Annotated in this window: 46 protein-coding genes (2 of these 46 only partly in view); 31 read left to right on the forward strand and 15 right to left on the reverse strand. The window is 72.2% G+C overall.

From position 1 onward, the window contains the following. The 3 genes from IPJ59_RS09530 to IPJ59_RS09540 all read right to left on the reverse strand — a co-directional run. Positions 1–621 carry the beginning of a serine/threonine-protein kinase gene (locus tag IPJ59_RS09530; RefSeq protein ID WP_293270962.1) on the reverse strand. The gene continues 2,640 nt to the left of window position 1, outside the view, so 621 of the gene's 3,261 nt are visible here — the first part of the coding sequence; its start codon is at positions 619–621; the stop codon falls past the left edge of the window. Between the two features lie 156 nt (positions 622–777). Then, positions 778–1,728 carry a tetratricopeptide repeat protein gene (locus IPJ59_RS09535; protein WP_293270965.1) on the reverse strand — a complete coding sequence of 317 codons (951 nt, stop codon included), beginning with the start codon at positions 1,726–1,728 and terminating at the stop codon, positions 778–780. A gap of 32 nt (positions 1,729–1,760) precedes the next feature. Then, positions 1,761–2,621: an OmpA family protein gene (locus IPJ59_RS09540; RefSeq protein ID WP_293259881.1), complete on the reverse strand. Its 861-nt coding sequence runs from the start codon at positions 2,619–2,621 to the stop codon at positions 1,761–1,763. Positions 2,622–3,067: 446 nt separating this feature from the next. Between IPJ59_RS09540 and IPJ59_RS09545 the strand changes: the two genes are divergently transcribed. The 6 genes from IPJ59_RS09545 (at position 3,068) to IPJ59_RS09570 (ending at position 8,166) form a co-directional block, all read left to right on the forward strand. Next, positions 3,068–3,361, forward strand: coding sequence for a hypothetical protein (locus tag IPJ59_RS09545; protein ID WP_293259884.1), 294 nt, complete (start codon positions 3,068–3,070; stop codon positions 3,359–3,361). A 5-nt stretch (positions 3,362–3,366) separates the two neighbouring features. Next, positions 3,367–4,347, forward strand: a complete 981-nt coding sequence (locus IPJ59_RS09550; protein WP_293270967.1) for a hypothetical protein — start codon at positions 3,367–3,369, stop codon at positions 4,345–4,347. 6 nt (positions 4,348–4,353) lie between these two features. Further along, a complete protein-coding gene (gene murA / locus IPJ59_RS09555) occupies positions 4,354–5,619 on the forward strand; it encodes a UDP-N-acetylglucosamine 1-carboxyvinyltransferase (protein ID WP_293259890.1) in 1,266 nt (421 codons plus the stop codon). Then, positions 5,603–6,289 (forward strand): ATP phosphoribosyltransferase, encoded by a 687-nt coding sequence (gene hisG, locus IPJ59_RS09560; protein ID WP_293259893.1) that lies wholly within the window; start codon positions 5,603–5,605, stop codon positions 6,287–6,289. The genes murA and hisG overlap by 17 nt, the downstream gene beginning before the upstream one ends. Continuing rightward, a complete protein-coding gene (locus tag IPJ59_RS09565) occupies positions 6,286–6,993 on the forward strand; it encodes a hypothetical protein (RefSeq protein ID WP_293259896.1) in 708 nt (235 codons plus the stop codon). The genes hisG and IPJ59_RS09565 overlap by 4 nt, the downstream gene beginning before the upstream one ends. 84 nt (positions 6,994–7,077) lie before the next feature. Next, positions 7,078–8,166 (forward strand): ligand-gated ion channel, encoded by a 1,089-nt coding sequence (locus tag IPJ59_RS09570; RefSeq protein ID WP_293270969.1) that lies wholly within the window; start codon positions 7,078–7,080, stop codon positions 8,164–8,166. On the opposite strand, the gene hutI is transcribed toward IPJ59_RS09570, so the two are convergent. The 4 genes from hutI to IPJ59_RS09590 form a co-directional block, all read right to left on the reverse strand. Further along, on the reverse strand, positions 8,163–9,419 hold the full coding sequence (gene hutI, locus IPJ59_RS09575) for an imidazolonepropionase (RefSeq protein ID WP_293270971.1): 1,257 nt from the start codon (positions 9,417–9,419) through the stop codon (positions 8,163–8,165). The genes IPJ59_RS09570 and hutI overlap by 4 nt on opposite strands. Next, positions 9,416–11,089 (reverse strand): urocanate hydratase, encoded by a 1,674-nt coding sequence (gene hutU / locus IPJ59_RS09580; RefSeq protein ID WP_293270973.1) that lies wholly within the window; start codon positions 11,087–11,089, stop codon positions 9,416–9,418. The genes hutI and hutU overlap by 4 nt, the downstream gene beginning before the upstream one ends. A 30-nt stretch (positions 11,090–11,119) precedes the next feature. Continuing rightward, positions 11,120–12,646 carry a fibrinogen-like YCDxxxxGGGW domain-containing protein gene (locus IPJ59_RS09585; RefSeq protein ID WP_293270975.1) on the reverse strand — a complete coding sequence of 509 codons (1,527 nt, stop codon included), beginning with the start codon at positions 12,644–12,646 and terminating at the stop codon, positions 11,120–11,122. Between the two features lie 83 nt (positions 12,647–12,729). Further along, complete coding sequence (locus IPJ59_RS09590; RefSeq protein ID WP_293259911.1) at positions 12,730–13,338, reverse strand: Maf family protein; 609 nt, start codon at positions 13,336–13,338, stop codon at positions 12,730–12,732. Positions 13,339–13,484: 146 nt separating this feature from the next. Here IPJ59_RS09590 and IPJ59_RS09595 point away from each other — a divergent pair, with 146 nt between their 5' ends. From IPJ59_RS09595 to IPJ59_RS09610, 4 genes are all read left to right on the forward strand, one after another. Next, positions 13,485–13,859 (forward strand): helix-turn-helix transcriptional regulator, encoded by a 375-nt coding sequence (locus IPJ59_RS09595; protein WP_293259914.1) that lies wholly within the window; start codon positions 13,485–13,487, stop codon positions 13,857–13,859. A gap of 89 nt (positions 13,860–13,948) precedes the next feature. Then, positions 13,949–15,814 carry a DUF1588 domain-containing protein gene (locus tag IPJ59_RS09600; RefSeq protein ID WP_293270977.1) on the forward strand — a complete coding sequence of 622 codons (1,866 nt, stop codon included), beginning with the start codon at positions 13,949–13,951 and terminating at the stop codon, positions 15,812–15,814. Positions 15,815–15,836: 22 nt separating this feature from the next. Then, complete coding sequence (locus tag IPJ59_RS09605; RefSeq protein ID WP_293270979.1) at positions 15,837–17,060, forward strand: DUF1501 domain-containing protein; 1,224 nt, start codon at positions 15,837–15,839, stop codon at positions 17,058–17,060. Further along, positions 17,044–17,667 carry a hypothetical protein gene (locus IPJ59_RS09610; protein WP_293259923.1) on the forward strand — a complete coding sequence of 208 codons (624 nt, stop codon included), beginning with the start codon at positions 17,044–17,046 and terminating at the stop codon, positions 17,665–17,667. Before IPJ59_RS09605 ends, IPJ59_RS09610 begins: the two co-directional genes overlap by 17 nt. A 53-nt stretch (positions 17,668–17,720) precedes the next feature. On the opposite strand, the gene uvrA is transcribed toward IPJ59_RS09610, so the two are convergent. Together uvrA and pdxA are read right to left on the reverse strand one after the other, a co-directional pair. Continuing rightward, positions 17,721–20,705 (reverse strand): excinuclease ABC subunit UvrA, encoded by a 2,985-nt coding sequence (gene uvrA, locus IPJ59_RS09615; protein ID WP_293270980.1) that lies wholly within the window; start codon positions 20,703–20,705, stop codon positions 17,721–17,723. Continuing rightward, a complete protein-coding gene (gene pdxA, locus IPJ59_RS09620) occupies positions 20,702–21,706 on the reverse strand; it encodes a 4-hydroxythreonine-4-phosphate dehydrogenase PdxA (protein WP_293259929.1) in 1,005 nt (334 codons plus the stop codon). Before pdxA ends, uvrA begins: the two co-directional genes overlap by 4 nt. Positions 21,707–22,053: 347 nt before the next feature. On the opposite strand from pdxA, the gene IPJ59_RS09625 reads away from it, so the two are divergent. The 3 genes from IPJ59_RS09625 (at position 22,054) to IPJ59_RS09635 (ending at position 25,235) form a co-directional block, all read left to right on the forward strand. Then, positions 22,054–23,082, forward strand: coding sequence for a DUF3108 domain-containing protein (locus IPJ59_RS09625; protein WP_293259932.1), 1,029 nt, complete (start codon positions 22,054–22,056; stop codon positions 23,080–23,082). 78 nt (positions 23,083–23,160) lie between these two features. Continuing rightward, positions 23,161–24,723: a serine/threonine protein kinase gene (locus IPJ59_RS09630; protein WP_293259935.1), complete on the forward strand. Its 1,563-nt coding sequence runs from the start codon at positions 23,161–23,163 to the stop codon at positions 24,721–24,723. Then, positions 24,723–25,235: a gamma carbonic anhydrase family protein gene (locus tag IPJ59_RS09635; protein ID WP_293259938.1), complete on the forward strand. Its 513-nt coding sequence runs from the start codon at positions 24,723–24,725 to the stop codon at positions 25,233–25,235. The genes IPJ59_RS09630 and IPJ59_RS09635 overlap by 1 nt, the downstream gene beginning before the upstream one ends. A gap of 61 nt (positions 25,236–25,296) precedes the next feature. On the opposite strand, the gene IPJ59_RS09640 is transcribed toward IPJ59_RS09635, so the two are convergent. Further along, positions 25,297–26,283: a fibro-slime domain-containing protein gene (locus tag IPJ59_RS09640; RefSeq protein ID WP_293270983.1), complete on the reverse strand. Its 987-nt coding sequence runs from the start codon at positions 26,281–26,283 to the stop codon at positions 25,297–25,299. A gap of 121 nt (positions 26,284–26,404) precedes the next feature. Between IPJ59_RS09640 and IPJ59_RS09645 the strand changes: the two genes are divergently transcribed. From IPJ59_RS09645 to IPJ59_RS09655, 3 genes are read left to right on the forward strand one after another with little or no spacing between them, the layout of a single operon-like run. Next, positions 26,405–27,544 carry a hypothetical protein gene (locus IPJ59_RS09645; protein ID WP_293270985.1) on the forward strand — a complete coding sequence of 380 codons (1,140 nt, stop codon included), beginning with the start codon at positions 26,405–26,407 and terminating at the stop codon, positions 27,542–27,544. Between the two features lie 10 nt (positions 27,545–27,554). Further along, on the forward strand, positions 27,555–27,827 hold the full coding sequence (locus tag IPJ59_RS09650) for an acyl carrier protein (RefSeq protein ID WP_293259947.1): 273 nt from the start codon (positions 27,555–27,557) through the stop codon (positions 27,825–27,827). Continuing rightward, a complete protein-coding gene (locus tag IPJ59_RS09655; protein ID WP_293270987.1) occupies positions 27,824–29,626 on the forward strand; it encodes a fatty acyl-AMP ligase in 1,803 nt (600 codons plus the stop codon). The genes IPJ59_RS09650 and IPJ59_RS09655 overlap by 4 nt, the downstream gene beginning before the upstream one ends. Positions 29,627–29,697: 71 nt before the next feature. Here IPJ59_RS09655 and IPJ59_RS09660 read toward each other — a convergent pair whose 3' ends face one another. After that, positions 29,698–31,515 (reverse strand): histone deacetylase family protein, encoded by a 1,818-nt coding sequence (locus IPJ59_RS09660; protein ID WP_293270988.1) that lies wholly within the window; start codon positions 31,513–31,515, stop codon positions 29,698–29,700. A gap of 85 nt (positions 31,516–31,600) precedes the next feature. Here IPJ59_RS09660 and IPJ59_RS09665 point away from each other — a divergent pair, with 85 nt between their 5' ends. From IPJ59_RS09665 to IPJ59_RS09675, 3 genes are all read left to right on the forward strand, one after another. Next, complete coding sequence (locus IPJ59_RS09665; RefSeq protein ID WP_366524569.1) at positions 31,601–35,212, forward strand: hydantoinase B/oxoprolinase family protein; 3,612 nt, start codon at positions 31,601–31,603, stop codon at positions 35,210–35,212. Positions 35,213–35,320: 108 nt separating this feature from the next. Beyond that, positions 35,321–36,181, forward strand: coding sequence for a prolipoprotein diacylglyceryl transferase (locus tag IPJ59_RS09670; RefSeq protein WP_293270992.1), 861 nt, complete (start codon positions 35,321–35,323; stop codon positions 36,179–36,181). Positions 36,182–36,272: 91 nt separating this feature from the next. Beyond that, positions 36,273–37,736 carry a hypothetical protein gene (locus IPJ59_RS09675; RefSeq protein ID WP_293259962.1) on the forward strand — a complete coding sequence of 488 codons (1,464 nt, stop codon included), beginning with the start codon at positions 36,273–36,275 and terminating at the stop codon, positions 37,734–37,736. Here IPJ59_RS09675 and IPJ59_RS09680 read toward each other — a convergent pair. Next, on the reverse strand, positions 37,675–38,874 hold the full coding sequence (locus tag IPJ59_RS09680; protein WP_293270994.1) for an SAM-dependent methyltransferase: 1,200 nt from the start codon (positions 38,872–38,874) through the stop codon (positions 37,675–37,677). The genes IPJ59_RS09675 and IPJ59_RS09680 overlap by 62 nt on opposite strands. Positions 38,875–38,962: 88 nt before the next feature. Here IPJ59_RS09680 and IPJ59_RS09685 point away from each other — a divergent pair, with 88 nt between their 5' ends. The 4 genes from IPJ59_RS09685 (at position 38,963) to IPJ59_RS09700 (ending at position 47,638) form a co-directional block, all read left to right on the forward strand. After that, positions 38,963–39,391, forward strand: coding sequence for a hypothetical protein (locus IPJ59_RS09685; protein ID WP_293270996.1), 429 nt, complete (start codon positions 38,963–38,965; stop codon positions 39,389–39,391). Beyond that, the gene (locus IPJ59_RS09690) at positions 39,391–40,524 is read left to right on the forward strand and encodes an oxygenase MpaB family protein (protein WP_293270998.1); all 1,134 of its coding nucleotides are present in this window, start codon (positions 39,391–39,393) and stop codon (positions 40,522–40,524) included. The genes IPJ59_RS09685 and IPJ59_RS09690 overlap by 1 nt, the downstream gene beginning before the upstream one ends. A gap of 179 nt (positions 40,525–40,703) precedes the next feature. After that, positions 40,704–42,686 (forward strand): BamA/OMP85 family outer membrane protein, encoded by a 1,983-nt coding sequence (locus IPJ59_RS09695; RefSeq protein ID WP_293271000.1) that lies wholly within the window; start codon positions 40,704–40,706, stop codon positions 42,684–42,686. Beyond that, a complete protein-coding gene (locus IPJ59_RS09700; protein ID WP_293271002.1) occupies positions 42,686–47,638 on the forward strand; it encodes a translocation/assembly module TamB domain-containing protein in 4,953 nt (1,650 codons plus the stop codon). Before IPJ59_RS09695 ends, IPJ59_RS09700 begins: the two co-directional genes overlap by 1 nt. Before the next feature lies 1 nt (position 47,639). Here the strand turns inward: IPJ59_RS09700 and IPJ59_RS09705 are convergent, their stop codons facing one another. Both IPJ59_RS09705 and IPJ59_RS09710 read right to left on the reverse strand, forming a co-directional pair. Next, positions 47,640–48,092 (reverse strand): hypothetical protein, encoded by a 453-nt coding sequence (locus tag IPJ59_RS09705; protein ID WP_293271004.1) that lies wholly within the window; start codon positions 48,090–48,092, stop codon positions 47,640–47,642. A 42-nt stretch (positions 48,093–48,134) separates the two neighbouring features. Next, positions 48,135–49,169: an NAD-dependent epimerase/dehydratase family protein gene (locus IPJ59_RS09710; protein ID WP_293271006.1), complete on the reverse strand. Its 1,035-nt coding sequence runs from the start codon at positions 49,167–49,169 to the stop codon at positions 48,135–48,137. Between the two features lie 62 nt (positions 49,170–49,231). Between IPJ59_RS09710 and IPJ59_RS09715 the strand changes: the two genes are divergently transcribed. Next, complete coding sequence (locus tag IPJ59_RS09715) at positions 49,232–50,545, forward strand: homoserine dehydrogenase (RefSeq protein ID WP_293271008.1); 1,314 nt, start codon at positions 49,232–49,234, stop codon at positions 50,543–50,545. A gap of 47 nt (positions 50,546–50,592) precedes the next feature. Then, positions 50,593–50,829, forward strand: a complete 237-nt coding sequence (locus tag IPJ59_RS09720; protein WP_293271010.1) for a hypothetical protein — start codon at positions 50,593–50,595, stop codon at positions 50,827–50,829. 9 nt (positions 50,830–50,838) lie between these two features. Here the strand turns inward: IPJ59_RS09720 and IPJ59_RS09725 are convergent, their stop codons facing one another. Continuing rightward, the gene (locus IPJ59_RS09725; RefSeq protein ID WP_293271012.1) at positions 50,839–51,261 is read right to left on the reverse strand and encodes a hypothetical protein; all 423 of its coding nucleotides are present in this window, start codon (positions 51,259–51,261) and stop codon (positions 50,839–50,841) included. 204 nt (positions 51,262–51,465) lie between these two features. On the opposite strand from IPJ59_RS09725, the gene IPJ59_RS09730 reads away from it, so the two are divergent. From IPJ59_RS09730 to ligD, 6 genes are all read left to right on the forward strand, one after another. Beyond that, a complete protein-coding gene (locus tag IPJ59_RS09730; RefSeq protein WP_293259128.1) occupies positions 51,466–51,948 on the forward strand; it encodes an acyl-CoA thioesterase in 483 nt (160 codons plus the stop codon). Positions 51,949–51,960: 12 nt separating this feature from the next. Beyond that, positions 51,961–52,932, forward strand: a complete 972-nt coding sequence (gene glpX, locus IPJ59_RS09735; protein WP_293271015.1) for a class II fructose-bisphosphatase — start codon at positions 51,961–51,963, stop codon at positions 52,930–52,932. A gap of 7 nt (positions 52,933–52,939) precedes the next feature. After that, complete coding sequence (locus IPJ59_RS09740) at positions 52,940–53,884, forward strand: fibrinogen-like YCDxxxxGGGW domain-containing protein (protein WP_293271017.1); 945 nt, start codon at positions 52,940–52,942, stop codon at positions 53,882–53,884. A gap of 34 nt (positions 53,885–53,918) precedes the next feature. Then, positions 53,919–56,276, forward strand: a complete 2,358-nt coding sequence (locus IPJ59_RS09745) for a M20/M25/M40 family metallo-hydrolase (protein WP_293271019.1) — start codon at positions 53,919–53,921, stop codon at positions 56,274–56,276. After that, positions 56,276–56,704 carry a GNAT family N-acetyltransferase gene (locus IPJ59_RS09750; RefSeq protein WP_293259120.1) on the forward strand — a complete coding sequence of 143 codons (429 nt, stop codon included), beginning with the start codon at positions 56,276–56,278 and terminating at the stop codon, positions 56,702–56,704. The genes IPJ59_RS09745 and IPJ59_RS09750 overlap by 1 nt, the downstream gene beginning before the upstream one ends. Positions 56,705–56,809: 105 nt before the next feature. Beyond that, a protein-coding gene (gene ligD, locus IPJ59_RS09755) for a non-homologous end-joining DNA ligase (protein ID WP_293259118.1) crosses the window boundary here: on the forward strand, positions 56,810–56,880 show its start. 820 nt of this gene lie beyond the right edge of the window; 71 of the gene's 891 nt are visible here — the first part of the coding sequence; its start codon is at positions 56,810–56,812; its stop codon lies off the right edge, out of view.

Consider the following 56,880-nt stretch of genomic DNA (forward strand, 5'->3'; position numbering starts at 1 on the left):
GGCGGCCTCGCGGGTCTCCTGGACGACGCCGAAGTCGAACACGCGGACGCGTTCGACCGCGCCGCTGCGGTCCTCGCTGACCATCACGTTGTCGGGTTTGAAGTCGCGGTGGATGAGGCCGGCGGCGTGTGCGGCTGCGAGGCCGCGGCCGGCCTGCAGGAACACGGCGAGCACCTCGCGCCAGGGTCGTCGGCGGCGCAGCCAGTGCTTGAGGGTGACGCCGACGATGAACTCCATCGCGATGTAGACGAGCTCGCCGTGGGTACCGACCTCGTGCACGGTGACGACGTTGGGGTGGGCCAGGCGGGCCATGGCCTGGGCTTCGCGGAGGAGGCGGGCGTGGGCGAGGTCGCTGCGGCCGGACACGGCGAGGCGCGGGCTCAGGAGCTTGATTGCGACCTTGCGGTTGAGCTCGGCGTCGTAGGCGGCGCAGACCAGGCCCATGCCGCCGCTGCCGAGCTGCTCGAGCACGGCGAAGCGGCCGATGCGGGTCGGCAGCGGGGTGGGCCCTGGTTGTGTGCTCGTGAGGCCGGGTTCAGGGCTGCGTTGCGGCTGTTCGGGGCGCGACGAGCTGTCCGCGGTGGAGCCGCGTTGCTCGTCGCGGTGGTTGGGACCTGCCACGGCCCGTCAGGATAACCCTCAGGGCTGCGAGTTGCGTCACGTCTGCGAGACGGTGGCGTGGACGCTCGGGTCGCCGTGCGTAGGGGTTTGCGGGCGGCACCTGCGGGGCTTCGCGGGCGACGACTTGGTCACGCGCCCGGCGACATCCGCGGGCGACTACTTGCGAGGCTTCGTCGCGGGGACGGGGGCCTTGGCCGGCTCTTTTTGGGTCTCCTGGACCCCGCGCTTGGCGGCGGCGCCGGCGTTGACATCTTCGCGGTCGAAGCAGAGATCGCCGGTGTCCTTCTTGAGGATGTCGATCTGGTCCTTCGCGGCCTTCTGGTACTGCGGGCTGGCGCCGGACTTGGGGCGGAGCAGGGCCTCGAAGTAGGCGGTGGCGTTCTTGCACTGGCCGAGCTTGGCGAAGCCGAGGCCGGAGTAGTAGAGCGCGTCCTGGACGATCGGGTCCTCGCTGAAGTCCTGGATGATGCGGTAGAACTGGCCGAGAGCGCTCTTGTAGTCGCGTTCGCTGAAGAAGGTGAGGCCGACCTGGAAGTTGGCGGCCGGGAGCTTGGGGTCCCCCGGGTAGCGCGAGATGAAGGTGCGCCACAGCTGGCGCGACAGCTTGTAGTTCTTCTTCTGCAGCTGGCGCTCGGCCTCGGCCCACAGCTCGTCCTTGCCCTCGGGGATGTTGGTCGCCTCGTTGAGCTTCTCCTCGAGGGTGCGCAGGCGCTGGTCGACCTCGGTGCGGAGCTCCTGCTGGGCCTGCTGACCCGCGGTCGCGACCAACTCGGCGTTCTCGGCGGCGCCGCGCAGCTCGGCGGTCTCGCCCTCGACCTTGTCCATGCGCGCGCCGATGCCCGCCTGGCTGCCGCGCAGCAGGGTCTCGGCCTGGTCGAGCTTGGACTGCAGCTCGGCGAGCTTGCGGTCGGCCTCGGCGAGCTTCTCGTCGAGCTGGGCGCCGCGGTCGCCGGTGGCCTGGTCGAGGCGAGTGACGCGGGCGGCGAGCTCGTTGTGCTCGGCCTTCAGGGTGAGGCAGGCGGTGCTAGCGAGCGTGGCGAGCACGAGGACGGCCCCCCGGAGCGTGGTGCTCGGGAGGCCGGTTCGGGGACGCGGTGTCATCGTCATCGCGGTCGCCGTCGTGGTTGCCGCAGTCGGCGTCACTGCCACACGAACTGGACCCGGCGGTCCTTCTGCATGCTGGCGTCGTCGGAGCCGGTGGCCTCGAGGTCGCCCTTGGAGACGACGTTCATGCGGGTCGGGTCGACGCCGAGCTGCTGCAGGAACTCCTTGACGTTGTTGCCGCGCTTGTCGGTGAGCATGATGTTGTACTCCTCGGTGCCGCGGGAGTCGGCGTGGGCTTCGAGGATGACCTCGCGGGTGGCGTTGGACTTCATGCACTCGGCGAGGGCCTTGAGCTTGTCCTGGTCGGCGGGCTCGAGGTTGGGCGAGTCGAAGCCGAAGTACAGGGTCTCGGTCTCGGGGCAGGGGTTGGGGCCGCCGCCCTCGGAGACGCCGGAGAACACGCAGTTCCCGTTGTCGCAGATCTCGTCCATGTTCGGGCACTGGTCGTCGGTCTGGCACTGGGTGCCGGCCGGGCCTTCACCGGGGCTGAGGCAGCGGCCGGTGCCCATGTCGCAGGTGCCGGGCGAGCACTGCAGGCTGTCGTTGCAGGCCGCGCAGGAGCCGGCCACACAAACGGTGCCGCCGGTGCAGTCGAGGGTCTGGGTGCAGGGCTTGCCGATGTCGGCGCCGGGGGTGCCCCCGGCGGGGATGAGGGCGGGGTCCTGGCAGCGGAACTCGGCGCACTTCCAGTTGGCGCCGTTGGGGCCCTTGCCGTTGCAGTCGGTGTCGATCTTGCAGTTCTGACACTGACCGTCGACGCACTTCTCGTCGAGGTCGACGTTGCAGTGCTTGTCCTTCTTGCACGCGGGGTACTCGGGCTTTTTACACGCCGTGGTCGACAGGCCCAGGACAGCGACGCCGAGGGCGAGCAGATGTGGAGTCAGGCGGGACAGCATGGCGCGCATGTTAGGCGGCTCCGGGAGGGCGGGGAAGTTTTCCGACAGAACAGACCGACGGGAAAGCTCGGTTCGACAGAGCGACGGCTGCGTGCCGCTCGCGCTGCGGGCCCAGAGATAGCCTTGCCGGGCGCGCAGTGTCAACCACAGGGCCGATCTGGAGGGACGCAGCGGCGGGGCCGGGCGTGGGAGGCGTCGTGAGAGGCGCTGCGGGGTGATGCTGGCCTGGGCGCTGCGGCGCGGTGATCGGGGCGCCGTGGTCCGGGCCTCACGTGCGCCGAAGGCCTGCGCGGGGCCTGCGCAGGGGCCGCGGTGCCCGCGGCAGCGCGGGTGACCGCAGCGGTGGCGGTGGCGGTGGTGGCCGCGGTGGTGTCGGGGGCGTGGCGAGTCGCAGGGATCTGCGGCCTGCTTTTGCTTCTGCATGAGCTCTGGCATGGTTCGCCGCCATGGCGCCCGTCGACCAGAAGACGATGTTCGAGATCTACCGCGAGACGGACTATAATCGCGCCTTCCGCTACGTCTTCTTCACCGACCTCGACGAGCACAACCGCGGCAAAGAGATCGCCCGCGCCGCTGCCGGTGAGACCGTGTTCTCCGGGTTCATCGCGGACGACCGCAAGCTCGATGCGCGCGCCGAGGTCGAGGCGATCGTCGCGGAGCTCAACGCGCAGGACGAGGACTCCGCGGGCCTGCCCGACGACGAGATCCGCCGCCGCCTCGGCGCCTTCATGGTCGCCTGAAACGCATGCGCTCCGTCGTCGCCAGCGCCGCGTCCTTGGCCTCGTTGATGTTGGTCGGGACCGCGTGCGAGCCCGAGGCACCCGAACGGGCGCCGCCGGCTGCCCTCGTCGACGCCTTCGGGCTGGCGCCGGTCGCCAGCGATGAGCGGGTCACCACGCTCGCCTGGCAGCCGCCGAGCGGGTGCACGCAGGTGTTTCTCGTGCGCATCGACGAGGGCTATCCGCCCGGCCTCGAGGCCATGCTGCGCACCCAGGCCGAGCACAGTGACAGCTACCTGGCCGTGGCCGGGCCCGAGGACGGGGCTGAGGCCTGGCCCTCGGGACCTGTCCCGGAGGACAGGGTGTTCGTCGGTCGGAGCTTGTTCCGCGGGCCGAAGACGCAAGGTCGCCCGCTGCAGCGGGAGTTCGCGCTGTCGGCGGGGCTGGCGGGGCCGGCCTCGCCGGACGCGGCGTGCTTCGAGCGCACCTGGGATCCGGTGGAGGACGCGCTGGCGCTCGGCTGGCCGGCGCTGCCGGGGCGGATGGTGGCAGTTGGGGAGACCTGGCGGGGGGCGCGGGTCGAGGCGCGGTGCAACCGTTCGGCGTGCGTCGACCCGGAGACGCGGGGCGGAGGGCCCGAGAACCACATGCGGCCGTGCGCGACGATGTCGTGGCGCGAGCGCCTCGACGGGGTGTCACAGCTCGGCGACGACCGGGTCGCCGAGATCTCCAGCTTTTGGAGCGACGGGCAGCCGCTCTCGAAGGGCATCTGGAGCGAGCGCGTGGCCCTGGTGTCGCTCACGCAGGGCCGGCTGATCTACAGCGAGACGAGGATCCACCACGGGTACACGGGCATCGAGCGCGAGGTCCGGCTGGCGGCGATCGACGCCTGTCCGGGCGGGCTCGTGGCGGCGGGCTGGAGCCCCGAGGCGGCGACGCTGGCGGAGCGCGACGCGCTGCTCGCGGCGCTCGCGGGGCGGGACAAAACCACCGGACAGGGGCGTTAGGAGCCGATGGACAAGATCGTCATTCACGGGGGCCAGCGCTTGCGCGGAGAGATCCGCATCCTCGGGGCCAAGAACGCGGCCCTGCCGATCCAGTGCGCGGCGCTGCTGACCGCCGGCACCACGACCCTGCGCCACGTCCCGCGGCTCAGCGACGTGAAGACGATGAGCGAGCTGCTGGCCGGGCTCGGCTGCGTCGTCACCGGCGACCGCACGCTCGTCATCGACGCGGCGGGGGTCGGCGCCGGCCCGCTCGAGGCGCCCTACGAGCTGGTCAAGACGATGCGGGCCTCGGTCACGGTGATGGGCCCGCTGCTGGCCCGCTACGGCCGCTGTCGGGTGTCGCTGCCGGGCGGCTGCGCGATCGGTGCCCGGCCGATCGACCAGCACCTGCGCGGGCTCGAGGCGCTCGGGGCGAAGATCAAGCTGGCCCACGGCTACGTCGAGCTGAAGGCGAAGCGGCTGCGCGGGGCGAGCTTCACCTTCGATGTGATCACCGTCGGCGGCACGCAGAACGTGATGATGGCGGCGGCGCTGGCGAAGGGCACGACGCGGCTGGAGAACGTCGCCCGCGAGCCGGAGGTGCAGGAGCTGGCGCTGGTGCTCAACAAGATGGGCGCCAAGATCCACGGGGCCGGCACCTCGGCGATGGAGATCGAGGGCGTCGATGTGTTGCATGGCATCGACCACGCGATCCTCCCGGACCGGATCGAGGCGGGGACCTTCATGGTCGCGGCGGCGATCTGCGGCGGCGACGTGCTGCTCGAGCACGCGCCGGTCGACCACCTGCACGCGGTCATCGCCAAGCTCGAGGAGGCCGGGGCGCGCTGCATCGTCGAGCCGCGCGGGCTGCGGGTGCAGGGCCCGGAGGCGCTGCGACCGATCGACATCGTGACCCGGGCCCACCCGGGCTTCCCGACCGACATGCAGGCGCAGATGATGGTGCTCGCGACCTGCGCGCACGGTCAGAGCATCCTCACCGAGACGATCTTCGAGAACCGCTTCATGCACGTGCCGGAGCTGGTGCGCCTCGGGGCCGACATCCACGTCAACGGCAACGTGGCGATCATCAAGGGCCCGGCGAAGTACAGCGGCACGACGGTGATGGCCACCGACCTGCGGGCGAGCGCCAGCCTGGTGCTCGCGGGTCTGGTCGCCGAGGGCAAGACGGAGATCCGCCGCGTGTACCACCTCGACCGCGGCTACGAGACCATCGAGAAACGACTGCGCCAGGTCGGCGCGAAGATCCGCAGGTTCCATGGCGCCCCGAACTGACGGCCTCACCCTGGCGCTGCCGAAGGGGCGCATCCTGGCCCAGGCGATCCCGCTGCTGCAGCAGGCCGGGCTCGAGCTCTCGGCGCTCGCCGCGGGCGAGCTCGACCGCCGCCTGCTGCACGACCTCGCGGGCGGACTGCGCGTGCTTTTGGTCAAGCCGGTCGACGTGCCGACCTACGTCGAGCACGGGGTCGCCGACCTCGGCATCGCCGGCTACGACACGCTGTGCGAGGAAGCGCGCGACCTCTACGAGCCCGTGGATCTGGCGATCGGGGCCTGTCGGCTCGCCGTCGCCGAGCCGCTGGTTCGCCCGGTGACCCTGCGGCGAGGCATGGCGCTGCGGGTCGCGACCAAGTATCCGCGCCTCGCGCGGAGCCACTACCGCTCCCTCGGCATCCACCCGGAGATCATCCCGCTCGCCGGCTCGGTCGAGCTGGGACCGATCACGGGGCTCTCCGACCAGATCGTCGATCTAGTGGAGAGCGGCGAGACGCTCCGGCAAAATGAGCTCCGGGAGGTCGAGACCATTCTCCACGTGACCAGCAGGCTCATCGTCCACCCCGCGAGCCTCAAGCTCAAACAGGCCGCCGTCGCGCGCACGATCGCCGCGCTGCGAGCGGCCGTCGCGGCCCGGAATACTCTGGCACAGTCGACCCCAAGGACCGCATGAGCAAACACGACGACCCGGCCCTGGTCCGCGCGGCCCTCATCCAGCGCCTCAAGGTCCACACCCGCATCGCGCAGCAGGGCCTCGGCCCGACGCCCGACCAGCGCAAGCGCCTCGCCGCCTCCCTCCCCGACATCATCGCGTTCGGCGACCGCCGCTACGCCGGCGCCCACGTGGTCCTCGACTGGGACCACCGCCTGCCGAGCGAGGCGAGCCTGATCCGCCTCTACCTCAGTTACACCGACCGCGAGGCGGCCGACGTGGAGAACGCGCTCAAGGGCCGCGACCGCGAGATCGACGCCGGCAACCTGTACCCGGAGTTCGATGTGCCCGACTACGGGGAGATCGACGCCAGCGAGACCTACGTCGGCCTGGTCCGCCCGGGCGGCCACGAGGTCGAGGAGCTGCGCTTCTTCAGCGACTGGCGCAAGAGCGTGCAGCAGCCGGTGGTCCGCGACGTGCTCGCGGCGGTCCGCGGCCACGCGGGCTACGAGCGATCGATGCGGGAGCGCAGCCACGACAACCTCGGGCCGCCGGTCGTGATCGGCTGGACCCCGCCGTGCCTGGCGAACAGCAAGCACTGGGCGGTCGAGGTGTGGCTGCTGGTCGACTTCGACGGGCACATGGGGCGGGCGCACGTGTTCATGGTCGACAGCAAGCTGCGGACCGTGACCCGCGAGTTCTTCACCGAGGTCCAGATCGGGTAGCTCGCGGCGACCTGCTCCGCGGAGGTGGACCCGAGTGTTCGCCGTTATTTTGCGCGGGGGCGCGCGGGTTGCCAGCATCGCGGGGTGAACCACAAGTTCTGGTCGCGTGCGCTGCTGCTGTGGGTCCTCGTGCTGTTCTGCGTGCCGCTGACGCAGGTCTTCGCCCAGGCGGAGCCGCCCGGGGTGGAGGTCGTGGCAGAGGAGAAGGCGAAGGCGGAGGCCGAGCCGGAGAAGGAGGCCGAGGCGGAGCCGGAGAAGGAGATCACCGAGCACCAGACCGTGCACGTCGGGGCCTTCCTCAACGACATCCAGACGATCGACCTCAAGCTGCACAGCTATCTCGTCGACGTGTACATCTGGTTTCGCTGGAAAAATCCCGACATCGACCCGGCGAGCTCCTTCGAGTTCACCAACGCGAACGACAGCTGGGGTCACGTGCGCTCGGCGAACTGGGAGGCGCCCAAGCTGCTGCCGGACGGCAGCCTGTACCAGGTGGTGCACGTGCAGGGCCGCTTCTCGCGCAAGTTCCTGCTCTACAACTATCCCTTCGACCGCCAGACGATCGAGGTCTCGTTCGAGGACTCGGTGTGGCCGAGCAAGCAGCTCGGCTACGTGGAGGACGCGGAGGGCTTCACGGTCAACCCGGCGATGGTGCTGCCGGGCTACCGCAGCGAGGCGGCGAGCCTCGAGATCCGCGACTTCCAGTATCCGACCAAGTTCGGCGACACGCGGGCGCTGGAGCCCGAGAGCTACTCGCGGGTGACGCTGCGCCTGCCGATCCACCGGCCGCGCGGGACCTACGCGATCAAGCTGCTGCTGCCGGTGCTGTGCGTGATCGCCTGCGCGTCGCTGATGTTCGTGCTCAAGCCGACCTACGTCGACGCCCGCCTGTCGATCGGGATCACGGCGCTGCTGACGATCGTGGCCCTGCAGATCACGCTGAACGCGGACATGCCGGATGTCGACTACCTGGTGCTGATGGACAAGATCTATGTGGGCGCGTACCTGTTCGTGATCGCGGGGCTCGCGGTGGTGGTGCGCACGGCCAGGATGGTCGAGTCGGACCAGCTGGAGGCGGCGATCCGGGTGCATCGACGGGCGATGGTCGGGCTGCTGTCGCTGTTCTTGCTCGGGACGCTGGCGCTGGTGGTGATCGCGCTGAGTCGCGGCTAGACGGCCCAAATGCAGTGGCCGCGCTGGAACACCTGGGAGATCAGGGGCGAGCCGGCGTGGTAGACGAGGTCCCGGTAATCGGGGGTGGCGAGGACCAGCAGGTCGGCGCTCATGCCTGGCTCGATGCGGCCGACCTCGTGGTTGAGGTCGAGGCTGCAGGCGGCGTTGTGGGTGACGGCGCAGAGCGCCTCGGCGGGCGACAGCTTGCAGCCGTAGCAGGCGAGGGCGAGGACCATGGCCAGGCTCTCGAGGGCGCAGCTGCCGGGGTTGCAGTCGGTGGCGACGGCGATTGGCACGCCGGCGCGGACGAGGGCGCGGCCGTCGGCGTAGGGTTTGCCGAGGACCAGCGAGGTCCCGGGTAGCAGGGTGGCGACCACGCCGGCCGCGCGCAATGCCTCGCGTTCGGTGTCGTCGAGGTGGAGCAGGTGGTCGGCAGAGCGGGCGCGGAGTTCGGCGGCCAGGCGGGCGCCGCCGGTGTGGCCGAACTCGTTGGCGTGGAGGCGCAGCTGCATGCCGAGGGCGCGGGCGGCGAGGCAGACCTCGCGGGCCTCGTCGATGCTGAAGGCGCCGCGGTCGCAGAACACGTCGCAGGCGTCGGCGAGGCCCGCGGCGGCGACGGAGGGGAGGATCTCGCTGCAGATGCGACGGATGAACTCGGCGCGGCCGTCCGCGTGCTCGCGCAGCTCGGCGGGGAGGGCGTGGGCGGCGAGGCAGGTGGTGCGGACGCGGGCACCTGTCTCTTGGGCCAGGCGCCGGGCGACCCGCAGCTGGCGCAGCTCGGTGGCGAGGTCGAGGCCGTAGCCGCTCTTGATCTCGAAGCTGGTGGTGCCGCTGCGGCGCATGCGTTCGAGGCGGGCGCGGCTCTCGGCGAGCAGGGTGTCGTCGTCGGTCGCGCGGGTCTGGCGGACGCTCGCGAGGATGCCGCCGCCGGTGGCGAAGATCTGCTCGTAGTCGGCGCCGGCGAGGCGCAGCTCGAGCTCGTCCTTGCGGTCGCCGGCCCACACGAGGTGGGTGTGGCTGTCGATGAGGGCGGGCATCACGACGCGGCCGCGGCAGTCGATCTCGGCGGCGCCGGGGGTGGCTGGTCGCTCGCGCTCGGGGCCGACCCAGGCGACGCGGTCGTCGCGGAGGATGACGCTGTGGCCGCGGCGCAGGCCGAGTTCGCGCTGGGCCGGGCCGGCGCGCGGGCTGTCCTTGGGGCCATCCGCGAGGGTGAGCAGCTGGGCGGCCTCGACGAGGACGGTGACGCTCACGCGTCCTCCAGCATGGTGCGGCCGGGGATGCGGACGTCGTGTTCGCGGGCGAAGGCGAGGGCCTCGTCGTAGCCGGCGTCGACGTGGCGGACGACGCCCATGCCGGGGTCGGTGACGAGGACGCGGGCGAGGCGGCGGGCGGCGCCGTCGGAGCCGTCGGCGACGACGACCATGCCGGCGTGGAGGGAGTAGCCGATGCCGACGCCGCCGCCGTGGTGGACGGAGACCCAGGAGGCGCCGGCGGCGGTGTTGAGGAGGGCGTTGAGCACCGGCCAGTCGCCGATCGCGTCGGAGCCGTCCTTCATCGCCTCGGTCTCGCGGTTGGGCGAGGCGACGCTGCCGCAGTCGAGGTGGTCGCGGCCGATGACGATCGGCGCCTTGACCTTGCCGCTGCGGACCAGCTCGTTGAAGAGCAGGCCGGCGCGCTCGCGTTCGCCGTAGCCGAGCCAGCAGATCCGACAGGGGAGGCCCTGGAACTGGATCTGCTGCTGGGCGAGGCCGATCCAGCGGCGCAGGGCGGCCTTCTCGGGGAACAGCTCGAGGATGGCGCGGTCCGTCGTGTAGATGTCCTGCGGGTCGCCCGAGAGCGCGGCCCAGCGGAACGGGCCCTGACCCGAGCAGAACAGCGGGCGGATGTAGAGCGGGATGAAGCCCTGGATCGCGAAGGCATCGTCGACGCCGGCCTTCACGGCCTGGGCGCGGATGTTGTTGCCGTAGTCGAAGGCGACGGCGCCGCGGTCCTGCATCGCCCGCATGGCGGCGACGTGCTTGCCCATGGCGGCGACGCTGCGGGTGACGTACTCGGCCGGGTCGCGGTGGCGCAGGTCGGCGGCGTCGGCGAGGGAGAGGCCGTCGGGGATGTAGCCGTGGAGCTCGTCGTGGGCGGAGGTCTGGTCGGTGACGACGTCGGGGATGATGCCGCGGCGGACCAGCTCGGGGAGGACCTCGGCGCAGTTGCCGAGGAGGCCGACGCTGAGGGCCTCGCGCTTGCTGCGGGCGGCGTCCAGGAGGGTGAGGGCCTCGTCCAGGTCGTCGCTGCGGCGCATGAGGTAGCCGGAGGCGATGCGTCGCTCGATGCGCTGGGGGTCGACCTCGACGCAGAGGATCGCGGCGCCGTTCATGGTCGCGGCGAGGGGCTGGGCGCCGCCCATGCCGCCGAGGCCGCCGGTGACGATGAGGCGGCCGCGGAGGTCGCCGCCGAAGTGCTCGCGGGCGCAGGCGGCGAAGGTCTCGTAGGTGCCCTGGACGATGCCCTGGGTGCCGATGTAGATCCACGAGCCTGCGGTCATCTGGCCGAACATGGTGAGGCCGAGGGCCTCGAGGCGCTGGTGCTCGGCGAGGGTGGCCCACTTGGGGACCAGCAGGCTGTTGGCGAGGAGCACGCGGGGGGCGTCCTCGTGGGTCTTGAAGATGCCCTGGGCGCGGCCGCTCTGGACGATGAGGGTCTCGTCGTCGCCGAGCTCGCGCAGGCTGGCGACGATGCGGTGGTAGTCGGGCCAGGAGCGGGCGGCCTTGCCGGTGCCGCCGTAGACGACGAGGTGCTGCGGGTCCTCGGCGACCTCGGGGTCGAGGTTGTTCATCAGCATGCGCAGGGCGGCCTCCTGCTGCCAGCCCTTGCAGGACAGGGCGGTGCCTCGCGGGGCGCGGATCGTCGGGGCGGGGGCGTGCATCGGCGGCGAGGGTATCACTTCGTCACGGGCTCAGCGGACCCACACGATCGGGTCCTTGAGCACGTTCCAGCCGACGCAGCCGATGTGGATCGACGGGAAGTTAGCGACCGTGGCGACGCCGATCAGGCTCGCGGTGGGGAGGGCGACGGGGGTCAGCGCGGCGTTGAAGGACTGGCCGCCGTTGTAGTGCGGGTTGCCGTTGGAGCGCGGGGGCAGGTTCTCGGCCTGGACGAGCACGAGCTGCTGGTACACATGGCAGCCGCCGGGGTTGTTCCAGGGGACGCCGTTCCAGGTCCAGCCGGTGTCGGTGGGGGCGGGGCCGCCGGCCTGATAGTTGGTGTTGGCGAGGCCGTTGTAGGCGAGCACCTCGTAGGTGGGGTTCTGCTTCTCGGCGAGGATCCAGAAGCGGGCGGCCTCGGACAGGGCGACCTGGGTGTGCGGGAGGCTGTAGTTGAGGCGCGCGAGGTCGGTGAGGTGGACCAGCGAGGTCCAGCCGCCGCCGTCGACGGTCATGTCGCAGTAGACGTCGAAGGCGTCGCCGCCCTTGGGGTCGATGGTGTAGACGCCGTCCTTGGCCTCGGGCTTGGCGTCCTTGATCTGCTTGCAGCGGGTCGGGAGGGTGCACTTGCCGGCGTCGCAGGCGGCGGTCTCACAGTCGGTGTCGAGGTTGCAGCCCTGGCCGAGCTTGCAGTCGGCGCAGCTCGGGCCGCCGCAGTCGAGGTCGGTCTCGGCGCCGCTCTGGATGCCGTCGTCGCAGGCGGGCGGCTTGCACAAGCTGGTGCACGCGTCGCTGTCGTCGGCGTTGCCGTCGTCGCAGGTCTCGACGCCCTGGTGGAGCTCGCCGTCGCCGCAGCTGGCGAGCACGCAGGTGGTCAGGCAGTCGTCGCCGTTGTCCTTGTTGGCGTCGTCGCAGGTCTCGCCCTGGTTCATCTGCAGCTTGCCGTCGCCGCAGCTCTGCGGGGCGCAGTCGTTGCCGCAGGCGTCGTCGTCGATGTTGTTGCCGTCGTCGCAGGCCTCGCCGGGGCCGACGAAGCCGTCGCCGCAGGCGGCGGGGAGGCAGCCGGCGACGCAGAGGTCGTCGTCTTGCTGGTTGCCGTCGTCGCACAGCTCGACGCCGGCCTGGACGAGGCCGTCGCCGCAGCTCGCGGTCTTGCAGGCGAGGGTGCAGGCGGCGTCGTCGGCGTTGGCGGGGCCGGCGTCGCAGGCCTCGCCGGGGTCGAGTACGCCGTCGCCGCACACCGGTTCGGGCGGCGGCTCGTCGCCGGTCGAGCCGCTGGTGCCGGAGACCTCGACGGTGTCGCTGCTGGGGTCGGTGGCGGTGGCGGAGGAGCCGAAGTCCTTGAAGCCGGTGGTGGAGGTGATCGAGACGCCGCCGGTCGGGGCGTCGGCGGTGGTCGAGAGCTCGAGGCCGGTGGTGCTGCCTGGCAGGTTGGGGTCGAAGGTGGAGCCGCCGCTCTGGGAGTCGGTGGTGCTCTCGGTCAGGCCGGGGTCGGCGCTGCTGCAGGCGGTGAGGGCGAGGAGCGCGAGGCAACCAGAACACAGGCGAGGCGAGGTCATGCTGATCAGCGTAAACGGGCCTGCCGGCCGCTGTGGGCCGCTGTGGGCCGCTGCGGGCCGTAATCGGCGGGAGGGCGTGACCTTTAGGGGACGGCGTCGGCGGGCAGCAGGCCGACACCGCGCAGCAGGCGGCAGACGGCGAGCAGGGGCAGGCCGATGATGCCCGTGAAGTCGGCGCCGTCGATGCGCGCGAACAGGCTGATGCCCGCGTCCTCGATGCGAAAGCTGCCGGCGCAGTCGAGCGGGCGATGGCGCGTCACGTAGGCCTCGGCCTCGGCGCGGCCGAAGGCGCGGAGCGTGAGCAGCTGGCGGTCGATCGCCTCGTGCGCCGCGCCGGTCTCGGCGTTGAGCAGCACGACCCCGGTCACCAGCTCGAGCACGCGGCCCGACATGCGCATGAGTTGATCGACGGCGCGTTCGGGCGTGCCGGGCTTGTGCAGCAGCTCACCCGGGGGCAGCAGCGCGAGCTGGTCGGCGGCCAGCAGCCAGGCGCGCGGGTGGGCGGCGCGGAGGCTTTGCGCCTTGCCGTGGGCGAGGTGGAGGGCGAAGCGATCGACGCCGAGTTGCGGGAGGAGGTGGTCCTCGGCGCGCTCGTCGAAGTCAGGGGCGGCGCCGAGGAAGTCGAGGTCGAGCTGCGCGAGCAGCTTGTGGCGATACGGTGAGGTCGAGGCGAGCACCAGCGTTCGGGGCATCGTGCGAGCGTAGGACAGCTCGGCCGCGGTCTGCATCGAGCTGATTCAGGGTGAGAAGAACGGTGTCGTACCGCTTGACCAGTGGAGGCCTACGCGCTCATCATGCGCTTGACATCGCACATCTATTCTGCATGTGCTGAAACCTCTTGCCTAGCGACCTGGAGCACCGCCCCGTGCCCGATCGAGTTCCTGACTGGACCTTCCTGACCAACCACGCCCATGTGCTGTTCTGCCTCACCAAAGATCCGGAGATCCGTCTGCGTGATGTCGCGGACAGCGTGGGGATCACGGAACGCGCCGTGCAACGCATCGTGACCGAGCTCGAGACAGCCGGCTTTATCACCCGCCGACGCAACGGCCGGCGCAATTCGTACGTGGTGCACCGCAACCATCCGCTGCGCCACCCGATCGAGAGCCACCGCAGCGTCGCAGATCTGCTGCAGCTCATCCTGCACCAGGGGGAGAGCCTGCCGACCGACGCGGACCTGCTCGGGGACGCGTCGGGCGAGCCTGGCGAGTAGCATTCACCGCCGCTTTGCGGCGAACTTACACCCGCGTCACGGAGGTCGCGGCCTCGTCAGCGTCGGAGTCGACGCGCCACGGAGCCACCATGTCGATCGCCTCACGCAGCCTCGCCCTCCTGACCTGCAGCCTGCTCGCCGCCTGCGCGCGTGAGCCCGGGCGCGGCCGGGCGCAGCGGGGCGTCGATGCGGCCGAGGTCGCCGCGCCCGGGGCTGCGACGGGGCCCGCGATGGGGCCCGTGGTGGCGATCCAGGCCGCGTCGCTGCGGCCGATCGCGCCGGCGGCCGAGCTCGAGCTGCTGACGCCGGAGGCCCACCTGCAGCGGGTCGCGCTGGCGCTGCGCGGGGCCCGGCCAACGCCGGCCGAGCTGGCGCTGGTCCGCGCCGACGCGAACGCGATCGCGGGCATCGTCGACGCCTACCTGGCGGCGCCCGAGTTCGGGGCGCTGGTCCGCGACGTGTGGAACGAGGCGCTGCTGCTGCGCGTCGACGTGAACCGCTACGTGCTGCCGGCGGTGGGTCCGCTGGCGGATCGCGGGAGCGACGCCGAGTACCTGCGCGAGGTCCCGGAGGAGCCGCTGCGGCTGATCGAGTACGTCGCGGTCAACGACCGGCCCTTCAGCGAGATCGTCACCGCCGAGTACGCGATCGCCAGCGAGCTGGCGATCGCGGTGTGGGGCGCGACGCCGCTGGCGGCCGACCCCGGCGCGCGGCTGCCTGCGGGCTGGAAGAAGGTCGCGTGGGACTCGGGGCAGCCGATGGCGGGCATCCTCTCGAGCGGCGCGCTGTGGCTGCGCCACCCGTCCAACGGCACCAACCACCACCGGGCTCAGGCCGATCTGGTCGCCGAGTCGCTGCTGTGCAGCGGCTTCCTCGCGCGGGACGTGCCGCTGTTCAACAACATCGACCTGTCCGACGAGGAGGTCGTGAAGCGGGCGCTGACCACCGACCCGGGCTGCGTGAGCTGCCATCAGACGCTCGACCCGATCGCCAGCCACTTCTTCGGCTTCCCGAAGATCGGCGCCAACAACGTGCGCAAGGCGTACGAGCGCGGGGGCGAGTGTGCCAACCCGGAGCGCGGGTTCTGTTATCCGCTGAGCGAGTACCGCGAGAAGCAGGCCGGGCTGTGGCGCAAGCGGACCGGGCGGGCGCCCAACTTCTTCGGCCTGCCGAGCCAGGACCTGCGCACGCTGGCGGCCCAGATCGCCGAGGACCCGCGCTTCTCGATGTGCGCGGCGCGGCGCTTCTACGGCTATCTCATGCAGGTCGACCCGGACGACCTGCCCGACGCGAGCGCGGCGGCGCTGCAGGACGCGTTCATCGCCGGCGGCTTGCAAGTGAAGCCGCTGATCAAGGCGATCGTGCTGTCGGACGACTTCCGGGCGGTGGCGGCCCGCCCGGGCTCGGCGGCGGCGGGGCTGGTCGGGCGCAAGACGACCCGGCCGGAGCAGCTGGAGCGACTGATCGCCGACCTGACGGGGTTCACCTGGCGGGCCACCCCGGGCGGCGGGAAGAATGCGGCCAAGAAGGGCGGCGACTTCGGCGAGGTGTCGCTGCTCGGGACCGACCGCATCGGCTATCGGGCGATGGCCGGCGGGGTCGAGGGCTTCCAGGTGACCGAGCCCAGCTTCTCGTACAACCCGACGCGGATGCTCGTGCTGCAGACGCTGGCGGCCGAGGCGGCGGCGTATGTGGTCGAGCAGGACTTCGCGCTGGCGCGGCCGCAGCGGCGCCTGTTGCAGCAGATCGACGAGGCCGACGCGGCGGCGCCGGCCGTGCGGGCCCAGATCGTGGCGTTGTACGGGCGCGTGCTCGGCGAGGCGGTGACGCCGGAGTCGGCCGAGGTCGACGCGGCGTATGGATTGTTCACCCGCGGCCTCGCGGGTGGATCTCGGCGCGCGTGGTCGCTGGTGATCGCGGCGCTGCTGCAGGACCCGCAGGTCGCGTACCACTGAGGGGAGGGCGGAGCTCATGACCATGCAACGACGAAACTTCTTGGCGGCGGCGGCGGGGCTCGGCTTGCTGGCTGTCCCGAGGGACAGCCGGGCGGACGCCTCGCAGCAGCGCTTCCTGCTGATCGTGTTCGCCCAGGGCGGCTGGGACGTGACCCACGCGCTCGACCCCAAGCGGGCGCCGAGCTGCGACGTGCCGGCGGGCAGCGTGACCAGCTACGCGAACGGGATCAAGGTGTTGACCGACCCGTCGCGGCCGAGCGTGGGGGGCTTCTTCGCGGCGAATGCATCGCGCTGCGCGGTGGTCAACGGGCTGTGGATCGGGTCGGTGGCGCACGGCTCGGCCCGCATCCGCGTGCTCACGGGGACCCGCAGCGCGCGCAACCCGGACGTTGCGGCGATCTTCGCGGCCGCCGCGGCGGAGCAGCAGCCGAGGCTGGCCCTGCCGTACGTCGACCTCGGCGGCGGCGCGTACGCGGGGCCGCTGGCGAGTGTGATGGGTCGGGTCGGCAGCACCAACCAGCTGGTGACGCTGATCGACCGCAGCAAGGCGTTTCGCGGCTCTGGCGGGGGCTTCGTGCCCGACGACGGCGAGCAGTCGCTGCTGTCGGAGTTCGCCACCCGGCGCGCCGGGGCGGCCGCGCGGGCGCCCGGCGGGGCGGCGGTGGCGAGCTACGCGAGCAGCCTGGGGCGCGCGGCGATGCTGCGCCGTGACCCGCAGATGCGCGGGATGAGCGTGGGCAGGGCGACCACGCTGGCGCAGCAGGGGGCGCTCGCGGTCGAGCTGTTCCGCGGCGGGGTGGCCTGCGCGGCCTTCCTCGACACGCGCCTCGACTGGGACACGCACGACGACATCGCCGACCAGGCGACCTCGCACGAGCAGCTGTTTTCGGAGCTGACGCAGATCGCCAGCAAGCTGGCGGCGGCGGGGCTGCTGGAGCGGACCACGGTGGCGGTGCTGTCGGAGTTTAGCCGCACGCCGAAGCTCAACGACCAGCCGCAGCCGGGCAAGAATCACTGGCCGGTGACGAGCGCCCTGCTGTTCGGCGGCGGGGTCCGGTCGGGCAGCTACGGGGCGACGGACGAGGGGCTCGGGGCCCTGCGCGTGCGCATGGACGACGGGACCCCTGCCGACACCGGGAGATTGTTGCAGTTCGATAACTTCGCCGCGGGCCTGCTCGAATTCATGGGCGTGTCCTCGAAGCGGTGGATCACCAACGCGGAGCCGTTCCATGGGCCCTTTGTCTAAGCTGATGCGGCTGGCGCCGTGGCTGTTGATCCTGGGTTGCGACGCGGTGGCGACGCGGGCCGCGGCGCCGACGGCCGTGCTCGCGGCGGCGCCCGTGGCGGACACGAAGGCGGCGCGTCGCGCCGAGCGGCAGGCCGAGAAGGCGAAGGCGAAGCAGGCCAAGCAGGGCGAGCCGGCGAAGCCCGAGAAGGCGGCGAAGGCCGAACCGGCGAAGGCTGGGCAGGGGGTCCAGCAAGCTCCGCCGGTGAAGTCCGCGAAGCCAGTGAAGCCGACCGCGAGCGGGGCGCCGCTGCCGGCGTGCCCGCAGGACAACGCGCTGAGCTATCGCAGCTTCGGCGCCGGCTTCTTGCGCACGTGGTGCACCGGCTGTCACAGCAGCACGCTGGCGGCGGCGGATCGCCAGGACGCGCCCGACGACGTCAACTTCGATCGGCCGGACCTCTACAAGCTGCAGGAGCGGCTGGTGTATGAGCGGGCGGTGCTGGAGGGGCACAAGTTCGCGGCAGATCCCGCGTCGGCCTCGCCGATGCCGCCGGCGGGGCTGGTGCCTGCGGCCGATCTGCGGCGGCTCGGGCAGTGGATCGCGTGCGGTTCGCCGGGCGCGTAGGTCGATGCGCCACGCCGATCTCGGCGGGGTCTTGGCGGGCGTAGGTCGGCGCGCTACGAGGAGCTCGGCGGGGTCTCGCCGAGCACGCGCGCGAGGTACTGGCCGGTCGCGCTGGCCCCGACGCGGGCGACCTGCGTCGGGGTGCCGCTGGCGATCAGCTCGCCGCCGCGGGTGCCGCCCTCGGGGCCGATGTCGATGACGTGGTCGGCGCACTTGATGACATCGAGGTTGTGCTCGATCACCACCACCGTGTTGCCCTCGTCGACCAGGCGGTCGAGCACCTTGAGCAGCAGGCGGATGTCGCCGAAGTGGAGGCCGGTGGTCGGCTCGTCGAGGATGAACAGGGTCTTGCCGGTGCTCTTCTTGGCCAGCTCGCGCGCCAGCTTGATCCGCTGGGCCTCGCCGCCGGACAGCGAGAGCGCGCTCTGGCCGAGGGTGACGTAGCCGAGGCCGACGTCGCGCAGGGTCTCGAGCTTCTGGCGCAGCGCCGGGTAGTTGGCGAAGAACTCGCAGGCGTCGCTGACCGCGAGGTCGAGCACGTCGGCGATGCTCTTGCCGCGGTAGGTGACGGCCAGGGTCTCGCGGTTGTAGCGGCGGCCGTTGCAGGCGCGGCAGGTGACGAACACGTCGGCGAGGAAGTGCATCTCGATGCGGCGCACGCCGTCGCCCTGGCACGACTCGCAGCGGCCGCCCTTGACGTTGAAGGAGAAGCGGGCGGGGGTGTAGCCGCGGACCTTGGACTCGGAGAGGTTGGAGAACAGGGTGCGCAGCTCGGCGAACAGGCCGGTGTAGGTGGCGGGGTTGGAGCGGGGTGAGCGGCCGATCGGTGACTGGTCGACGTGGATGACCTTGTCGAGGTGCTCGAGGCCGGAGACGCCGTGGTGGGGGAGGCCGAAGCCGCTGCCGCCGTTGAGCCGGCGGACGGCCTCGGGGAGCAGGGTGTCGATGATGAGCGAGGACTTGCCGGAGCCGCTGACGCCGGTGACGCAGGTGAACGCGCCGAGCGGGATCTTGACGGTGATGTCCTTGAGGTTGTGGCCGGTGGCGCGGGAGATCACGAGGGCTGGGCCGAGCGAGCGGCGGTACCTCTCCGGCAGCGGGATGCTCATGCGGCCGGTGAGGTAGGCGGCGGTCAGCGAGCGGCGGTTCTGCAGCACCTCGGCGAGCGGTCCGGCGGCGACCACGCGCCCGCCCTGGACGCCGGCGCCGGGGCCCATGTCGACGATGTAGTCGGCGGCGCGGATGGTGTCCTCGTCGTGCTCGACCACCAGCACGGTGTTGCCGAGGTCGCGCAGGCGCACGAGCGCGGCGATCAGGCGGTCGTTGTCCCGCTGGTGGAGGCCGATGCTCGGCTCGTCGAGGATGTAGGTGACGCCGACCAGGGCGGCGCCGACCTGGGTGGCGAGGCGGATGCGCTGGGCCTCGCCGCCGGAGAGGGTCATGGTGGTGCGGTCCAGGGTGAGGTAGCCGAGGCCGACCTCGAGCATGAAGCGGAGGCGCTGGCGGGCCTGGCCGAGGATCGCCTCGGCGACCTCGTTGCGCTCGGCGCCCAGCTCGAGGCGGGCGAGGAAGGGGAGCAGCTGCTCGATCGGCCAGGCCGAGATCTCGCTGATGTTGTGGCCCTCGATCTTGACCATGCGCGCCTCCTGGCGCAGCCGCAGGCCGGCGCAGGCCGGGCACACGACCTCGCTCATCAGCGCCTCGACCTCGTCGAGCGCGCCGCCCTCGTCGTCGACCTCGCTGGCGCTGGTCTCGGCCTCCCGCAGGCGCCGCTCGAGCGAGGGGATCACGCCCTCGAAGGCGATCGGCTTCTTGCCGAGGCCGGGGATGGCCTCGTCGCCGCTGCCCTGGAGGAGCACGACCTTGACCTCCTCCGGGAGCTTGATCCACGGGGCGAAGAGGTCGAACTTGTAGTGCTCCGCGAGCGCCTGCAGGGCCTGGGTGTGGACCCGACCGCCGCGCCGCGTCCACACGTGCAGCGCGCCCTCCTTGAGGCTCAGGTGCTCGTTCGGGACGATGCGCCGCGGGTCGAAGATCCGGCGCGAGCCGAGGCCGTCGCACTCGGGGCAGGCGCCGTCGGGGCTGTTGAAGGAGAACAGGCTCGGCGTGATCTCCGGGTAGGCGAGGCCGTGGTCGAGGTCGGCGTACTGCTCGCTGAACAGCAGCTCCTGGCCGTCGAGCGTGAGCACCTTGATGAGCCCGCCGGTGAGGCGGAGCGCGACCTCGAAGGAGTCGGCGAGGCGGCCGCGCACGCCGTCCTTCAGGACCAGGCGGTCGACGTAGACCTCGATGCTGTGGCGCTTGTCGGCGGCGAGCGTGATGTTCTCGCCGAGGTCGCGGACCTCGTCGTCGACGGCGACGCGGGCGAAGCCCTGACGGCGCAGGTCGGCGAGCAGCTCCTGGTGGTCGCCGATCTGGCCGCGCACGACCGGGGCGATGACGCTGAAGCGGGTGCCGGGCGCGAGCGCGAGGGTGGCGGCGAGCATGTCCTCGACGCTGTGTCGGCGCATCGGTTTGCCGGTCTTCCAGCTGAAGACCTCGCCGACGCGGGCGTAGAGCAGGCGCAGGAAGTCGTGGACCTCGGTCGAGGTGCCGACCGTGGATCGCGGGTTGCGGCCGCCGGGGCTCTGTTCGATCGCGATCGCGGGCGAGAGGCCCTCGATGAGGTCGGCGTCGGGCTTGGGCAGCTGGGCCAGGAACTGCCGCGCCGAGGCGCTGAGGCTCTCGACGTAGCGCCGCTGGCCCTCGGCGAAGATCGTGTGGAAGGCGAGGCTGCTCTTGCCCGAGCCCGAGGGGCCGGTGATCACCACCAGCTTGCCGCGCGGCAGGTCGAGGTCGATGCTCTGCAGGTTGTGGGTCCGCGCGCCGCGGATGCGGATGCAGGCCGGGGCCGGGGCCGACTCCACCGCGGGCGGCGATGCTGCTGCGGGCTCCCCTCGCGTGGTGGCGGGCTTGGCGGGGGCCGACTCCACCGCGGGCGGCGATGCTGCTGCGGGCTCCCCTCGCGTGGTGGCGGGCTTGGCGGGGGCCTTGCTCATCGCGTGGCTCCGCGCGCGAGGGCCACCGCGGCGAACATGCTCGAGGGGTCGGCGACGCCGCGGCCGGCGATGTCACGGGCGGTGCCGTGGTCGGGCGAGGTGCGGATAAAGGGCAGCCCGAGGGTCATGTTGACGCCGTCGCGCATGTGCAACAGCTTGAAGGGCGCGAGGCCCTGGTCGTGATACATGGCGACGAGGCCGTCGAGGGCGCCGTCGGCGTGGGCGGGGAAGGCGGTGTCGGCGGGCAGGGGGCCGCGGAAGCTGACTGGTTCGTCGTTGGCGGCGGCCCACTCGCGCAGGGCCGCGATCGCGGGGCCGACGATGGTCTGCTCCTCGTCGCCGAGCATGCCGCGTTCGCCGGCGTGCGGGTTGAGGCCGAGCACGCCGATGACCGGTCGCGCGGATGAATCGCGGGTGAAGTGCTCGCGCAGGGCGCGGGCGAGGAGGCGACCGGCGCGGACGATGCTGGCGACGTCGAGGCGCAGCGGGACCTCACGCAGCGGCAGGTGGATCGTGGCGAGGACGACGCGCAGGCGCGGGCCGACCATCAACATAGCGAAGTCGTCGACGCCAGCGCGCGCCGCCAGATACTCGGTGTGCCCGGGGAAGGGAAAGCCCTCGGCGCGGCACGCGGCCTTGTCGATCGGCGCGGTGACGAGGGCGCGACCGCGGGGATCTTCCAGCACGAGGTCGACGCCGCGGACCAGGGCGGACACCTGCCCGGCCGATCGTGGCGCCTGGTCGATTAATGGTTCGAGCGCAGCGAGCCCGTGTGCGGCCCATTCGCCGCCGGGACGCGCCGCGAGCTGGTCGGCGAGGGCGCGAAGCGGCGTCAGGTCGGCGATCACGCGATCGCCCGCACGCAGCAGATCGGCCGCGCCGAGGCGCAGCAGCAGCTCCGGGCCGATGCCCGCAGGGTCGCCTTGTGTGACCACGAGGGCCGGCACGGCGTGGAGCTCGGAGGGCGGCGCGGCGGCCGATATGCCTGGCTCGGACGACATTGGGCGATCGCCGGTTGGCGTCAAGGGCCGGGCATCCTAACATGCTTCGCCGGCCACGAGGGCCGCGACGAACCATGACCTCCTCGATCCTTGTCGCGAGCTTCGCTGTCGTCGCCGCTCTCCTCGCGTCAGCGCCTGCTGCGGCTTCGGCTGCGGCTTCGGCCGCGGCACCTGCACCTGCAGCGGCAGCGGCAGCGGCAGCGGCAGCGGCAGCGGCACCGGCCACGACAGTTGGCACAGCAACTGTTTCGGATCCCGAGACGTCGGCCGGCGCTGCGCTGGGCACACCGACGGGCACACCGACGATCGCGCCGAAGAAGGGCCCGCGTGCGCCCGAGGAGCCGCCCGTGGCGAGCGCTGGCAAGTCGACGCGCGCCGTGCCGCTCGAGCTGCGACCCGCCGCGCCGGAGGCTGACCTCGGGCTGTGGGCCGACGACGCCTCGCGACTGCCCCGCATCGAGCCGTCCGCGGTGGTGCGCGGCCGGGGCCCGCGGTCGCTGCCGCTGGTCGGCTGGAGCGGCGCGCTGGCCGAGCCGAGCTTCGTCGACCACCACCACCGCGTGCCCTACGTCGACCGCCCGCCGAGCTTCGGCCACACGCTCAAGCCAGGCGAGCACTTCAAGTACGACGTCTACTTCGGCGGGAATCCGACGGGCATCGCCGAGGCGGCGGTCGTGGCTCGCGAGGCCGGGCCGCTCGGCACGCCGGACCGCATCCGCCTCGAGGGCTCGGCGCGCACGAGCGGCGTGGCGGCGCTGCTGACGACGATCGTGTACGACATGGCCGCGTACCTCGACGCCGAGACCGGCGCGCCGCTGCAGACCGGCGCGATCACCAAGCGCGAGGGCCTGGCCAGCAGTTACAAGCGTCGCGAGACGACGGCGACCTTCTTCGGTCGCGGCTTCGTGGAGCTCGAGGACGACAAGGACGGCAAGAAGACGAGCGCGCGCAAGCGCCTGCCGATCGACACCTTCGACCCGCTATCGGTGATGGCGTGGGTCCGCTCGCTCGATCTCGCGGCTGGCGAGAAGGCCAAGGCTTATGGTCTCGACGGCGGCACATTGCTGCGGGTCGACATCGTCTCGCGGGGACCGACGCGCACCTCCGACCTGCCGCCACTGGCTGCGGCGCTTGGGATCTCGCAGGACCAGGTCGTCGCGTACGACGGCAGCATCACCCGCGTCGACCGCTTCGGGGCCGCAATCCCCGGAAAAAAGGTGTACAAGATGCGCGTCTGGGTGAGCAACGAGGGGCGACGGATCCCGCTCATGATCGAGAGCGACCTGTGGCTCGGTGTCGTGCGTTTGATCTTGACCCAGTACGACCCTCCGCACGAGTCCAGCGGAGCGCGTATACCAGCCCCCACACGCGGTTAGCTGGTCTCACAGCCTGGTTTGCTCCGCTGTGCTTCGGGGCTCGATGATCCTGTTACACTCCACGACCCGCCTCTCCTCATGACCGCGCAACGCTACCGACCACTGTACAAGCTCGACGCGGGCGGCATGGCCGAGGTCTATGTCGCCGAGGCCGAGTCGATGGCGGGCTTCAAGAAGAAGGTCGCGATCAAGCGGATCCTTCCCGGGCTGATCAAGGACCAGCGCTTCGTCCGGATGTTCCTGGACGAGGCCCGCCTCAGCCTGCGCCTCAATCACGCCAACATCGTCTCGGTCTTCGACATCGGTGAGAGCGAGAACACCTACTTCATCGTCATGGACTTCGTCCATGGCACCAACTTGAAGTCGCTGCTCGAGTACCAGGCCAAGAAGGGCGGGACGATGCCGGTGGCGATGGTGGTGTGGATCTTGAACGAGATCCTCAAGGGCCTCGCCTACGCGCACAAGCTCACCGACTCCGAGACCGGCCGCCCGATCGGCATCGTCCACCGCGACATCTCGCCGCCGAACATCCTGGTCTCGTGGAACGGCGAGGTGAAGCTGACCGACTTCGGCCTGGCCAAGGCGACCACGCAGCTGGAGTCGACCGACCCCGGCGTGGTCAAGGGCAAGTACAGCTACCTCTCGCCGGAGGCCGCCCGTGGCGAGGAGATCGACCACCGCGCCGACGTGTTCTCGGTCGGCATCCTCGCCTTCGAGATGCTGACGGGGCGCCGCCTGTTCCGCGGCAAGAACGACTACCAGACCATCGCCCTCGTCCGCGCCTGCGACGTGCCGAGCGTCCGCTCGTACAACCCCGACGTCCCGGCCGAGCTCGAGGCAGTGCTGGCGAAGGCGCTGTCGAAGGACATCAAGGACCGCTACGACGACGCCGACGACTTCTCGGACGCGCTGCTGCAGTTCCTGTTCTCGAACCGGCTCAAGATCGGTGCCCGCGACGTCATCGACTACTGTCGCCCGATCCGCGAGGACCTCGACGCCGACAAGCGGGCCCAGGAGAAGAAGGCCCAGGAGGAGCGCTCCCCCGGCGGCAACAACCTCATCATCAACCTCATCAACGAGGAGATGCTGCACTTCCGGTCGCTCGGCGACGGCGAGAAGCCGGCCCAGGAGGGCCTCGCCTCCGAGCCGCTGGTGGCGGTGTCGGTCGACCGCAACAATTCGTCGGGCGCGAGCAACCCGAACAAGTCGGGCGCGAGCAAGCCGGGCTCGAGCGGGCGCGGCAACGTGGGCAGTCTGGGCAGTCTGGGCGGGAGCATGAGCGACAACGACCCGTCGCGGCCGCTCGACGTCGACGTGTTCACGCCGGTGCCGGGCAAGGTGCCGATGACGCCGAACAAGCTGGCGCTGTCGCCGACGCCGGTGGAGCCGCTGTCGAAGCTGAGCGACGAGCTGACGCCGGCGCCGGTGAGTGAGAAGTCGGCGAAGGGTTCCGAGAAGGGGCCCGCGAAGGGGAGCAAGGCGGACAAGCCGGCCGAGCCGATGCGGACGATCCCGCCGGACCCGCGGACGGCCCGGCCGCCGCAGCCGACCAGCAAGGAGGGCAGCTCGGCGTGGATCATCGTGCTCGGGCTGCTGCTGCTGGGCGGCGGTGTGGTCGCCTTCCTCGTGTTCGGGATGTGATGCTGCAGGGCTTTCGCGGCAAGCACCCGCGGGTCGACCCGAGCGCCTATGTGCACCCGACGGCGACGCTGATCGGCGACGTGGAGATCGGGCCGCGCGCGAGCATCTGGCCCGGGGTGGTGCTGCGCGGCGACGACGGGCCGATCGTGATCGGCGCCGACACTTCGGTGCAGGACGGCACGGTGATCCACATGACGGAGGGCCTGTCGCACACGCGGGTCGGCGCGCGGGTGACGATCGGCCACCGGGTGATCCTTCACGGCTGCACGGTCGGCGACGACTGTCTGATCGGCATGGGCGCCTGCGTGCTCGACAACGCGGTGGTCGAGCCGTGGGCCTTCGTGGCCGCGGGGACGCTGGTCGCGCCCAACAAGGTCGTGCCGACGGGGCAGATGATGATGGGCAACCCCGGCAAGCTGGCGCGCCCGCTGACCGCGGTCGACCGCGACTGGATCACGCACAGCTGGCGCGCCTACGTGAAGCGCTCGCGCGAGTACATGGCCGGGTCCTGAGCGGGCAGCGCGTCGTCAGCCCGGGCCCCTCAAGCGGGGCTGGTGAGGTGCTCGCGCGTGGTCAGCCCGGGATGGTGAAGCACTCGATGCTGGTGTCGATGCGGAAGTTGGACATGTCGGTGTGCCGCTCGGCGTGGAAGATCGCCATCGTGTACATGCCGCCGACCTGGATGCCGAGCGCGTCCGCCTGGGCGTCGAGGTCGACCGAGGCCTCGAGCTCGGGGTGCACGCCGCCGAGGTCGATCGCCAGCTTGCCGTTGATGAAGAGCCACAGGTCGTCGTCGCCGATGAAGGTGAAGACCTCGCCGCCCTTGTAGTTGAAGACGGTGTGGATCTCGCTGGTGAAGTGGAAATTGTGCGGGTTGCCCTCGTTGCCCCAGCCCTGGTCGTCGATCGGGAAGAAGGCGTTGCTCTCGAACGAGAACACCCCCGGCATCACCTCGGTCAGCGGGATCTCGATGGCGAAGGGGATGTTGGTGTCGGGCGTGTTGTTGTACCACTGGGCGAATGGGCCCGGTCCGGCGGTCTGGGCGGTCGGGCCCGGCGCGGCGTAGACGGGCTTGTTGTCGGGGCCGAGCGCGGGCAACACGATGCCCTTCTGACCGAGGTCGCTGGTGAAGTCCTCGAAGTCCGGGTGCTCCGCCTTGAAGTCGCGGATCGTGGCCTGGAGCGCCTTCTCGCAGTCTCCGAAGCCGGTGGTCGCGAAGCCGGTGGTCGTGCCGAGGCTCGGGTCGCCGCTGCTGCTGGCGTCGCTGGTCTCGCCGCTGGTCTCGCCGACGCCGCTGCTGCTGGCGCTGGTGGCCTCGCTGGTGCCCTCGCTGGTGGTCGGCACGCCGCCTGTCTCGCTGGCGCCGTCGCTGGTGCCCTGGGTGGCGCCGGTCGGCTGGGTCGCCGCGCTGGCGCTGCCCGACTCGGCGCGGCCGGAGTCGCCGCAGGCCATCAGGCAGGCCAATAGGCAGGCCCATGAGCAGGCCCATGGGCGAGCCGATGGGAACGCCGGCAACCAGGCCACCAGGCAGGAGTGGGCGACGAGCGGGCTGCAGAGCATCGCAATAGCGGTAGCCCGCGGGGCGAGGGCCGTCAATTCCTCGCGAGGCTGATCCGCGCGTTGCGCGCGGACTTGACGTAGTGGCGCGCTGGCGGCTATCCGCAGCGGGAGAGCGGGGCCAATGCCAACTGAGCTGATCGATGTCCCCCTGAGCGACCGGAAGCTGGTCGAGCGCTTCATTCGCGTGCCCTGGTACGTGAACCGCGAGCACCACCCGAGCCCGCAGTGGGTCCCGCCGCTGCTGATGGACCGCCGGGACTACCTAAACCCGGACAAAAACCCGTTCTTCGAGCACGTGAAGGCGGCGTTCTGGATCGCCCGGGTCGACGGCCGCGATGTCGGGCGCGTGGCCGCGGTGGTCGACGCCGACTACATCAAGTTTCATGGCACGCAGACCGGCTACCTCGGGATGTTCGAGTGCATCGACGACCACGCGGTGGCGCAGGCGCTGGTCGACCGCGCGAGCGCGTGGCTGCGCGAGCAGGGCATGACCTCGATGATCGGGCCCTTCGAGCTGTCGACCAACTACATCTCGGGCGTGCTGGTCGACGCCTTCGACCGCGACCCTGGCATCAACATGCCGTACAACCCGCCGTACTATGACCGGCTGCTCGGCGAGTGCGGCATGCGCAAGGTCAAGGACCTGCTGCACTGGGAGCTCGACCCGCAGAAGCCGACGCCGGAGCGGGTGGTGCGGGTGGCGGAGAAGATGGCGACGCGCAGCGGGGTGAAGCTGCGCAAGATGAGCTTCGCCGACTGGGACGCGGAGGTGCTGCGCACGCTCGAGATCTACAACGACGCCTGGGAGAAGAACTGGGGCTTCGTGCCGATCGGGAAGAAGGAGTACCTGCACATCGCCAAGGACCTGAAGATGGTCCTGCACCCGGACTTCGCGCTGCTGGCGGAGGTCAACGGCGAGCCGGCGGCGTTCGTGCTGACGATCCAGAACGTCAACCCGGTGCTCAAGAAGCTCGACGGCAAGCTGTTCCCGTTCGGGATCTTCCGCCTCCTGTGGGACCTGAAGGTCCGCAAGAAGATCACGGGCGGGCGCCTGATCTTGCTCGGCATCAAGGCGAAGTTCCGCGGGCAGGGCATCGACTCGCTGATGTTCCTCGCCACCCACCGGGCCGGCGCGGCGCAGGGCTGGACCTCCGGCGAGATCGGCTGGACGCTCGAGGACAACTTCAAGGTAAATAGCGCGATCAAGAGCATGGACGGGCACCAGGTCGCGACCTACCGGGTCTACGAGCGTGACCTGTGAAGGGGACCCGATGAACCAAGCCACGCATAGCCACGAGTCGGTGCTCGCCCAGATCTTCGCCTACCTGGACGAGCACCTGCAGCAGCGGCCCGTGGCGCCGATCTCCGCCCAGTCGCGGCTGATCGCCGACCTCGGCCTCGACTCGCTGCAGTCGTTCGAGATGGTCGCCGACCTCGAGGACCACTACGGCGTCACGGTGGCGATGGAGGCGCTGCAGGGGGTCACCACGCTCGATGACGTGGCCCGGGTGATCGTCGATGCGTTCGCGGGCAGGGCGTCATGACGGCCGGGGTCACCACGCTCACCGCGGCGCTGGCCGCGGTGGCCGGACACGAGTCGACCGGCTACAGCCACCTGCGGCATGAGCAGCAGCCGCCGGTGTTCCTGTCGTACGCCGAGATGTGGCGCCGGGCCCAGCGCAGCGCGGCGGCGCTGCAGGCGATGGGCGTGCGCCGCGGCGACCGGGTCGGGCTGATCTTGCCGGACTCGGCGGAGTTCATCGACGACATCTTCGGGGCGATGCTGGCGGGGGCGATCGCGGTGCCGGTGTATCCGCCGATGAACCTCGGGCAGTTCGACAGCTACCTGGCCAACACGACCCACATCCTGCGCCAGGCCGGCTGCAGCGTGGTGATCACGGACGCCCAGGTGCGGCCGATCCTCGGCAAGCTGATGAGCGGCGTGCCCGAGCTGCGGGTGATCGAGACCCACGCGGCGGCGATCAAGGCCGTGCCCGTCGGCGCGGAGCCTGCGGGCGTGACGGTGGGGCCGGACGACGTCGCGTTCCTGCAGTTCACCTCGGGCAGCACCTCGCGGCCCAAGGGGGTGACGCTGACGCACGCGAACCTGATGGCCAACATCGCGGCGATCGGCGGCGGCGCGGGGCTGCAGATCTCGCGCGAGTCGAGCGGGCTCAGCTGGCTGCCGCTCTATCACGACATGGGCCTGATCGGCTTTGTGTTCGCGCCGATCGTGTACGGCGTGCGGTCGATCCGCTTCATCCCGCCGCTGATGTTCCTCAAGCGGCCGTCGATCTGGCTGCGTCAGCTGTCGGAGACCGGGGCGGAGATCACCTTCGCGCCGAACTTCGCCTACGGGCTGTGCACGACGCGGGTGAAGGACAGCGAGCTGGTCGGGGTCGACCTGTCGCGGCTGCGGGTCGCTGGCTGCGGCGCCGAGCCGATCCAGCACGGCACGCTGCGGGCCTTCGCCGACCGCTTCGCGCCGTTCGGCTTCCGCGGCGACGCGCTCCTGCCGTGCTACGGGATGGCCGAGCACAGCCTCGCCGTGACCTTCGGCGAGGTCGCGGGCGGGCTCAAGGCGGACCGGGTCGACGCCGCGGCGCTGGCCCTGGGTCGCGCCGAGCCGGCGGGGGGCGACGAGGCGCCGGCGCTCGCGGTGGTGTGCTGCGGGCGGGCCTTCGCGGAGCACGGGCTGCGCATCGTCGACGACGCTGGCGAGCCGCTGGCGGAGCGTCAGGTCGGGCACATCGAGCTGCGCGGGCCGAGCGTGATGCGGGGCTACTGGAACGACCCCGAGCGCACGGCGGAGGCGCTGCACGCCGGTTGGCTGCGCACGGGGGACCTCGGCTACCTCGCGGACGGCGAGCTGTATGTGTGCGGGCGCAGCAAGGACCTGATCATCATCAACGGTCGCAACTACCACCCGCAGGACCTCGAGTGGCAGGCGTCGCAGGTCGAGGGGGTGCGCCGCGGCAACGTGATCGCGTTCGGCATCCACGACCCGGCGCTCGGGCGCGAGTACGTGGTGGTCGCGGCGGAGCTGCGCCAGGGCGAGGCGGCCACGGAGGCGGCCACGGCGGCGCTGGCGGCGAGGGTGCAGGCGCAGATCCTCGAGGCGCTGGCGCTGCGGGTCGACGAGGTCGTGCTGCTGCCGCCGGGCAGCCTGCCGAAGACCTCGAGCGGCAAGCTGCAGCGCAGCAAGGGCGCCGAGATGTTCGCCCGCGGCGAGCTCGGCGACGGCGTCGGCCCGGCCAGCAAGCTCGGCCTGCTGCGGCACCTCGCCGCGTCGCGCTGGGGCTTCATCAAGGCGGCGCTCGGCGGGACCAAGCGCGGCGAGTGAGGAGTGAGCCCGGGCGCGGGCCGATCGCTATGGCTCGTTGTGGTCGCGGCCGCGAGCGAGTCAAGAGCGCGTCACGGCGCGGGCAGCAGCGTGTAGTGATAGTCGTCGGCGACCTCGTCCATCGCCCGCGCGTAGCCCTCGCTGTCGAGCGCGGCCTGGAGCTCCGGTGAGAGCGGGAGGACCATGGGCGCTGGTTCGTAAGCGATCGGGGCGCCGCTGCGGCGGTCGACGACGCGGCCGGCTTGCAGCGCGGTGGTCATGCCGCCGAGGGGGAGGCCGCCGAGGGCCTCGTGGAGGGCGCGCAGGCGGGCGCCGGCGCGGGGGTCGATGAAGCGGAGGCGGCGCTGCCACTGGAGGGCGAGGTGGAACTGCGAGGGCGTGACGAGCAGGCCGGCGAGGCCGACGCGCTCGCAGGCGACGACGAGCAGGGCGACCAGCTCGGCGAACAGGCCGAGGCCGGGGAAGCGCTGGCCGGGCAGCTGGGGGCGGCTGTCGCCGAAGCGCTCGCGCGGGTTCTGCAGCAGCAACCAGTCGATGGAGAGCAGCTCGAAGCCGGGGACGACGCGGCGCTCACGGTGGACGACGAGCTCGATGAGCAGCTCGGCGCGGGCCGGGTCGGCGAAGATCTTGATCGACTGCCGGCTGGGGTCGTCGAAGTCGCAGACCAGCGTCGGCTCCTTGAAGCCCTTGCCGCGCAGGCGGTCGAGGAAGCCGTGCCGCTCGAGCGCCAGCTCGAGGCCCTGGCGCGAGTAGTAGCCGAGCAGGCGCGACTCCTGGCCGACGTGCGCGGGCATCACGTCCTCGAGGGTGAGCCCGAAGCCGTCGTTGCCGCGGCCGGTGAGCTCGTCCTCGTGCAGCAGGCGCGCGAGGTGCCGCGCCCGCATCAGGGTCAGCTCGTCGTTCTCGGGCGGGCGAAAGCGGTGGTGGCCGGTCTGCAGCCAGGCGAAGCTGCGGGCCCAGTAGCGCCAGGCGAGCGGGCCGTAGCCGCCAGCGAGGGTGACGACCAGCGCGGCGGCGGGGGCGAGCTGGTGGCACAGCTCGAACACGGCGACGTCGCGCGCGAGCATGGCGGCCTCGGACAGCGACCAGTCGCCGATCGGGTCGTCGTCGGCCCCGTCGACGCCGGCGACGAAGTAGATGAGGTTCGGCCGGAACTGCCGCAGGACCACGCTGACGTGGGTGCGCACGGCGTCGAGGTAGGTGGCGTCGTCGACGTCGGGGCCGAGCGCGACGCAGGTCGACTCGACCGCGGGGGCGTCGTCCCAGTTGCTGTGGTGGATCGAGAGGGTGTGGACGGTGCGGTCGGCGGCGAAGATCGTGCGTGTGCCGTCGCCGTCGTGCATGTCGAGGTCGATGACGAGGACCCGCCCGTGGAAGCCGAGCGCGCGCTGCTCGGCGATCGCCACGGCGACGTCGTTGAACACGCAGAAGCCGCGACCGGCGGTCGCGCGCGCGTGGTGGAAGCCGCCGCCGAGGTTGATCGCGATGTTGCCGGTGGACAGGGCGATGTCGGTGGCCAGCATGGTGCCGCCGACCATGCTGCGCTGGAGATCGAGGATGCGCTGGGTGTCGCGGTCGCTGACCTGGGTGGCGACGATCCGACTCATGGTCGCGGGGGTCTGCGCCGATTCGATGTACGCGTCGCTGTGGACCCGCAAGATCGCGTGGTACGAGGCCAGCGGGGGCTGCTTGATGTGCTCGCCCTCGACCAGGCCCTCGCTGGCCAGCGCGGTCAACACCCGCTCGCCGCGGACCTCGTCGAAGGGGATCCCCGGCCACGCGAACTGATACTGCGGCCCGTAGACGAAGCGGGCCGGGTGCGGCCGCCAGCGGGCGACCACCTGGTTGACCCGGCGACGCAGGTTGCGGAGAAACTTCGGCTCGTACATCGCGGGTCCGTGCTCGCTGCAGTGGTTGCATGTCCCGACGCCGCGGCCAAGGGCGGTGCGCCGAAATCCGCCACGCGCTGCTAGGATGCGCGCAGTGGCGGGTCCCTGGCACATCTGGATCGACCGCGGGGGGACCTTCACGGACTGCGTGGGGCGCGACCCGAACACGGGTCTGCTGCGTGCGGTGAAGTTGCTGTCGTCGGACCGGGCGCCGCTGCTCGGCATCCGTCGCCTGCTCGGGCTCGGCGACGAGGCCGCGCTGCCGCCCTGCCGCGTGCGCATGGGCACGACGCTGGCGACCAACGCGTTGCTCGAGCGTCGCGGTGCGGCGTGCGGGCTGGCGATCTCGCGGGGCTTCGGCGACCTGCTGGCGATCGGCGACCAGACCCGGCCGGAGCTGTTCGCGCTGGCGATCGCGCCGCGACCACAGCTGCAGCAGGCGGTGCTCGAGGTCGACGCCCGGCTCGCGGCGGACGGGGCGGTGCTGCTGCGGCCCGAGCCCGCGGGGCTGCGCGCCGAGCTGCGCGCGCTGCGGGCCACGGGGCTGCGCAGCCTCGCCGTGGCGGTGCTCCACGCCCACCGCGACGGCGCGCTCGAGCGGGGGATCGGTGAGGCTGCGCTCGCGGCGGGCTTTGAGCACGTGACGCTGTCGCACGAGGTCGCCGGGGCGCAGGGGTTTCTGGCGCGCGTCGAGACGGCGGTGGTCGACGCTTATCTGACGCCGCTGCTGCGCGACTACGTGGCGCTGCTGACGAGCGAGCTGCCGGGCTCGCTGCTGCAGATCATGCAGTCGAGCGGCGACCTCACGCCGGCGCGGCGCTTTCGCGGCCGCGACGCGGTGCTCTCGGGTCCGGCGGGCGGCGTGGTGGCCTGCGCCGCGCTGGCCCGCGAGCTCGGGCTCACGCAGGTGATCGGCTTCGACATGGGCGGCACCTCGACGGATGTCACGCGCTGGGCCGGCGAGTACGAGCGGCGCCACGAGGCCGAGGTCGCCGGCGTGCGGGTGCGGACGCCGATGCTGGCGATCCACACGGTCGCGGCCGGCGGCGGGTCGATCTGCCGCGTGGAGGCGGGCCGCCTCACGGTCGGGCCCGAGAGCGCCGGCGCCGATCCAGGGCCGCTGTGCTACGGCCGCGAGGCCGCGACGGCGCTGACGATCACCGACGTGAACCTCGCGCTCGGTCGCCTGAGCGGCGCCCGCTTCCCGTTCGCGCTGGCGCCGGGGCGGGTCACGGCGGCGCTCGAGCAGCTGGCGAGCGAGCTGGCCGCGGCTGGCAGCGCGCGCGCGCCGATGCAGGTCGCCGAGGGCCTGCGCCGCGTCGCCGACGAGCACATGGCGGCGGCGATCCGCGAGGTGTCGCTGCGCCGCGGGCACGACGTCCGCGACCACGCGATGATCGTGTTCGGCGGCGCCGGGGGCCAGCACGCGTGCGCGGTGGCCCGCCTGCTGGGGGTGCGCACGCTGGTGTTCCACCCGCTCGCGGGGGTGCTCTCGGCCTTCGGCATGGGCGCCGCGCGGGTCGGCTGGCACGGCGAACAGGACGCGGGTCAGGTCGTGCTCGACGACGCGGCGCTGGCGGGGATGGAGCGCTGCTTTCGCGAGCTCGAGGCGCGCGGGCGGGCCGAGCTGGCGGCGGGCAGGACCGACGGGCAGGGCGAGCAGGGCGAGGTCGGCGAGCTGGTCGCGCTGCGCCGCGTCGACCTCCGCTATCAGGGCACGCACGCGGCGCAGACCGTCGCGCTGGTGGGCGACGCGGCGGCGCTGGTGGGGGCCTTCACGGACGAGCACCGGCGGGTGTTCGGCTACGCGCGGGTGGGTCACCCGATCGAGCTGGTGAGCGCGCGCGTCGAGCTGGTCGAGGTCGGTGATGGTCTCTCGGGACATGTCGCGATGGACATGTCGCAAGCGCCAGGTGAACCGACGCGCGCCGAGCTGTGGATCGAGGGCCGCTGGCAGGCGGCGCCGGTGTGGCCGCGCGAGGCGCTGCGTCCGGGTCAGCGGGTGTGCGGGCCGGCGATCGTGGTCGAGGACACCGCGACGATCGTGCTCGAGGCTGGCTTCGTCGCCGAGCTCGAGCCGGGCGGCTGTCTGATCGCCCGCGACGAGCGGGCCGCGGCCGGCGACGGGCGGGGTGGGGTCATGGCGGGCGCGGCGGCGGTGGTCGGCGACGCGCGGGACCCGGTGCTGCGCGAGGTGCTGGGTCACCGCATCACCGCGATCGCCGAGCAGATGGGCGTCGTGCTGCAGCGCACCGCGCTGTCGACCAACATCCGCGAGCGGCTCGACTTCTCGTGCGCCGTGTTCGACGCGCGCGGCGACCTCGTGACCAACGCGCCGTACATCCCGGTCCACCTCGGGGCGATGCCCGAGTCGATCCGCGGCGTGCTCACGGCGCACCCTGAGCCGCCGCCGGGCGCCGTGTATGTCACGAACGATCCATCTGCGGGGGGATCGCACCTGCCGGACATCACTGTCATCTCGCCGGTGCACGACGCGGGCGGGGTGCTGCGTTTCTTCGTGGCCAGCCGGGGGCACCACGCGGACGTCGGGGGCACCCTGCCTGGATCGATGCCGCCGCAGGCGCGGAGTCTCGACGAGGAGGGTGTGGTGTTCCGGGCGCTGCGGGTGGTGTCTGCGGGGTGTTTCGAGCGTGAGGCGGTGCTGGCGGTGCTCGGTGGCGGGCCGTGGCCAGCGCGGCGGCCGGCGGAGAACCTCGCGGATCTCGAGGCGCAGATCGCCGCCAACCAGGCCGGCGCGCGGCTCTTGCTCGAGCTGTGCGGGCAGTATGGTGAGCCGCTGATCACGGCGACGATGCAGGCGATCCAGGACGACGCGGCGGCGGCGGTGGCGGCCGCGCTGCTGCGCCTGCCGGCGGGCGAGCGCAGCTTCGTCGACGCGATGGACGACGGCGCCGCGATCGCGGTGCGGCTCGCGGTCGTGGGTGGGCGCCTGCGCGTCGACTTCACCGGCAGCGGGCCGCAGGACCCGGGCAACCTCAACGCCCCGCGCGCGGTCACCGTGTCGGCGCTGCTCTACGTGCTGCGCCTGCTGGCCGGGCGGGCCATGCCGCTGAACTCGGGTTGCCTGCGGATGATCGACCTGACCCTTCCGCCAGGTCTGCTGTCCCCGGGGCCAGGTGCCGCGGTGGCGGCGGGCAACGTCGAGACGGCGCAGCGGGTGGTCGATGTGCTGCTCGGCGCGCTCGGGTTGGCGGCGGCGAGTCAGGGGACGATGAACAACCTGACCTTCGGCGACGCGGGCTTCGGCTACTACGAGACGCTCGGCGGCGGGGCCGGGGCGTGCGCGGGTCATGCCGGGCGCAGCGGCGTGCACACGCACATGACCAACACGCGGGTGACGGACCCCGAGGTGCTGGAGGCGCGCTACCCGGTGCGTCTGTGGCGCTTCGGTCTGCGCAGTGGTTCGGGCGGGGCGGGGCGCTGGAGCGGTGGAGAGGGTCTGGTGCGGGAGCTCGAGTTCTTGCGGCCGATGCAGGTGGCGATCCTCTCGCAGCGGCGGGAGCGGGCGCCGTTCGGGCTCGAGGGCGGGTCGCCCGGGGCCGTCGGCAGGAATCTCCTGGACGAACGCGCGCTGCCCGGGCGGGTCGCCGTGGTGGTGGCGGCGGGTCAGCGCCTGCGCATCGAGACGCCCGGGGGCGGCGGCTTCGGGGCGGCCCCGGCGGGCGATGAGCGCTGAGCGTGGACGCGGCGGTCGTGGAGCTTCGGGGGGCCCCGGCGGCCGATCAGCGCGAGGCCCTGTGGGTCTTTGCGCGGCTGGCCGCTCTGAGTTACGGTGCGGGCCGCCATGCTCGAAGCGCTGATCCCCTACCTCCGGCCGCCCGAAAAGCTGATCGCTGACCTGCCGGTCATCGGACCGCTCAAGCTGCAGTTCTTCGGCCCGCTCGTCGCGGCCGGCGTGATCCTCGGGTACCACCGCTGCCTGCACTACGCGAAGCGGAAGAACATCGACGAGTTCATCGCCCGCGACATGATGTTCTGGGTGCTGGTCACCGGCTTCGTCATCTCGCACTGGGTGTCGGTGCTCTTCTACTTCCCGGAGGATGTCGCGGCCAACCCGCTGGTCCTCATCATGGTGTGGAACGGGCTGTCCTCGGTCGGCGGCTTCTTCGGCGCGCTGGTCGGCATGATCTGGTACCTGCGCAAGATGAAGCAGCCATACCTCGTGTATGTCGACATGCTGATGTACGGCCTGCTGGTCGGGTTCACCATGGGCCGCCTCGGCTGCTCGCTGGTCCACGACCACCCCGGCAGCATCGTCGACGCCTCGCACATCCTCGCGGTCGGACCCTGGCCCGACGGCCAGTACCGCCTCGACCTCGGTCTGCTCGAGTTCATGTACCTGGTGCCGATCACGCTGTACGTGCACCTCGTGTACAACTGGGAGAAGGCTCGGCCGGGCGTTCTCCTGGGCACCGTGGCCCTGCTCTACGCGCCGTACCGCTTCATCCTCGACACCATGCGTGAGAAGGACAAGCTCTACCTCGGCTTGACCACGGCCCAATACTCGACGCTGATCATCCTCGCCGCGGGCATCTATCTCGTGTTCATCCGCAAGCCGCGTCCGGAGGACAACGAGTGGGCCCGGGACAGCGACCGCGCCGCTCGCGAGCAGGCGGCCAAGGCCGCGGCGCCGCCGGCGGGCTGAGCTCGAAAGGCCCGAGAAAGGGCCTGCGAGCCGGCGTTGGCCCCATGTGCGACGCTTGCTCGCGTCGCAGGTGGGGCCTATCTTCCGGCCGATGCGACGGGTCCGTGGGCTGGTGATCGTGTGCGGGTTGCTCGCCTGCGATGTGGCGCAGGGGCCCGAGCCCGCGCCGCTGGGTGAGCTGTGCGGGGCCCAGGCGCCGACGCTGGCGCTGGCGCTGGCGCCGGAGCAGCGGCTCGTGTCGGCGCCGCTGTATGTCGAGGGCGGCGTGCTGTACCGGGTCGCCGAGCTCGCGGCTGACTCGGAGCCGGGTCTCCCGAGCTTCGGCACGTCGTCGCTGTGGGCCGCCGGGCGCTGCGGCGAGGAGCCGCGATTCATCGACCAGGTCCGGTCGCTCGGCGTGCGCGCGCGCTGGCCCGGGGTCGGTCTGGCCTGCGACTCGCATTCGCAGCTCGTGGCGGTTCAGCTGGCGGGTGGGCAGGCGGGCGGGCCCACGTGGCCGCTGTACGCCGACTGCGGCCTCGGGTGGAGCGGGCACGGGTTGATCGGTCGCCGCGATGACGGCGAGCTGGGCGCGGGTCTCTACCTCTACCCCGATCCGCCTGACCTGAGCAGCGGTCCGGCCGAGGCGATCGAGCTGCTTCGCCCGGTCGCGACCTCGGGCCTCGACGGGCCGACCTTCGCGGCGCTCGAGGACCTGGTCTTCGTGCGCACGCCGGACGAGAGCGTCGTCTCGATCGACCTGCGCGACGGGGCTGTGCGGGTCGAGCAGACGGGGGTGCGGGCCTTCCAGGTCTCGGCCGACGCGCGCTACTTGCTGTGGCAGAGCCACGAGGTCGATGACGGCGTGCCGGCGAAGGGCCCGGTGGTGCTCAACGACCGCGAGCTCGGGATCAGCGTCGCGCTCGGCGCGACCAGCCTGGCCTACAGCTCTAGCAGCCTCGCGTTCGCCGGGCGCGGCCTGCTGGTCCTGACCCTCGGCACCTACCAGCAGGTCTATCGCTTGCCGGAGCTGGCGGTGATCGATCTGCCGGAGGGCCTGGTCGTCGATCCGCGGGGGCCAGTCGACGAGCGGCAGTGGTTGCTGCACGGCGACTGGAGCGACGAGACCCAGCTCCTCGATCTCGCGACCGGGGAGGTCCGCTCGCTGTTCCCCGCCGCCGCCCAGCTGATCGGTCGTGACGAGTCGGGCCTGCTCGAGGGGGCGGGTGCCGAGGCGTGGCTGCTGGAGCTGCGGCGCTGCTGCAAGGCGAGCCGCTTCGACGCGGAGGGCCCGGTGTGGCGCGTGCCGCTGGCCGGCGGCGCGCCGCTGCGGGCGGCGGCGCGGGCCAGCCGATATCTCCGCATCGTCGACGACCAGCTCGTCACCGTCGTCGACATCGACGCCGACGCTCTCGGCACCCTGCTCCGCGTCGACCTCAACAACGGCGGCGAGCAGCTCCTCGACGACCGGGTGTTCGCGCCCTCGCTGCAGGCCGACGCCGACGCGGGCGTCGTCACCTACTCGCGTGTCGACGGCGAGCGCTCGGGGGTGTGGCAGCTGCGCCTGCCGGATTGACCGCTTCACCTTTGGCGACCGCGTCACGCTCGGCCACCTGTTCATGGCGCGCGAGGCCCTGCCTGGTCAGCCCGCAGACGAACAGCTCCATGCGGTTGCTCGGCAGCTGGGTCGCCTTGACCGAGAGCATGCCCATCGATTCGACGCTCTTGAGCAAGCGGGGGACGTGGCGCAGCGCCTTCCAGTCGTCGAGCTTGAGGGTGAGGAGCACGCCCATCAGCGCGGGGCGCGGGTGGGCGGCGAGGCGGCGGGCCGTGATGAGCGCGACCTGCGGGGCGAGGTTCACGTCGAGCAGGACCCAGTGCAGGGTGGTCGGCAGGTCGCTGCGCTGGACCAGGCTCATGGGTCGCTGCAGGTGCACGAAGTGGTTGCCGGGGAGGTCCTTGTTGTAGTCGAGGACGACCGGGGCCATCTTGGCCGGGTCGATGCCGATCACCTCGACGCCGCGGCGCAGCAGCGCGTAGCTGGCCCCGCCCGGCGAGCTGCCGATCTCGACCGCGGTGTCGCCGGGGCGCAGCGGCGCCTGCGACCAGATCAGCGCCTCCTCGAGCTTGCGATAGGCGCGTGACGGGGCCTCGGGCGGCATGTCGACGGCGATGCGTCCGCCCGGCGTCGGCGCGTGCCCGGGCCCGTGGCGGTGGAAGCCGAGCCACCACGGTTCGTCCGCGGCGACGATCACGTCGAGCACCCAGTCGCCCGCCTCGGCGCGGCTGCCCGCCAGCAGCGGCCACCTGGCTGTTGGCTGGCTCGCGGGCCAGCCCGCCTCGATCTGCGCCTGGGCGGCGGCGGCGAGCGGCCCGTACGCGTGCCCGGGTGGTTCGTCGCCGGGCTTGGCGATGTCGCGCTCGAACACGTGCAGGCGCACCGCCTGTCCTTCGGGACAGTGGCGTTCGAGCGCGGCGAGCAGCTCCTCGACGTCGGCGACCGGGCCGATCGCCGCGCCGAAGGCCCGCACCAGCACGGCCGTGATCTCGACCTCGGCCGGGACCTGGCCGCCCGGGTCCTTGAAGGTGATGAGGCCGGGGCGGGCGAACGCGCGGCGCAGCCCGGGGTGCGAGCTGGCCAGCTCCTCGGCGACCGCCGCCTCGGCGCCGGCCTGGCACACGCAGAACAGGAACGCGGTGGTGGTGCTCGGCACGGGCGGGCAGTCATAGGCCACGGGCGCGCGCGGTACAAGGGCGCAGGCGCGCCGGTGCGGGCGACGAGCGGCGTGATAGCCTGCGCCAATGAAGATCTCGGGCTGGGGCGGGGTGGTCGCGCTGTTGTTGTGCGGGTGTACCAACGAGCTGCACGGGTCGCTGAGCGTCGACCTGCGCGCCGCTGGCAAGCAGTGGTCGACGATCCCCAGCGAGTGCGCCTCGGGCGAGCGCCAGGGCTTCTTCGGCGTCGACATGCGGGCGGACAGCGGGGAAGACAGCATGGTCCGCGTGATCCTCGATCCGAAGGACGGGCCGGTCCTCAAGGTCAACGTCCCGGGCACCGACCAGGGGATCACGCTCAAGCCCGGGCCCGGGTGTCCGCAGTTCGACGTCCACGTCGAGCGCCAGAGCTCGCGGATCAACGACATCACCAACGTCCGCGGGCACGTCCGCGTCGCCTGCGAGGACCCCGAGCTCGCGCTCAAGGCCGACATCACCTTCGAGAATTGCCACTGATGCCGCAAACCACCTGGACCCCCGCCTTCCTCGAATCCATGCGTCAGGTCGGAGATCCGCCGGCCGACACGGTCGTCGCCGAGCTGTTCGCCGGCGGGGCCACGGTGGTGCAGGCCGTCAACTACCTGATGCGCGACCTGGTCGAGAACGACGACCTGCCGTCGCAGGCGCTGCCGCAGCACGTGCGCGACTACTTCCGCGAGAGCCCGCTGCCGGGCTGGGCCGACCCTGCGCGCCTGGCTCTCGGCACCGAGCTGTTCCACCGCTTCGGCCCGCTGACGATCTTGCTGCTCAACTGCTACTCGCTGCCGGTGTGCTACGCGGCGCGGCGCGGCGTGCAGGTGCTGGCCCGCACCGATCGCCTGCACAGTAATCCGAGGCGTCGCGTCGTCGAGACGGCCCAGCTGGTGATCGACGTGATGAGCCCCGGCGGCCTCGATCCCGGCTCGCGCGGCGCCGGCCTGCGCTCGGCCCAGAAGGTGCGCCTGATGCACGCGATGGTCCGCCACATGCTCGGCAAGGACCCCAGCTGGGACCCCGCGCTCGGCCTGCCGATCAACCAGGAGGACCTCGCGGGCACGCTCTGCGCCTTCTCCGTGGCGGTGCTGAAGGGCCTCGCCCGCCTTGAGGTGGAGCTCAGCGCCGCCGAGGTCGACGCGTACATGCACACCTGGAACGTGGTCGGTCACGTGATGGGCGTGCGCGACGAGCTGCTGCCCGGTGACTTCGCCGCGGGCGAGGTGCTGTCGGACCGCATCGGCGAGCGCAACTTCGAGGCCTGTCCCGAGGGACAGATGATGACCCGCGCCCTGCTCGACATGATGGCCGCGATGGTGCCCGGCACCGTGTTCGACGAGGTGCCGGCGCAGTTCGTCCGCCACTTCGTCGGCGAGGCGATCGCCGACATGCTCGCGGTGCCAAAGCGCCACGAGGGCCCCTTCATCGGCGCGTGGAAGGTCGTGGGCCACACCACCGACTTCGCCACCGACCACTCGATCCTCGCCCGCGGGCTCGCCCGTCGCTTCAGCGGCCTGCTGATCGACGGCCTGCTGCTCGCCAACCGCGGCGGCAACCGCGTGCCCTTCAACATCCCCAGCGAGGTGCGCCAGGTCTGGGGCGTGAACTGGCGCTGAGCTGCCAAAGCTGGCGTGCTCGGATCGTGGGATCCCGCGGACTGCGCCCTGGACGAGGTCCTCGGGGTGTCGCGGGGCGCAGCCCCAGGATGGGCCGGCCGGAGCGGCGAGGCGGCCGAAGCGGCCACGGGCGTCGGCGTGCGGCAGGGCGCCTCGTGCGACCCGTGTCATGAAGGCCGGTGCTTCGCTCGTGTCCCCGGCTGCTCGCCCTGTGCGGCGCCTTGCAGCTCTCTGCCTGCGCGCAGCGGCTGGAGGACGTGCGCGGGGTCGAGTCGTACATCACGAAGATCGAGCTCGACGGGGTGCACCACTTCAAGAAGCGAGAGCTCCTCGCCTACCTCAACATCGGCGAGAGCTCGCGCCTGATCTGGAGGCCGAAGTACCCGTTCACCGAGGCCATGTTGCCGGTCGACGCGGCGCGGATCCTCGAGCTGTACCGGGCCCACGGCTACTACGAGGCCGAGGTCGTCTCGATGGTGCCGTTCACCCGAGTCGGCCGCACGCACCTGCTCGGCAAGCACGCGGGTGAGCGGTTTGCCGGCAAGACGCGGATCAGGATCGTGGTCCGCGAGGGCGCGCCGACCCGGGTCGAGACCCTGACGATGCGCTGGCCCGAGGGCTTCCCCGCGGGCCCGCCCGATCCGAAGGCCGAGCCTGACGCGATCGAGGAGGCCAGCACCTTGCACGAGGGCGAGGCCTTCGAGATCCCGAAGTTGAACGCCTCGCGCGAGCTGCTGCAGCGGCGCATGCAGGACCGCGGCTACGCGTTCGCCAAGGTCGAGGAGTCGGCGGTGGTCGACCCCGGCCGCGCCGTCGTGGTGGACTTCGCGCTGCGCCCCGGGCCCCACGTGAAGATCGGGCGCATCACGATCGAGGGCCTGGTCGGCGTGCCCGAGCGCCTGGTCCGCAACGAGATCGACTACGCCCCGGGCATGCGCTTCTCGCCGGCCCTGCTCACGCGCATCGAGCAGACGATCTACGGCATGGACGTGTTCTCGTCGGTCTCGATCGACACCGACGACGCGGCCAGCCCCGGGGGCACCGTCGACCTCACGGTCCACGTCGTCGAGGCGCAGACCCAGACGATCAAGCTCGGCCCCGGCATCGGCATCGACCCGGTCCGCTGGGAGCAGCGCGGCACCCTCCTCTACTCGCACCGCAACCTCGGCCACAGCCTCACCCGCTTCGACCTGCGCGTCACCGCCGGCTACGCCGAGCTGCCCTCGCTGCTGCGCCCCGAGGCCCACGGCCCGCTGGTGCGCATCGAGCCGAGGTTCCAGAAGAAGGGCTTCCTCGAGAAGCGCACGGTCTGGACCCTCGCGCCGGGCTTCGAGCTCGGGATCTGGCAGGGCTATCAGTTCTACGCGCCGTCGCTGCGCATGGGCCCCTCGCGCTTCTTCGGCAAGCACGTCGAGCTGGGGCTCACCTACAACGCCCGCTTCGTCGACTTCTTCAACGTGTCGCCGGCGCTGCGGGCCAGCGACTCGATCCTCGGGCTCGACTTCCGCGACCCGTACTTCGTCAGCTACCTCGAGCCCGAGCTCAACCTGTACTTCGTCGACTCGATCCTGCGCCCGAAGAACGGGGCGATCATCAACGCGGTGTACGACATCGCCGGGCTCGGCGGCAACTTCAGCTTCCACAAGTTCCAGCCGACCCTGCGCCTCTACTACACGCCGCACGAGCGCATCACCGTGGCGGCGCGGGCGTCGGTCGGCTTCATGTTCCCGTTCGGCAAGCGGGCCGGCACGCCGATCGACATGCGCTTCTTCCTCGGCGGGGCCGACAGCGTGCGCGGCTGGGGCCTGCGCCGGCTCTCGCCCAAGGTCGTGCTCCCGGACTGCGCCGTCACCGGGCTCGGCGACGACTGCAGCGGCGTGCCGGTCGGCGGCCAGACGATGGTGATGGCCAACCTCGAGCTGCGGGTGCGGATGTTCAACAAGGTGAGCGCGGCGGCCTTCCTCGACATGGGCGACGTGCGGGCCGGCATCGCGAGCTTTAAGCCGCGCAGCTGGAACTACGCCGCCGGCCCGGGCCTGCGCTACGACAGCCCGATCGGGATCTTCCGCCTCGACCTCGGCTTTCGCCTCGCCGAGACCGACCAGTCGAGCCGCGAGCCGCGGATCTGGGCGATCCACCTCGGCCTGGGGGAGAGCTTCTGATGGCCACGCGTGCCTGGACGATCGTGCGCAAGACGCTGCGCTGGACCCTGCGGGTCGTGCTGGTGCTGGTCTTCACGCTGCTCGCCTGCGGCGTGCTGCTGCTCTACTCGCCAGGGTTCCTCCACGCGGTGCTCAACCTCGGGCTCGGCTTCTACAACGACCGCATCCCCGGGGAGATCCGGATCGGGCGGGTCGAGGGCCGGCTCGCCGATCACCTCGTCCTCGGCGACATCTACCTCGAGGACGGCGACGGCCGCGTTTTGGTCGCGGCGCGCGAGCTGACGATCGACTGGAGCCCGTGGGACCTGCTGGACGGGGCGGTGACGGCGAGCAGCGTGACCCTGCGCGACGCCCAGCTGCACCTGGTCGCCGGCGAGGGCTTCGCCGATCTGGCGATGCCCGGGCCGTCCTCGCCGCCGCGCGACACGGTGATGCCGTCGCTGCCGATCGATCTCAAGGTCGCGAGCCTCGAGATCTCCGGCGTCGAGGTGATGGCCGACGACGGCACGACGATCGTCGGCGAGGCGCGGCTGTCGGCGCGCGAGCTGGCGTGGTTCGGCCTGGCCCTGCAGCTGCAGATCGACGACGGCGCGGCGCGGCTGCCCGGGCTGGCGATCGAGGCGCTGGCGCTCACGGCCAGCTACGGCGAGCCGAATTTGCAGCTGCAGGGCAGCGTCACCACCGAGCTCGGGGTCGTCACGATCGACCGCCTCGACCTCGACGCCGCCGACCTCCGCGGCGAGGCGACGATCGCCGTCGACGGCCGCCGCGAGGCGCTCGCCGCGAGGTTGCCCGCGAGCCTCGCCGCCAAGCTGCTCGTCGCTGATGACCCGAGCCTGCGCGTCCACCTGCGCGGCACCGCCGGGGCGATCGACGTCGGCGTCCACGCGCAGCTGCCCGGGCTAGCGACGCTCGACCTGGCGCTCTCCGGCGACCCGCTCGGCGCGCCCCGCCTCGAGCTGCGCGGCCGCGCCGAGCTCGACCTCGCCGAGCTCGTGCCGCCGCCCTTCGGTGCCCGCCTCGGCGTGGTCCGCCCGGGCTTCGAGGCGACGCTCTCGGGGCTCGACTGGTCACAGCTGGCGGCCGAGCTGCGGGTGCACTGCGGCGAGTGTGGCGCGGCCTCGCGGCTCGACCTCCACGCGATCGCCACGCGTGACTCGGTGCTCGACGACCTCGCCGCCTACCTGCGCCTCACCGGCCTCGGCGTCGACCTGAGCGCCGAGCTGCGGGCCGGGCCGCTCGGCGTCGAGGCGGGTCGCTGGGACCTGCACGCGCCGGACCTCGCCGAGCCGCTCGGGGTGGCCCGCCTGTTCGTCGATGTGCCGCCGCTGGCCGCCGGTGTGCGCAGCCTCGGCACCTGCACCGGCGCCCCGCTGCGCTGCGAGGGCAGCCTGGTGGTCGATGACTTCGTCGGCTTCGGCGTCGGCGTCGGGCACCTCGAGGCCCAGGTGCACGGCCGGCCGCTCATGTCGCCGCCCGAGCTGCACGCCACGCTCTCGGCCCGCCAGCTGCGGGTGCCGGGCCAGCGCTTCGCCGGCCTCGAGCTGACCGCCGAGCTCGGCAAGAGCAGCCTGGTCGCGGTCGACGCGGAGCACCCGGACGGCGCGCTCGAGGTCGGCGTCGCGGGCGAGCTGTGGGTCCGCGCGCGCAACCGGGGCGACCGCGTCAAGCTGGCCGCGCGGGTGCTCCCGGGTCCGCCGCTGGTGGTGCTGCTCGACGCCTTCGACCTGCGCCTGCGCGGTCTCCAGGCCCTGCTCCCGCGTCCGGCGCGGATCGTCGTGGCCGGTCGTCGCGTCGATGTTCACGCGCTGCGGCTGCGCGCCGCGGGCGGGGAGATCGGCGTCGACGGGCGCCTCGACCTCGAGGGCCGCAGCGACCTCGTCGCCCAGCTCACGCGCGTCCGCCTCGCTCCGCTCGTCGCCCTCGTGCCCTCGCTGCGCGGACAGATCGCCGGCAGCGTCACCGCCCGCGCGACGCTCAAGGGCCCCGCGCAGGCGCCCCAGATCGCCCTGCTGCTCGGGGGACAAAAGCTGCGCTTCCGCGACGGCATCCTCGGCGACCTCGACCTCGTCGCCCGCCTCGAGCACGGCCGCGGCCGCGTCGCCCTCGGCGTGGTCGGCAGCATGGCCGACGATCTCACCGCCTCCGCCGAGCTGCCAGTCGCGCTCGACCTGTCGCGCGGCGCCTTCGCGGTCCGCCCGGGCGACCTCCACCTCGCCGTCGACGTCACCAGCTTCCGCCTCAGCTCGCTCGGCCCGTGGCTCAAGCTGCCGCGCCCGCTGCGGGGCCTGGTCGACCTCCACCTCGCGGTCGACGGCCCGGCCGCGAAGCCCGACACCGCGCTGCAGGTCAGCGGCCGCGGTCTGAGCTACGGCGAGGACCTGCCGGCCACGCTCGAGCTCCGCTTCGACCAGCGCGCGGGCGCGGACGCGACGGCCCGCCTCGACCTCGGGCGCCTCGCCGGGCGCGTGCGCGTCGACGTGACGCGCTTGCCGGTCCGCGTCGACCTCGTGCACGGGCCGCTCCACTGGCGCCCCGAGGCCGAGCACGCCGCCACGATCGTCGCCCGCGACATCAACCTCTGGCGTCAGCTCGGCACGCTCGACCCGAGCCGCGTGTTCGCCGGCAAGATCGAGGTCGAGGGCAAGTTCGCCGGCTCGATGATCGACCCCGACCTGCAGCTCGCGGTCCTCGGCGACGGCCTGCGCATGCGCGACGCGAGGATCGGCGCGCTCCGCCTCGACCTCCGCCTGCGCCAGCAGCGGGCGGTCCTCGACCTCGACCTGCGCGGCGCGGTCGCCCGTCACGTCACCCTGCACGCCGAGGCGCCGCTGCAGGTCGCGCTCCACCGCGGCGAGTTCACCTGGCTTAAAGACCAGCCGCAGATCGCCGACGCCCGGGTCACCGGCCTCGACCTCGGCGCCCTCAAGGCGCTCGGGCTGAGCGCCGCCTTCACCGGCCTCGTCGACGCCGACGCCCGCCTGCGCGGCCCGGCGAGCGCCCCGGTGCTGCAGCTGCACAGCGACCTCCACGAGCTGGTATGGAAGGACCGCCGCGTCGGCACCGCCCACGTCGACATCGACTACGCGGCGAAGCGGGTGAAGGTCGCGCTCGACGGCCAGCTCGGGCGCGGCACGGTCAAGCTGCGGGGCAGCGGGCCGCTGCAGGTCGACCTCGGGCGGGGCAGCGTCGCCGGGGACGCCAGCGGCGCGCACGAGGTCGAGCTGCGGGTCGACGGCCTCGACCGCACGATGCTGGCGCCGCTCGGCCGGGTGCCCGAGGAGGCGCTGCTCGAGCTGAGCCTGATCGCCCGCGCGAAGGGCAACCTCACGGCCTTCCACGCCGACCTGCAGGCCCACGGCCAGATGGGCCACAAGCTGATCGGCGGCGCCCCGCTGCACATCACGGCGGCGGTCGACCCCACGGTCCAGTCGCTCACGTACAGTATCGGTCCGCACAGCTGGGCCGGCGAGATGGCCGTCCGCGTCGACGCCCAAGCCGACCTCGTCGCGCTCATCCGCGGCGCGGCGAAGGCCGCCGACATCCCCTTCACCGCCTCGCTGCGGGCGCCGAAGTTCGACACCCGCTTCGCCCAGGCCTTCGTGCCGAAGAGCTACTACGACCTCAACGGCGAGCTCGCGGCCAAGGTCGACGCCCGCGGCACGCTCGGCGCGCCCGAGGTGCACGGCGAGCTGCACCTGCGCAACGGCGGGATCACGGTGCTCGAGCTGCAGCAGCGGATCCGCAAGATCGAGCTCGACCTGCGGGCCGACGGGCGAACCATCGTGCTCGAGACCCTCACCGCCGAGAGCGGCGACGGCCAGCTCAAGGCCAGCGCCCGCCTCGACCTGCCGCGCGACGGCGGCATGAAGCTCGGCAGCACGGTCATCCTGAGCAAGTTCCCGCTGGTCCGCCCCGGCCTGCCGCAGATGCAGATCGACAGCAAGCTCAAGGTCGCCGTGGTCTCGACGCGCGAGGAGACGGACGTCGACCTCGAGCTGCGGGGCACCAGGATCCGCGTCACCGGTTACACCGTCGACCCGCCGAAGCAGATCCCGATCAACGCCGCCGTCACCTACAAGGATCAGAAGCAGCTCGTCGCCGTCGCCGTCGACGGGCCCGGTGGTCAGGTCGCCGCCGGCAACGAGGTCGAGGCGACCGCGGCCGAGGCTCCGCGCGCGGTCGGCAAGTTCGCGATGCGCATCAAGCTCGCGGACCCGCTGGAGATCCGCGGCCCGGCCACGGAGATGAGCTGGCAGGGCGCCGTCGCGGCCACCCGCGACGGCGAGGCGCGCCAGGTCACCGGCAAGCTCACCGCGAAGTCGGGCCGCCTCGACCTGCTCGGCAATCGCTTCACGATCGAGTCGGGCGAGGTCAGCTTGCCGCCGGACGAGGACGCGATCGACCCCTTCATCCGCGTGGTCGCGCACACCAGCACGCCGGTGGCCGAGGTGACCGCGACCTTCAGCGGGCGCCTGAGTCGACCGACGCTGGTGTTCCGCTCGGAGCCGAAGCTGACGCAGAGCCAGGTGCTGACGCTGCTGCTGACGGGCTCGCCCGATGTCAATGATGCCGACGAGCAGCGGGTGCTCGCGCAGGCGGCCGCGCTGCTTGCGACCTTCGAGAACCCGCAGCTGGCGGCGTTCATGAGCTCGCGCCTGGGCATCGACCACGTCGGCCTGAGCTTCGGCGACGACGTCAACCAGCCGATCCTCTCGGTCGGCAAGCGGGTCAGCCGCAAGATCTACATCGAGACGGCTTACAAGGTGAACGCGCCGAAGCGGCAGAACCGGGTCGAGGCGCGCGTCGAGTACCAGTTCGCGCCGCGCTGGACGGTCGAGACTTACTTCGGCGACGCCGCGGTCGGCGGCCTCGACGTGTTTTGGCGCAAGGTCTTCGGCGCGCCGACGCCGATCGTGAAGCCGTCGCCGCCGCCGTCGCCGCCGCGCTGAGCTACTCGCAGTCGCTGGCGGCGCAGGGCCGTACATCATCGCCGTCGACGCGGAAGCGCAGCAGCACCGGCTCGCCCTTGAGCACGCCGACGATCGCGTGATCGATCGTGACAGTGGCGACGCCGGTGCTGGTCGGTCGCAGGACGAAGCGCTGCTCGTGGCGGCCGCCCGCCGGGAGCTCGCCCTGCCAGCTCGCCGCGCCCTCGACGACGAAGCCCTCCGTTCGCACCGCCAGCTCCACCGCGCCGACGCTGCCGCTGCCGCCCGACTTCACCTCGACCAGCAGCGCCAGCGAGCGGTCCGCCGCGACCTCGTAGCGGAAGCGCAGGCCGAGCGTCGCCTCGCCGCGGCTCAGGTTCACGTCGTGACCCAGCGGCCGAGGCCCCGGGGGCGGCGGCGGCGAGTGGGCGCAGGACAGCGCGAGCAGGGCCGCGAGCAGGCAGGGGAGTCGCATGCCGGCAGGGTAGGGGCGGCGCGTCGGCGGGTCAACGCGGCGTCAGACCATCTGCTCGCGCACGAAGAACTCGTACCACGCGCGCACGACCGGCTCGATCGCCGTCGGCTCGTAGCCCAGCTGCGCGCGGGCCTTGCCGATGTCAGCGCGGCGCTGCATCGACAGCACGAGCACGGCGCCGGGGGTGAGGTGCTGCGGCACGTCGGGGAAGAACGCGGTCATCGCCCCGGAGACCGCCCGGGCCACGCCGGCCATCAGCTTCGGCGGCAGGGCGCGGGCCTTGCGGGGCTTGCCGGTGACCTCGGCGAACAGGTCCAGCATCTCGTCCATCGTCACGTAGCGGCTCGAGATCGTGTAGCGCTGACCCTTGCGGCCGCGCTCCATCGCCAGCACGTGGCCGCGGGCGAGGTCGTCGACGCCGACCGCCTCGTAGCCGCCGGGGATGTACGCCCGGAACTTGCCGCGGGCGTAGCTGAGGAGCGCGTTGCCGGTGCGCGAGGGCAGGAAGTCGTTGGGCCCGCACACGCCGGTGCTGATCGCGATCACGACGTCGAGGCCGTCGGCGATCGCCTTGAACGCCTCGATCTCGGCCAGCACCTTGGTGCGCGAGTAGGGCATCCAGTCGATGAAGGGGAAGAAGGGCAGCTCCTCGGCGCAGGGCCGCGACGGGTCGTCGGCGTGGAAGCCGACCGTGGAGAAGGAGCTCGTCAGGCACACCCGTGCCACCCCGGCCCGCAGCGCGGCCTGCATCACGTGCTGGGTGCCGAGCACGTTGATCTGCCACAGCTCGCGGGTCTGCTTCGCGGTCGGGCTCGTCACCGACACCTTGGCGCCGGTGTGATACACGCGGACGCAGCCGGTCACGGCGCGGCGGACCGCGTCGGCGTCGCGCAGGTCGCCCTCGCAGCGCTCGACCGGCAGGCCCTCGACGCCGCGGTTGTTGTGCTGCGGGTGGACCAGCACGCGCACGTCGACGCCAGCGGCGAGCAGGTGGCGCACGAGGTTGGCGCCGACGTGCCCGGCCGCGCCGGTGACGAGGGTCTTGCCCTGGGGGATCTGGGGGACGCTGTCCGGCATCGGGGGCGCACTCTACCCCGTGGTTGACCGCGCGCGCGCCGGCCCGCTACGGTCGTGTGCACATGCGCAGTGTCACGGTCGGCATCCTCGGGCTCGGCAACGTCGGTGCGGGCACGGTGCGGCTGCTGCACGAGCGGCGGGCCGCGATCGAGGCCCGGCTCGGCGCGGTGATCGAGGTGCGGCGGATCTGCGTGCGCGACCCGGGTCGGCGGCGGGCCGTGGACGTCGCGCCCGAGCTCATCACCGCCGACCCGCGGGCGCTGATCGCCGACCCGATGATCGACGTGGTGGTCGAGCTCATCGGCGGCGTCGAGCCGGCCTGCTCGTACATCCTCGCCGCGCTGCGGGCCGGCAAGCACGTGGTCACCGCCAACAAGGCGGTGCTCGCCGAGCGCGGGGCGGAGATCTTCGCCGCCGCCGCGGCGCACGGGCGGGCGGTCTACTTCGAGGGCTCGGTCGCCGGCGGGATCCCGGTGCTCCGCAGCCTGCGTGAGGGCCTCGCCAGCGACCGCATCGAGGCGGTCGCCGGCATCGTCAACGGCACCTCCAACTTCATCCTCGACGCCATGACCCGCAGCGGGGCCGACTTCGCCGAGGCGCTGCGCGGGGCCCAGGCGGCCGGCTACGCCGAGGCCGACCCGACGCTCGACGTCAGCGGCGGCGACGCGGCGCACAAGCTGGCGCTGCTGGCGATGGTCGCGTGGGGCGTGCGCGTGCACCCGACCGCGATCGCCGTCGAGGGCATCACCGGCGTGTCGGCGCAGGACATCCGCGCCGCTGGCGAGCTCGGCTATCTCATCAAGAGCCTGGCGATCGCGCACGACAGCGCCGCCGGGCCGTGCCTGCGCGTGCACCCGACCCTGGTCCCGCGGGGGCACGTGCTCGCCGGCGTGACCGGGGCTTACAACGCGGTGCTGGTCGAGTCGCGCGCGCTCGGCCGCAGTCTCTACTACGGTCGCGGCGCCGGCATGATGCCGACCGCGGTCGCGGTGGTCTCCGACATCCTCGAGCTGGCCCGCGACCTGGTCGCCGGCGTGGCCCCGCCGGTCGCGGCGGCGGTGCGCGACCTGCCGCCGCCGCGGGCTGATGGCGGGCCGACGACCTTCGAGTTGCTCGAGCACGAGAACTATCTGTGCGTGCAGGTGCCGAACCTGCCCGGCGTGCTCGGGCGGGTCGCGACTTGTCTCGGGCGCCACGGCGTCAGCATCTCGCGGATGGTCCAGGACCGGCCCGGCCGCGGCCCGGTGCCGATGATCATGCTCACCGAGTCGGTCAGCGAGCGGGCCATGCAGGCGGCGCTGGGCGAGCTCGCGAGCTCGCCCGACCTCGCGGCGCCGGCGACCCGCATCCGCGTGTTGCCGGCCTCGCTGGTGTGATCGGGCGCTCGACTGCGTGGGCCGGGATGCGTTATCCTGGGCGGGTCATGGCCTCGGAAGTTCGCGACGAGTGGCAGGCGGCGATCGACTTCGGCATCGACGTGACGCTGCTCGAGGAGAACCTGCGCCGCACACCCGCGGAGCGCTTCCGCCGGTTGAACGCCATCAACAAGATCCTGCACGAGGTCGAGATTCGCACGGTCCCGGAGGATGTGCGCGATCGACGGGCCGCCGAGGAACTGGTCGCCAAGTTCGGCGATCTCCTCAAGTACGCGGCGCCCTGAGCGGCCCGCTCACAGCAGGAGGATGCAGCCCCAGCCGCCGCCGCCGACCACGCAGCAGAAGTAGTCGGAGCCCATCGCGCAGCGGTCGTAGTAGGCCTTGGGCCACACGCGGAAGCTCGTCTCGTCGTCGCTGGGCAGGCTCTCGAGGGTCTCGTCGAACTGCTCCTCGCTCGCACAGCCGTGGTGTTGCCACAGCGTCTGCTCGTCGGGGTCGCGGACGGTGAGGGTGAGCGGCAGCTCGGGGCTCGTGCACGGGCGGGCCTCGGCGCCCTGGGGCAGCTCGAGCTCGTCGGCGACGGGCAGGTCGATCTCCACGGCTGGGGCGTCGCCGAGGCGCAGCTCGAGCTGCGGCAGGGCGTCCTCCGGGGCGTCACAGGCGGCGACGGTGAGGGTGGTGAGGGCGGCGAGGACGAGGAGGTTGAAGCGGGGCATGGTGTTTCTCGGGTGGGCGGCTCTTGGCGGGCCAGCGCGGCCTGCCTTCATCACCGGGACGAGGTGCCTTTCCGGGTGGCGCGAAGAATTTTTCGTGGCCGCCCGGAGCTCGCGGCACGCTCGCCAAAGCCGCGGTCTAACTCACTTGCCAGCGCCCACGCGGGTGCGCGCGAGCGCCCCGGCTCCGGTAGCCTCGCGGACGCGATGGCTCGCACGCCCCGGATGAACCGACCACCTGCCGCGGAGTTGCGGCACGCGCTGCGTCAGCGGGTCATCTACGCCGACACCGACCAGATGGGCTTCGTGTACCACGGCACGTACACGCGCTTCCTCGAGGCGGCGCGGGTCGAGCTGATGCGCTCGCTCGGGCACACCTACGCGGAGGCCGAGGCGCAGGGCTACGGCATGCCGCTGACCGACCTGGCGATCAGCTACATCGCGCCGGCCCGCTACGACGACCTGCTCTCGGTGCAGGTCGGCGTCGCCGAGATGAGCTTCGCGCGGCTGCGCTTCGGCTATCACGTCACCGTCGAGGCCGGCGACCGGGTCGGCCTGCAGGCGCCGCTGACGGTGCTCTACGCCGAGACCTGCCACTGTTGCATCCGCCTCGCCGACGGCCGGCCGACGCGCTTCCCTGACGACCTGCGAGCGACCTTGCTGGCGCTCGCGCCCCCCGAGCCCGAGTAGGAGACACGAACGATGGACCGCACCCTTGTCCTTGAGTACACGCGCGTGACGGAGGCCGCGGCGATCTCCGCCTCGGCGCAGATCGGCCGCGGCGACGGCATGTCGGCCGACGCGGCCGCGGTCAAGGCGATGCGCGCCGCCTTCGAGCGGGTGCCCGCCCGCGGCACGATCGTCATCGGCGAGGGCGAGCGCGACGAGGCGCCGATGCTGTTCATCGGCGAGAAGGTCGGCCCCAGCGACCCCAAGCTGCTCGAGGTCGACATCGCGGTCGACCCGCTCGAGGGCACCAACCTGTGCGCCAACGGTCTGCCTGGCGCGCTGGCCGTGCTGGCCGTGGCGCACAAGGGCCACCTGCTCAACGCGCCTGACACGTACATGGCGAAGATCGCGTGCGGTCCGGAGGGTCGGGGCAAGATCTCGCTCGACAAGTCCCCCCGGGACAACCTGTGGGCTTTGGCGGCCGCCAAGGGTCTGCGGCCCGACGAGCTCACGGTGGTGGTGCTCGACAGGCCGAGGCACGCGACGCTGATCCAGGAGCTGCGGGCCGCGGGCGCGAGGATCTTGCTGGTCACCGACGGCGACGTCGCGCCGGTGGTCGCGACCTGCATCCCGAAGAGCGGCATCGACATGGTGTACGGCATCGGCGGCGCGCCGGAGGGCGTGCTGGGGGCCGCCGCGGTGCACTGCATGGGCGGCGAGTTCCAGGGCAAGCTGCAGTTTCGCAACGACGACGAGCGGGCCCGGGCCATCGCCATGGGCATGAAGGACCCCGACCAGGTCCTCAACGTCCACGACCTCGTGCGCGGCGACGTGCTGTTCGTCGCCACCGGCGTCACCTCCGGCCCGCTGCTCAAGGGCGTGCGCCGGATCGGCAATCGGCTGCACCTCCAGAGCCTCGCGCTGCGCAGCACCACCGGGACGATCCGCTGGGTGAACACCGACGTCGACGCGCACCGCTACATCCACGAGTACGAGCACGCCTGAGCCGACCATGCCGCGCCTCACTCGCCTCAGCTCGCTGCTCGCGCTGCTCGTCCCCGCCTGCTTCGGCGAGGTGGTCGAGGGCACGGGCGCAGGTGGTGCAGCGGCAAGCACGGGCGGCGGCGCGGCGGCCAGCACGGGCGGCGAGACGACCAGCGCCGCGCCGACCACCGGCGGCACGAGCAGCGGCCCGGTCGTGACCAGCGGCGGCACCCGTGAGACGGGCGGTGAGCCGACCACCGACAGCACCGGTCACAGCAGCGGCGCGAGCACGGGCGGCGCGGCGATCTGCGGCGACGCGACCATCGATCCGGGCGAGCTGTGCGACGACGGCGACGCCGACCAGGCCGATGGTTGCACCACGCTGTGCCGCGCCCCGCGGAGCTGCCTCGAGCTGCTGATGCTGGCCCCCGGCACGGCGGACGAGTCCTACGACATCGACCCCGAGAGCGATGGCAGCACGATCAAGCTCTACTGCGACATGAGCGGCGGCGGCTGGACGCAGGTGTACTACGACGGCCTCGACGCGCCGCAGGGCTGGAGCGCGGGCCAGGTCTCGGTCTGCGGCGAGCTCGGCAACCTGCTCGGCGGGGCGGGCCAGTTTGGCATGGGGGCGGCGACCGAGAAGTCGATCGACCTCCAGCAGGTGCCGCACACCCAGCTGCGCCTGATCGCCGAGCTGGCGATCATCGACTCGTGGGACGACGAGGCGATCGTCGTCACGCTCGACGGCGACGAGCTCGCCAGCAAGTCCTGCAACTACACCGACCCGAACAGCTGCGCGCAGACCAAGGACCACTGCGGCAACATCCTGTGGAACGACGGCAACATCACGCTCGCGGGCGAGCGCGCCAACGCGGCCAACGCCGCCCTCGTCAAGTTCTCCGCCAGCCTCAGCGAGGACGCCAACAACGAGGCGTGGGGCCTCGACACCCTGTCTGTGTTCGTGAAGTGACACGCTCGCCGCGACCGCGATAAGCTCGCGCCCCGTGTCGCCCCGCGTCCGCATCGCCGCGCTCCTCACCTGTGTCAGCGCTGGCGCCCTCGCCCTGCTGCGCGCCGGCCCGCCCGCGCCGCGCCCCGCCGACGCCCCCGCGCACGAATTCTCGGCGCTGCGGGCCCACGCGCGCCTGGCCCTGTTGCTCGCCGACGAGGCGCCGCACCCGGTCGGGAGCGCCGCTGGCGTCGCGTTGCGCGGGCGTCTGGTCGCGCAGCTGCGCGAGCTCGGGCTCAGCCCCGAGGAGCTACCGGCCTTCTCCTGCTCCGAGTACGGCAGCTGCGCGCCGGTCGTCAACGTGCTCGTGCGCGTGCCGGGGCAGGAGCCGGGGCCGGCGCTGCTGTTGGCCTCGCACTACGACTCGGTGCCTGCGGGTCCGGGCGCGGCCGACGACGGTCACGGCGTCGCGTTGATGCTCGAGCTGCTGCGCGCCGTGCTGGCCGACGGGGCCCCGCGGCGGCCCTTGCTGGCGGTGTTCACCGACGGCGAGGAGGCCGGCCTGCTCGGCGCGCGGGCCTTCGCCCTGCACCCGGCCTTCGCCGAGGTCGGCGCCGTCATCAACCTCGAGGCGCGGGGCACCGGCGGGGCGGCGCGGATGTTCGAGACCAGCGACGGCAACGCCGCGCTGATCGCCGCCTACGCGGCCGGGGCTGCGCGGCCGAGCGCCCACTCGCTGTCCTACGAGGTCTACCGCCGCCTGGGCAACGACACCGACCTCTCGGTGTTCAAGCGGGCCGGCGCGCAGGGCCTCGGCTTCGCCTTCATCGGCGGCGTCCGTCGCTATCACACGCCGCAGGACGACCTCGCCCACCTCGACCTCGGCTCGCTGCAACAGCAAGGCGACGCGGCCCTCGGCACGACGCGGGCCCTGCTCGCCGCCGGCATCACGCCCCCGGCCGGCAACGCCACCTACGCCGACCTGTTCGGCCTGTTCCTGCTGCGCTGGCCGGCCAGCCTCGACCTCGTGCTCGCCGGGCTGGCCCTGCTGTTGACGGTGGGCGCCGCCTGGCGCGGCGCACGATCTGTCCCTGGGGACAGGTCATCGGCGAGCGGCGCGGCTGTCCCTGGGGACAGGTCATCGGCGAGCGGCGCGGCTGTCCCTGGGGACAGGTCATCGGCGAGCGGCGCGGCTGTCCCTGGGGACAGGTCATCGGCGAGCGGCGAGGCTGTCCCTGGGGACAGGTTGCGCCCGCGGGCGCTGCTCGCCGCGGCCGGGTCGGCGCTGCTGCTCGGGCCGCTGCTCGGCGCGGGCGGGGCCTACGCGGCGCTGTGGCTGGTGGGGGTCGCCAGCCAGCCGGTCCCGCTGTGGCCTGGGTCGCCGACGATCGCCCTGCTCGCGGCCGCGGCGGGGGCCAGCGTCGGCGCCGTGTTCGGGCTCGCCTGGGTCGCCGACCGCGTCGGCGCGCGGGCGCAGGCGCTCGGCGTGTGGCTCGTGTGGTCGCTGCTGGCGATCGTCGCCGCGGCGCTCATGCCGGGCGCGAGCGTGCTGTTCATCGGCCCCGCGCTGCTGGCAGGGCTCGCCTTGGTCTGCGGGCGCGACGGCCTCGCCAGCGGCCTCGGCGGCGCAATGGCCTGGGCCCTGTGGGTGCCGCTGATCCCCGCGCTGGTCGACGCCCTCGGGGTCAACGCGTGGCTGATCGGCGCGCTGGTCGGATGGACCTGGGGCGCGGTCGCGGCGACCCTGATCCGCGTCCGCTCGCTGCTTGTCTCCGGGCTCGCCTGCGCCGCCGCGGTCGCCGGCCTGCTCGCGGTCCGGGCCCCGCCCTTCGACCTCGACGCCCCCGGCAAGCTCAACATCCTCCACGTGCAGGACCTCGACGAGGGCGCGGCCCGCTTCGTGCTCGACACGCCCGACGGCGTGCCCAAGGACCTGTCCCCGGGGACAGCCTGGCAGGAGGGCCCCTCGCTGCCGTGGAGCACGCGCGCGCTGAGCTTCACCCCGGCGCCGGCCGAGGCCGCGGAGGGGCCGAGCTTCACGGCGACCGGCAGCGAGGCGCGCGGCGAGCTGCGGCGGGTCACCGGCACGCTGCGGGCCCGGCCCGGCGCGCGCTCGCTGTATCTGGTGATCCCCGCGGGCGCGCTCGTCTCGCTGGAGATCGGCGGGCGCAAGCTCGACCCGGAGCAGCTGCGTCGCGGCCCGGACGACGCGCGGGTCGTCGTGATCCACGGGCCGCCGGGCGACGGCGTGCCGATGGTCGCCGAGCTCCGCGGCGCCGCGGCGTGGACGATCGCCGACGCGCTGACCGGCACGCCGGCCTCGGCCGCCGCCCTGGTGGCCGCGCGCCCGCCCGAGCGCGTGCCCTACCAGCAGGGCGACCTGCGCGTCTTCCTGCGGAAGATCACTCCGTGATGTCCCAGATCCGCCTCGCCACGCTCGCCGACATCCCGCGTCTGTCGGAGATCCGCCTCGCGGTCCGCGAGAATCAGCTCAGCAACCCCGGCCGCATCACCGTCGCCGACTACGAGGATTACGTCGCGGGCCGCGGGCGCAGCTGGGTCGCCGAGGACGACGGCGTCATCGTCGGCTTCGCCGCGGCCGACGGCGAGAACCAGACGATCTGGGCCCTGTTCGTCGACCCGGCGCACGAGCGCCGTGGCCACGGTCGGCGCCTGCTCACGGCGGCCCTGCAATGGCTGTGGTCCCGCGGCGCCGTCGTCGTCGCGCTCAGCACCGGGCCCCGCACCCGCGCCGAGAGCTTCTATCGCGCCGGCGGCTGGCGGGTCACGAGCGTCAGCCCGCACGGCGAGCTGCAGCTCGAGCTGCGCCGCGACGGGTGAGCCGGCGCCCGCGCCCGGGACCGCGCCGCGCGTTCGTGTGCGTACAAGTGAGCGGTTGCCGGGCCGGCGCTTCCGGGCGACGCTCGCCGCGGAGGCAGCAACCCCGTGGCCGCAGCGACGACGACGATCGAGGTCGGCGAGAGGAGCATCGTGCTCACCAGCCAGAGCAAGAAGAT

The organism is Nannocystis sp. (assembly GCF_016714285.1).
In the GTDB taxonomy this organism is placed as follows: domain Bacteria; phylum Myxococcota_A; class Polyangia; order Nannocystales; family Nannocystaceae; genus Nannocystis.

Excerpts from the sequence above, each read along its gene's own strand:
- IPJ59_RS09535 (WP_293270965.1), bottom strand. The coding sequence starts at position 1,728 with ATGACGATGACACCGCGTCCCCGAACCGGCCTCCCGAGCACCACGCTC.
- IPJ59_RS09540 (WP_293259881.1), bottom strand. The coding sequence starts at position 2,621 with ATGCTGTCCCGCCTGACTCCACATCTGCTCGCCCTCGGCGTCGCTGTC.
- IPJ59_RS09545 (WP_293259884.1), top strand. The coding sequence starts at position 3,068 with ATGGCGCCCGTCGACCAGAAGACGATGTTCGAGATCTACCGCGAGACG.
- IPJ59_RS09550 (WP_293270967.1), top strand. The coding sequence starts at position 3,367 with ATGCGCTCCGTCGTCGCCAGCGCCGCGTCCTTGGCCTCGTTGATGTTG.
- murA (WP_293259890.1), top strand. The coding sequence starts at position 4,354 with ATGGACAAGATCGTCATTCACGGGGGCCAGCGCTTGCGCGGAGAGATC.
- hisG (WP_293259893.1), top strand. The coding sequence starts at position 5,603 with ATGGCGCCCCGAACTGACGGCCTCACCCTGGCGCTGCCGAAGGGGCGC.
- IPJ59_RS09565 (WP_293259896.1), top strand. The coding sequence starts at position 6,286 with ATGAGCAAACACGACGACCCGGCCCTGGTCCGCGCGGCCCTCATCCAG.
- hutU (WP_293270973.1), bottom strand. The coding sequence starts at position 11,089 with ATGCACGCCCCCGCCCCGACGATCCGCGCCCCGCGAGGCACCGCCCTG.
- IPJ59_RS09585 (WP_293270975.1), bottom strand. The coding sequence starts at position 12,646 with ATGACCTCGCCTCGCCTGTGTTCTGGTTGCCTCGCGCTCCTCGCCCTC.
- IPJ59_RS09590 (WP_293259911.1), bottom strand. The coding sequence starts at position 13,338 with ATGCCCCGAACGCTGGTGCTCGCCTCGACCTCACCGTATCGCCACAAG.
- IPJ59_RS09600 (WP_293270977.1), top strand. The coding sequence starts at position 13,949 with ATGTCGATCGCCTCACGCAGCCTCGCCCTCCTGACCTGCAGCCTGCTC.
- IPJ59_RS09605 (WP_293270979.1), top strand. The coding sequence starts at position 15,837 with ATGCAACGACGAAACTTCTTGGCGGCGGCGGCGGGGCTCGGCTTGCTG.
- IPJ59_RS09610 (WP_293259923.1), top strand. The coding sequence starts at position 17,044 with ATGGGCCCTTTGTCTAAGCTGATGCGGCTGGCGCCGTGGCTGTTGATC.
- uvrA (WP_293270980.1), bottom strand. The coding sequence starts at position 20,705 with ATGAGCAAGGCCCCCGCCAAGCCCGCCACCACGCGAGGGGAGCCCGCA.
- pdxA (WP_293259929.1), bottom strand. The coding sequence starts at position 21,706 with ATGTCGTCCGAGCCAGGCATATCGGCCGCCGCGCCGCCCTCCGAGCTC.
- IPJ59_RS09630 (WP_293259935.1), top strand. The coding sequence starts at position 23,161 with ATGACCGCGCAACGCTACCGACCACTGTACAAGCTCGACGCGGGCGGC.
- IPJ59_RS09635 (WP_293259938.1), top strand. The coding sequence starts at position 24,723 with ATGCTGCAGGGCTTTCGCGGCAAGCACCCGCGGGTCGACCCGAGCGCC.
- IPJ59_RS09640 (WP_293270983.1), bottom strand. The coding sequence starts at position 26,283 with ATGCTCTGCAGCCCGCTCGTCGCCCACTCCTGCCTGGTGGCCTGGTTG.
- IPJ59_RS09645 (WP_293270985.1), top strand. The coding sequence starts at position 26,405 with ATGCCAACTGAGCTGATCGATGTCCCCCTGAGCGACCGGAAGCTGGTC.
- IPJ59_RS09650 (WP_293259947.1), top strand. The coding sequence starts at position 27,555 with ATGAACCAAGCCACGCATAGCCACGAGTCGGTGCTCGCCCAGATCTTC.
- IPJ59_RS09655 (WP_293270987.1), top strand. The coding sequence starts at position 27,824 with ATGACGGCCGGGGTCACCACGCTCACCGCGGCGCTGGCCGCGGTGGCC.
- IPJ59_RS09660 (WP_293270988.1), bottom strand. The coding sequence starts at position 31,515 with ATGTACGAGCCGAAGTTTCTCCGCAACCTGCGTCGCCGGGTCAACCAG.
- IPJ59_RS09665 (WP_366524569.1), top strand. The coding sequence starts at position 31,601 with ATGCGCGCAGTGGCGGGTCCCTGGCACATCTGGATCGACCGCGGGGGG.
- IPJ59_RS09670 (WP_293270992.1), top strand. The coding sequence starts at position 35,321 with ATGCTCGAAGCGCTGATCCCCTACCTCCGGCCGCCCGAAAAGCTGATC.
- IPJ59_RS09675 (WP_293259962.1), top strand. The coding sequence starts at position 36,273 with ATGCGACGGGTCCGTGGGCTGGTGATCGTGTGCGGGTTGCTCGCCTGC.
- IPJ59_RS09685 (WP_293270996.1), top strand. The coding sequence starts at position 38,963 with ATGAAGATCTCGGGCTGGGGCGGGGTGGTCGCGCTGTTGTTGTGCGGG.
- IPJ59_RS09690 (WP_293270998.1), top strand. The coding sequence starts at position 39,391 with ATGCCGCAAACCACCTGGACCCCCGCCTTCCTCGAATCCATGCGTCAG.
- IPJ59_RS09700 (WP_293271002.1), top strand. The coding sequence starts at position 42,686 with ATGGCCACGCGTGCCTGGACGATCGTGCGCAAGACGCTGCGCTGGACC.
- IPJ59_RS09705 (WP_293271004.1), bottom strand. The coding sequence starts at position 48,092 with ATGCGACTCCCCTGCCTGCTCGCGGCCCTGCTCGCGCTGTCCTGCGCC.
- IPJ59_RS09710 (WP_293271006.1), bottom strand. The coding sequence starts at position 49,169 with ATGCCGGACAGCGTCCCCCAGATCCCCCAGGGCAAGACCCTCGTCACC.
- IPJ59_RS09715 (WP_293271008.1), top strand. The coding sequence starts at position 49,232 with ATGCGCAGTGTCACGGTCGGCATCCTCGGGCTCGGCAACGTCGGTGCG.
- IPJ59_RS09720 (WP_293271010.1), top strand. The coding sequence starts at position 50,593 with ATGGCCTCGGAAGTTCGCGACGAGTGGCAGGCGGCGATCGACTTCGGC.
- IPJ59_RS09725 (WP_293271012.1), bottom strand. The coding sequence starts at position 51,261 with ATGCCCCGCTTCAACCTCCTCGTCCTCGCCGCCCTCACCACCCTCACC.
- IPJ59_RS09730 (WP_293259128.1), top strand. The coding sequence starts at position 51,466 with ATGGCTCGCACGCCCCGGATGAACCGACCACCTGCCGCGGAGTTGCGG.
- glpX (WP_293271015.1), top strand. The coding sequence starts at position 51,961 with ATGGACCGCACCCTTGTCCTTGAGTACACGCGCGTGACGGAGGCCGCG.
- IPJ59_RS09740 (WP_293271017.1), top strand. The coding sequence starts at position 52,940 with ATGCCGCGCCTCACTCGCCTCAGCTCGCTGCTCGCGCTGCTCGTCCCC.
- IPJ59_RS09750 (WP_293259120.1), top strand. The coding sequence starts at position 56,276 with ATGTCCCAGATCCGCCTCGCCACGCTCGCCGACATCCCGCGTCTGTCG.